Origin of the sequence: Nonomuraea sp. NPDC005692 (assembly GCF_040631115.1) — a bacterium.
In the GTDB taxonomy this organism is placed as follows: domain Bacteria; phylum Actinomycetota; class Actinomycetes; order Streptosporangiales; family Streptosporangiaceae; genus Nonomuraea.
In genome coordinates this window covers 1-54285 of record NZ_JBEXYU010000053.1, presented here as the reverse complement: position 1 = coordinate 54285, position 54285 = coordinate 1, and the positions used below count along the sequence as shown (strand labels likewise).

Genomic DNA, 54285 nt, shown 5'->3' with positions numbered 1-54285 from the left:
GCCCTCCCCCCCCGCCCGCCCCGCGCCCCCCGTGTGGGGTGACGCCTCGCCCCCCCCCCCCCCCCGGCCGGACACTCTCGACGCCGCCCTCGACGGCGTCGAGAAGGTCTTCGTCCTGCCGCCCGGCTACGGCCCCGACGGCCCCGTCCAAGAACGCAACCTGGTCGCCGCGGCGGCCCGGGCCGGGGTCTCCCATCTGGTCAAACTGTCCACCAGCGGCGTAACCTTCGGCGCCACCGACCCCATCACCACCGGACATCGGCTCGGCGAACAGGTCGTCACGGACTCCGGCCTGGCGTGGACGCTGTTGCGCCCCGGCACCTTCATGGCCTACCTGTACGGCTACGCCCCCACCATCGCCGCCGAGCACACCATGTACGTCACCGAAGGCGATCCCGTCTCCGCGATGATCCATCCCCGGGACCTCGCCGCCGTCGCCGCGCACGTCCTCACCACGCCGGGCCACGACGGCCGGGCCTACACCCTCACCGGCGGCCAGGCCCTCTCACCCCGGGACCAGGCCGACGTCATCGGCCAGATCCTCGACCGGCCGATCAAGCTCGTCGAACGCAGTCCAGCAGAAGCCAAGGCGGAGTTCGACCGCCTCGGCTGGTCGGGGCCTCGTCTGGAGGCGCTGCTGGAGCTCAAACGCCAATCGGCCGCCTGGGACCGGCAGATCTTCGACACCGTCGACAGGCTCACCGGCCGGCCGCCGCTGACCCTCCACGACTGGGTCCGCGAGAACGTCCACATCTTCCGGTGACGGGATCGCCCCTGCGCGGGCCCGTCAAACGCCCTTCAGCACACGATCAAGTGCCGCCCGGCCCGCGGGTCCCCAGTTCGGCTTGCCGCCGGGAAGGCCCCGATCTCCGTTCTGCCCCATGAGCATCAGGAAGAGGCTCTTCATGGCGGCCAGCCCGCGGGCGCGCCGGATCGCCGCCTCGTCCGCATGCCCGTACGCGTCGAAGAACCGGGCGGCCGTGCCCGCGGGGAGCAGCACCCATGCGGCGGCGAGGTCCCACGCCGGATCGCCGGCGAACAGGGAACCGAAGTCGACGACGCCCGCGAGCGTTCCGTCCGAGACGACGACGTTCGCGGGATGGAGGTCGCCGTGCACCCACACCGGCGGGCCCTCCCATTCGGGGGCGGCGACCGCATCGGCCCACACGGCACGGACGGCGCCGACATCGCCGACGGCGTCGGGGTCGACGGCCTGCAGGAACTGCTCGAAGCCGCTCGTGCACCTCTGGGGGTGAGCGCCGAGGTCCGCACTGGCCGGGGCCTCGGCGGGCGCCTCCGCATGAAGCGCCCTGAGGAAGCCCGCCAGCGTGTCGGCCGCGTGGGCGCCCCTGCTGATCGAGCCGTGGTCCAGCGGCTCGCCGGGGACCCACGTCATCACGGTCCAGTGCTTGGGAAAGCGCCCGGACGGTTCGCCGGACCGCACAGGGACCGGCACCGGCAGCGGCAGGCGCGGGGCCAGCACGGGTAGCCACCGCCGCTCCTTGAGCTGGAACTCCGGTGTGGGGTCCATACGCTGCATGCGCACGGCCAACTCGTCCCCGAGGCGCCACATCTGGTTGCCCCAGCCACCCGCCACCTCTCGGACGGCCAGCCCGGCAAGGTCGGGATGTTGCTCCCGCAGCAAGTCACGGACCAGGTCGGCGGTGATCTCGATCTCAGTGTCGGTCATGCGAAGCCACAGTACCGAGGCGGCAGGCGGAGCGGCTCTCGCTCTGACAGAGCAACCTGGCGGACCTCCCCTGGCGGGAAGGCTGCCCTCTCAGTCGATGCGCTGGCAGATCGTCACCGGGAGACGCGGCGACCAGGTGCGGGTGGCCTCGTCGTAGGCCTGCGCGTAGCCGTTCTTGCTTCCGGAGCAGGGGGCGGCGACGGTCGTCTCCACGTAGATGGCGCCGCCGGGCGTGACGGGGTGCGTGCGGGCGATCACCCACCTGGAGAACTTCGTGACGCCGTTGTTGAACTTGACGGTCAGGAAGACGCGGCGGTCGACGGTGAAATTGCCGCCGGCGACCTTGAGGTGGTCGTTGAAGGTGTAGGTGAACAGGAAGGAGCGCGCCCGCGCGAGATCCTGGACGTGGCTGGTGTTGTCGAGGTCGGAAGGCGAGGTCGGTGACGCGTTCGCCGCGTTGCTCATGGCCGGGACGGTCAGGGCGATGGTCGCGGCGGTGGCGGTCAGGCCGAACAGGGTGCGCAGGCTGCGGTTCATCGGAACCTCCTGTTGTATGGGGACTTGACCACCATTGAGCGGCAGGCCGCCTGCAACGCGCTTTCAATCCTCCGGACACGGCGAAGGCCCCTCCCGCGCGCCGCTCCGCTGTCCACCGCCACCAGCAGGCGAAGGTCGGCCACGGGATGCATGAAGAACCTTCATGCATCCCGCCTCATCCACAAATCCCACCCGCTACCTGCGCGACCGTGCGGCTCCTAGCGTTCACGGCATGAGAGCGATGATTGCTGAACGCCTTGGCGAACCCGATGTCCTGACCCCCGCCGACCTTCCCGACCCGGCGCCGGGCCCCGGCCAGATCCTCCTTGACGTCGAGGCCGCCGGTCTCAACTTCGCCGACGCCGAACGGCTGCGCGGCACCTACTTGCCGCCACAACTGCCGTTCATCCCCGGCGGCGAGGTCGTCGGCCGCGCCCCGGACGGTCGCCGCATGCTCGCCTTCGCCGGCGCCGCCTTCGCTACCAAGGCGCTGGTGAAGGATCCGGTCGAGATCCCCGAGGACCTCGACGCGGGCGCCGCGCTCGCGCTCCTGGTCCAGGGCTTGACCGCCTGGCACCTGCTGCGTACGGCCGCGCGGGTCCGCCCCGGCGAAACCGTCGTCGTGAACGCCGCCGCCGGAGGCGTCGGCCACCTGGCGATCCAGCTGGCCAAGGAGTTCGGCGCCGGACGGGTCATCGGCACCGCCTCCACCCCTGACAAACGTGCCCTGGTCCGCCGGCTCGGCGCCGACGCCGCCATCCCCGGCGAGGCCGACGGCTACGCCGAGCGCGTCCGCGAAGCCGGCGGCGGCGCCCTCGCCGACGTGATCCTCGACGCCGTCGGCGGCCCCGTCTTCGAGGCGGCCCCTCATGCGCTGGCCCCCTTCGGCCGCCTGATCGCCTACGGCACCTCCGGCGGGATCGACGCCGCCCCCATCGACCCCGGGATCCTGAGCGAGCGCAACATCGCCGTCGGCGGCTACTGGCTGGGCGCCCACCTGCGCCTGCCCGGCAGCCGCGCCGCCGCGCCACTCCACGACCTGCTCGCCCTGGCCGCCGCGGGACGCGTCCGTCCCCTGGTGGGCGCCGAATACCCGCTCGACCAGGCCGCCGCCGCCCTCACCGCGCTGACCACCCGCCGCACCACCGGCAAGGTCATCCTCCGCATGACGTGAAGCCCTTCTGCAACGGTTGCCGCTCAGCCGCCAAGCGGCTCGGCGGGCTCGCCTGAGCGCGACACGAAGGAGTCGAACACCAATGAACAAGCCCGCATTCACCGCCGGTCTGAACATCGCCATGGAGATCCCCAAGGCGCAGTACGAGGCCACCGTCGCCTTCTACCGCGACACCCTGGGTTTCGAGGTCAAGGAGGATGACGTCTCCTACGCTCCGACCGTCTCAAGAACTCATTCGGTGCGGTTCGGCCCCAATACGCTGTGGCTCGACTGTGTAGACGACTACAGCCGGAGGCACCCCCCTCGGCCACCTGCTCAGTTGCGGACGGCTCGTTGCAGGACGGCTTGGATGTGATCCGGGTCGGCGGGCACGTTGTCGAGGAGGATCGCGGTGCACAGCCCGTCGGAGGCCGCGACCAGGGCGGCGATGGCCGCGGGGTCGTCGGTCAGCGTGGTGGCGAGTTCGGCGATGTTCTGCCGCCAGCGTCGTGCCACGGGTCGCAGTGCGGGGCGGCGGGCGGCGAGGGTCGCCAGCTCGCGTTCGGCCAGGGCGCGTTCACGTCCGGAGCCGGCGGACTCGGCGATGAGGTGGGCCAGGCCGCTGAGCTTGTCGCCGGGTTTGTCGATGATGTCGCGGATGCGGGCGGTGTAGGCGTCGGCGACCGTCGTGAGGGCGGCGACGAGCAGGTCGTCGAGGGTGGCGAAGTAGTAGGTGCTCAGGGACGTCGTGGTGCCGGCCTGCTTGGCGACCGTGCGATGGGTGACGCCGGCCGCGCCGTCGCGGGTGACCACGGCAAGAGTGGCCTCGATGATCTCCGCGCGCCGCCTCTCGCCACGCGCGCGGCGTCCGTCGACGTGCTCGTTGTCGTCGGCGGTGTCGTCCTTGCTGCTCCTCGGCACGACGCCCAGGATAGTCGGACCATCGTTCAAGCGCCGGTGTCGCGGTTCCGCGTCTCCCCGAGCGCGGGCACGTGACGCAGCATGCCGAGACACAGCGCCGTGGCGACGGCGATGGCGACCCCCGCGACCAGGGAAGCGACGTTGAGCCCGCTGGTGAAGGCCTGCCGGGCCGCCTCGACGGTCCCGGCCGGAAGGCTGTCGGTGATCGCCACGGTCGCGTTCAGGCTGTCGGTGAGGGCGCCGGAGCTCTCCGGCGTCAGACCTTCGGGCACCGTCACCTGAGTGCGGTAGACGGCGGTGGTGAGGCTGCCGAGCAGGGCGACGCCGATGGCGATGCCGAGTTCCTGGACCGTCTCGGAGATCGACGCCGCCGACCCGGACCGCGCTGCCGGCACCGCGCCCACCACCATGTCGGTGCCCAGGGCGGCGAGGGCGCCCAGCCCCAGATAGACGAACGTGAAGCCGACCGCCACGGGGACCTCGTCGTCGAGCCCCGCGGTGGCGAGCAGCGCGTAGCCGGCGAGGGACGCCCCGAGAGCGGCGCCCATGACCGAGCCGGGGCGGAAGCGCCGGGCGACCAGCGGAGCACCGATGGCGGCGGCGAACATCGCCAGAGCCGGCGGTCCCATCCAGAGCCCGGCTTCGAAGGGCGTGAGCCCCTCGACGAGCTGGAGGTACTGCGTGACCAGGTACATCGAGCCCCCGACTCCGACCAGGCCGATGAGCAGCACGCCCAGGGCCACGACGAAGGCCCGGTTGCCGAACAGCGCCACGTCCAGCAGCGGATCGAGGAGGCGGCGTTGGCGACGTACGAACACGATCGCGGCCAGAACGCCCGCCACGGCACAGACGAGGGCCGGGCCGCCGGGCCCGTCGGAGGCGATGTGCTTGACGGCGTAGATGACCGGCAGGATCGCCGCCAGGGACAGGCCCACGCTGACCAGGTCGAGCCGGCCGCTGGACGGCGCCGCGTACTCGGGGAGCAGGGCGCGCGCCCCGGCCAGGACGACGAGGGCGACGGGCACCGCCGCCAGGAACGGCGCTCCCCACCAGAAGGAGTCCACCAGGGCTCCGCCCACGATCGGCCCGGCGGCCATGCCGAGCGCGAACATCGTGGCCCAGATCCCGATCGCGACCGCGCGCTGACGCGCGTCGGGGAACATGTTCGAGATCAGCGACAGCGTGGAGGGCATGAGCGTCGCCCCGGCCACCCCCAGCAGGGCTCGCGCGAGGATCAGCAGCTCGGCCGTGGGGGCGAACGCGGCGAACACCGAGACCGCGGCGAAGGCGATCATCCCGGCCTTCAGCAACCGGCGCCGCCCGATCCGGTCGCCCAGCGTACCCATGGTGATGAGGAACCCGGCGACGAGGAACCCGTAGGCGTCCATGATCCACAGCAGTTGGGTGGCCGACGGTGACAGGTCGGCCGCCATGCTCGGCGCCACCAGGTACAGGACGGTCACGTCCAGCCCCAGCAGCACCGTCGGCAGGGCCAGCAGTCCCAGGCCCGCCCACTGGCGCGTCCCTGCCCGCGTGAACTGTTGCCGCGTCATGACGTCCCCTTCGCTCTCATCATGTTGAACGTTAGTACAACTTGTACGAACGTTCAACATAATGGAGGTGGCAGGTCAGTGATCGCCGTGCGTGCCGGTGAAGGACGCGCCGATCTCCGCCATCCGCTCGGCCGCGTACCCGGGGTCGATCAACGCCTCGGGGGTGTGCAGGCCGGGCGGCACGGGGCCGCCGCGCAGGCCGAGCAGGCGCTCGACGCCGAGGGCGACGCCGAGCGCCGTCAGGGGGCGCTGCCCCTCCGGATGGAAGAGGTAGCGGCTCGTCCTGAGTGGCGCGCCCGCGCGGTCCACGCCTTCGAGGTCGATCCTGACCGCCGCGGACGCCGGACCGCCGCGCCGCCTGCCCGCCGATTCACCGACCGCGAACGCGAAGCGCACGTTGGGCGCGCCCGTCGCGAGGGCCAGGCTCGGCACGTCGAGGATGGGGACGATCCGGCCGGGCAACACGGTGCCGTCGATGTCGGTGACCTCCACCTCCATGTCGGGGCCGCCGATCCAGCGGAAGACGCCGTCGCGGCGGACGTGCCCCGCCGAGGCGGCGGCCAGCAGGCGTTCCATGTCCGCGATGGCCGCGGGGCCGCCGCCGTCCTGTTCGTCCAGCACACCGCCGACCTCGATGGTGTCGAGCCGGTCGAACTCCCTGGCCAGGCCGAGCACCGCGAGAACGACGAGCCCCGCGTACCAGTGGCCGGCCAGCAGGATCGGCGCCGCGCCGGCCCGCAGTCCGGCTGCGACGGCCTCGGGGCCGACGTCGACCAGGCCGCTGGAGATGGCGACGTACGGCAGGCCGCGGTCCTGCGCGTAACGCAGTCCGTTCAGGTGGCTGTCCCACACCGCCGCCACGACCGCCGAGTGACCGCCGGTCCCCGGGAGGCCGAGGTCGCCTCGGCGCAGGTCGATGGTCGCGGCCGTCGCGCCGCCGAGCTCGTCGGCGACCCGCCGGGCGCGGCCGAGATCGCGGCCCGCGATCGTCAGCGGCAACTCCGGGTACCACCGGCGCAGCAGGGCCGCGGTGCCCGCGCCCGCCTGGCCGGATCCGCCCATGATCAGTACGGAGTGTTCCATGGTGATTCCGTCTCCCACTAACCTACATTCTGTAACTTACATTTTGTAGCTTAAGCTGGGAGGCGACGCAAGGGAGGACGATGACCACGGGATCGACTCGCCTGTCCAAGCCGGCCAGGCGGGAGCAGCTGCTCGACACCGCCATGACGATCGTGCGCGCCCACGGCACCGACAGCCTCACGCTGCTCAGCCTGGCGGAGGCCGCCGGGGTCAGCAGGCCGGTCGTCTACGACCACTTCGGCACCCGTCCCGGCCTGTTGATCGCGCTCTACCGGCGGCTCGACGAACGACACCGGGCCGCCTCCGAGAAGGCTCTGCGCGACGCCCCGGCCGTCCCCCGCGAGATCGCGCGCGTCCTGAGCGCCGCCTACTTCGCCTGCGCCACCGACATGCCGGAGTGGACCGCCGTCTCGGCCGCGCTCAAGGGGAGCCAGGAGATGGAGGCGATCGAGCGCGAGCTGCTCGACGGCTACACGGACCTGATGGCCACCGCCCTGCGGCCGTACTCCGGGCTCACGCGGGAAGCCCTCCGGCTGCGCTGCGTCGGCGTGCTGGGCGCGGCCGAGGCGATCGCCGCGGAGCTGAACCGGGGGCGTGCCACCGTCGCCACGGCCATCGCGGCGCTGACGGACCTGACCGTCGGCAGCATCGACGCCGCCACTCAGGACTGACGCTGTCTCAGGGGCAGTGCTTGACCGTGAGCGTGGGGCCGGTCAGCACGGTGGTGCACGAGCCGCGCGCCGGGAGATGGTGATCCCGGCGCGCTCCAGGGGCTGCCCGCGTCAGGTCACGGGTTGGCCTTCGGGGTGATCAGGTGCAGCAGGCCCGGCGTCATGGCGTTGCGCATGGCGTAGACCATCTGGTCGATCGTCATGTAGTGGTGCCTGGCCTCCTGCGGGTCCCACACCCGGAACCGGTACGTCTGGCCGCCGCCGCTCGTCGGCAGGGTGGAGAAGCCGTGGATGACCACGTAGTGCCGCAGCAGGCCGTTGTTGACGTTGACCCAGGGCAGGTAGTCGGACTTGGCGAGCAGGATGGAGGGCTGGCTCTTGGTCGTCAGCGACCACCACACCGCGCTGAAGGTGTTGGCGATGGCCACAGCGTTGTCCTCGTCGGTGTTGCGCAGGTAGTTCTGGTTGTAGGTGTAGCCGACGATCGTGTTGCCGTAGTGGGCCATGTTGGTGGGCAGGGTGCCGAGCTGGCTGGTGCCGACCTCGTCGGCGATCTCCCGCTGGGAGGGCACGGGATCGGCGCCGGTGGTGGACAGCACCGCCTGCATCGCCGCCGGCCCGCAGAAGGTGTTGTTCTCCTGGGCCGCGCCGCGGAAGCGCAGGTCACCGACGTTGCGGTTCTGGGTGTCGCCGTTGAAGGCGTAGGCGACGCTCAACTCCACCGCTCCGATGAACTGGGGACGCCAGGCCGTGGCGCACGACCGTACCGAGTCCAGCAGGGCCGATTCGCAGCGCACCTCCACGCTGGAGCCCGATCCCGGCAGGTCGGACAGTCGCAGGTTCAGGTGCGCGCGGGTGACGGTCGGCCTGGCCGGGAAGACGTAGGCCACGCCGCGCACCTCCTCCCAGCCACGCTCCTTGCGGAACTCCAGGCAGGTCATGTTCCAGCCGCCGCCGGGCACGGTGTCGAGCCTGGTGGTGCAGTTCTCCTTGTCCGGCTCTTCGTCGCCGGGGCCGCCGGACCGCTCCCAGACCGTGGAGGAGTCGGCCAGCGGCGAGACCACCGCGTAGATCGGCGAGCCGTGACCGCCGGGGTGGGCGCCGTACGGGGAGAAGGAGGTGACCTTCGTGACCGCGTTGCCGTAGTTGCCCTCGATGGTGGTGATCAGTCCGTTGCCGTCCACCTCCACCACCACGCCGACGTGGGTGCTATTGCCCGCGCTCGTGCCGTACAGCACCAGGTCGCCCGGCCGGATGTCGCTGAGCGAGCGCAACGTGCCGCGGCTCTTGCCCCACCAGTAGAAGTCGCCGCTGTAGGGCAGGAACACGTCGATGCCGGCGTGCCGCCACGTCCAGCTCGCGAACATGCTGCACCAGGCCCAGCCGCACTTGACCGAGCCGCCCGAGCCGTAGGGGTTGCAGTTGTCGCCCCACTCGGCGACGCCGAGCTGGCTGTAGGCGGCCCGCACGATCTGGTCGCGCACGTTGCCGCGGTCGACGGTGCCGCTGCCCGGAGGCATCGGCGTGCCGGGGTTGCCCGTGCCGCCACCGCCGCCCGCGGGCTTGGGGTCGTTGTCGCAGCGCGGCAGGACGATGTCGGACGAGCCGGTCTTGACGTAGTAGTCGGCCACCCACAGCCCGTCGGAGGTCTTGTCCCAGACGGCCGAGCCGCCGTAGTTGAACTCACCGTAGGCCTGGCAGACGATCGCGATGTAGCTGTTGCCGGCGTACCTGTCCTCCTCGCGGGCCGAGCTCAGGCTCTTGCCGTGGTAGCCGTTGAGCGTGGTGCGCACCAGGTAGCGGTTGCCGCCGCCGCCCGAGGGGCCGTCGTTGTCGCAGCGGTTCATGACGATGTCGGTGGAGCCGGTGCGCACGTAGTAGTCGGCCACCCACAGCCCGTCGACGGTCTTGTCCCAGACGGTGGAGCCGCCGTAGTTCGTCTCGCCGTAGGCCTGGCAGACGATGGTGATGTAGCTCTCCTCGGAGTACTTGTCCTCCTCGCGGGCCGAGCTCAGGCTCTTGCCGTGGTAGCCGTTGAGCGTGGTCCGGATCGGGAACTGGCGGCCGCCGCCCGGCTGCGTGCCGCCGCCGCCCGGGATGCCGAGCGAGGAGCAGGAGGGCATGCCGGGGATCCAGCCGGTGGTGCCGGTGCTGATGTGGACGTCGGGCACCCACAGACCCTGTGAGGTGTAGTCCCACAGCGTGCTGCCGTTGACGGCGCCGCCGTAGTCCTGGCACTTGATGAGGATCTGGCTGTCCCGCATGTAGGCGTCGATCCGTACCCGGTCGTCGGGGTTGGCGCTGCCCCTGCCGTCCAGGTCGACCTTGACCCGGTACGGTCCGTGCAGCGAGCCCTTGTTCGCGTAGCCGTCGATCCCGATGGACAAGCAGCGGGGGACGTCGGGCAGGAAGCCGTCGATCCCGGTGCGCACGTAGGTGTCGGGCACCCACACCTTCTTGGTGGTGTAGTCCCAGACGGCGCTCCCGCCGACCGCCGGACCGGTGTCCTGGCAGACGATGGTGACGTCGGCGTCGGCGAGGTAGGCGTCGGTGCTGACGCGGTCGTCCGGGTCCATGCTGCCCCGGCCGTCGATGTCGACCTTCGCCTTGAACGGTCCCGCGTCCGCCACCGCAGTGGTGGCGCTGACCAGTGACAACGGCCAGATGACCGACAAGGCGAGCATGATCGTCACTAACTTGCGAAGAACGTGTCCCATACGCGCGAAACTCCCTGGGTGGCGAGGAACGATGCACGATCACGGGGCATGCTGATCATCGTCGCCGTGGCGGCCGACCTCGCTCATCGCCCACGCCCCCGACAGCTTGCTACGGCGGCGCGCCGCGGTCGTTAGCGTGAGACGCAGACTTTCTACGCACCAGGCGCACCCTGCGGCTCCCGCAGCGCCGTCACGCTGTGGCGGTAGTGCCTGGGCGACATCCCGTACGCCGCGCGGAAGGACCGGCTGAAGTCGGCGGCACGCGGGAACCCCCAGCGGGCCGCGACGGCCTGGATCGACAGCGTGCGCAGCCGCGGGTCGGCCAGGTCGGCGCGGCAGTGTTCGAGGCGCCGCCGTCTGATCCAGTCGGTCAGGGTGGTGCCCTGACGCTGGAAGAGCACCTGCAGGTGACGCACGGAGATGTGGTGACGGGCCGCGACGACCCCGGGCCCCAGTCGGGCGTCGCCCAGATTGTGCTCGACGAACGCGCAGATCTGCGCCATGAGGCTCTGGTCCCGGGTCTCGGGCGCCAGCCGGTGCTGGGCGTTCAGCCGGTGGGCCAGGAAGGCCAGGGCCAGGTCCAGGGTGGTCGCGCCCAGCCGCGTGGCGTCCTGGGGGGACATGGCGGGAACCTCGCGCACCAGGGTCCTGAGGTGGGTGGCGAGCACAGCGCTCAGCCCGCCGGTGGCGGGCATCCTGCGCGACAGGAGGCCGTCGACCTGCCGTTCGGGCAGCGGCAGCCCGGCGCGCGGCAGGTGCATGATGATGGCCTGCGCCTGGTGCGGCCCGTCGAAGGCGCCGCCGTCGTAGGGGCGCGAGGTCTGCCACATCACCAGGTCGCCGGCGGTCATCCGGGTGTCGTCCCGGTTCTGGCAGATCCACATCTCGCCGCCCACGATCAGCGTCAGCTCGTACGCCTCGGGGTCGGAACGGCGGATCAGCGCCGGGGTCCGTGCCGACGTGAGCGCCGGGAAGGAGGTGGTGGTGAGCTGGACGACGCCCAGGTCGATGACTCCGGCGGTGGCACGGAAGTCGGCCATGTGCTCGCTCGTGATGCGGGTGGGCCCCACATCCCGGCTGATCATGTCGCACCACCAGCCGAATCGTTCCTCGGCCGGCAGGTCCGTGCTCTTCAGGACGACGAAGCTCATCCGCGCACCCCCATCACTGGACGACCACAGGCTCCCATGATCGACCAACGACGAAGAGCCGGCGGCCCCGGGTCAGACGGCGGTACCGGGCGGGGACTTGAGCAGCGGCGCGGCCTCGTCGAGGTAGCCGCCACGGCGCTGCCGCAACGCGCCGGCCGCCATGCGGATGAGGTCGATGTTGACACCGGCGGCGCCACTGGGGTCGTGCACCTTCAACTTCACGTCCAGGGACACCGTGGTCTCGCCCCAGGCCTGGGCCTCGATGTTGATGTGCGCCACCTTGTGCGACTTCAGGTGCGGGAGGTATCCCAGCGGAGCGACCTGCACCCGGCCGGGCGCTTCGCTCTCCGAGGCGAGGGCGTTGAGCTTGGAGCGCATCTTGCTGTCGCCGTTCTCGGCCAGGTTACGGAAGTCCTCGGTGCCGCCCAGATTGACCTGGTAGGAGCTGGTGAGGGTGAGCCCGCGCTCCTCCAGCAGCCGCAGCAGGGCGTGATGCACGATCGAGGTGCCGAACTGGCTGGTCAGGTCGTCGCCCAACAGCGGCAGTCCAGCCGTGACGAAGCGGTCCAGCAGCCGGGGGTCGCGGGCCACCGGATCAGAGGTGGTGTTGACGAACGCCGCTCCCGCCCGCAACGCCGCCTCCGCGTACGCGCGCGCCGTCTCCGGCCGGCCGCTGGGAGCGGCGTACAGCACGACCTCCGCTCCGGCGAGCTCCCCGGCCACCCGGTCCACCTCGGCGTCGTCGGCGGTGTCGGTGATCCCCCGGCACACCGTGACGCCGGAGGGCGGCAGCTCACCGGTGATCTGCGGATAGTTGTTGGGCGGCAGGAAGATCACCTCGGACAGGTCCCGCCCGATCTTCTCCGGCGAGGTGGCGAAGGCCGCCACGAAGTCGACATCGCCCACGCCCAGCCCCTCCAGCACCGGCCGGCGGAGCCCGGCCATGCTCCCCGAGGCGCGGTACAGCGCTATCCCCTGCACCAGCGCGGACACGTTGTTACCGACGCCGACCACGGCGACCTGCACTCGTTCGATCATGAACGCAAGGCTACGACCGCCCGCTCGACGACGCCGGGGCGGGCCCGCGCGACGGCCTTCGCCTGAGCGCCGCCGGCTAGCAGTAGTAGATGCCGACCCCCGGCCTGCTCCAGCGCTTGTTGCCGTAGTCCCAGTCGGTCGTGTGGTTGCCCAGGAGGGTCTGGGGGCCGGCGTCGAACCAGTAGGGGATGTCCACGCAGACGTTCTTGACCTCGGTGCAGTAGTTGTTCAGCCGCACCCAGTAGTCGCCGTTCGAGTCGGTCCACCACCTCTCGTGTTCGACGTTGCAGGCGCTCTGGGCCGCGTTCGCGGAGGCGGAGCCGCCCGGGACCACGGCGAAGGCGGCCAGCGCCCCCATGGCGACGACGAGTTTGATCTTGCTGATCACGGCGTGCTTCCTCCCGTGGAATCGAGTGGGATGTCTGCCCTGAGGCGATCGAGGCCGGTCGCGCTTCTCTGTCGATTCGAGCGGTGGAGCCCGGCGACGTCGCAGGTCATCAGGGCGACGACTCTCAGCTTGGGTGGCTGCTGAATTGTCTGGAACCCCGCTTCGCCACACCAGGCAAACCCGATCGCGGCGCCGTCGTCGGCCGTGCGGGTGACGAGGATGCCCCGTTCCCGGAGGTCCTTGGCGTACTGCACGGTCAAGGAGTTGAGCGCGGTCTTCGAGCGCGGGTACGCCGCGTGCCCCGCCAGCCGGGACATGTAGTGATCCGGATCGGTCATGTAGGCGAGCGACCCGACACCGCTGGACACGTTGACGACGCGGGCCGCCGCCGATCGCGACAGCAGCGGCAGCATGGCGTCGGTCACCGCGATCACACCGAAGAAGTTGGTCTCGAACACCCGCCTGACCAGGTCGAGGTCGGCGACGACCTGGTCTGCGTACCCGTCACCGACGCCGAGCCCACCACCCTCATCCTCGCCTGGCCACAGGGACACCGAACGTCCGCACTCGCGGCCTTCGTCAGCACCGCAACCACCGTCGCGGCCCACCGGCGGCTCAAGCAGCCACGCCGCGGGTGAATGTCATGCCGGGTCAAGGCCGGCGCCCCGCTCACCGAGCAGGCCCAGAGCCATCTGATCCACCTCCAGCCGGCCGCGCTCGAACTCGCCTCCCTACCTTCCCGGCGTGACGAGTGTCGCCACCTCGAACGCTGCGACAAGGAGCAGGTCAGCCGGGCTCGGCCAGGGCGAGGAAGGCTCGTACGGCGGGCCCGCAGTCGCTCGGCGACAGGACGGCCAGGGCGAGCGTCCGGGTGAGGCGCGGTTCGAGCGGTCTGGTCGTGACCGGCCCGAGCTCGGACGGCAGGCCGAGCGTGGGCACGATGCTGACGCCCAGGCCCGCGGCCACCATTTCGAGGATGGCCGATTGGCCGCCGGCCTCGTAGGCGACGTCGAGCTGGGCGCCGGCCTGGCGTGCCGCCTCGGTGATGAGCGGACGGCAACCCGCCGTGGTGAGGATGAACGGCTGCCCGGCCAGGTCGGTGATGTGGACGGTCTCCTGCCCGGCCAGGCGGTGGCCGGCCGGCACCACGGCGACCATCTCGTGCGTGCTGAGCGGGATCGTGTGCAGGCCGGGAGCCGGGAGCGTGACCACGCCGACCTCGGCCGCGCCCCCTTGCAGCCAGCCGCGGACGTCGTCGTCGGCCCCCTCGAACAGACGTACCTGGACCTGGGGGTGACGATCGGTGAAGATCCGCAACCGGCGGGCGATGAGGGTGCCGGTCGCGCTGGGCAGGCTGGCCAGCCGGAGCGGCCCGGTGACCTCACCGGCGGCGGCTGCCACCTCCGCGCGGATCAGGTCGAAGTGGCGCAGAGCCTCGCGAGCACGGAGGTGGGCGCGCCGTCCGGCCTCGGTGAGGGCGATGCCGTCGGTGTGCCGGACGAACAGGGGGGCGCCGAGCTCGCGTTCGAGACTGGCGACGGCGCGGCTGACAGCGGGCTGGGACATGCCGAGCAGGTCCGCCGCCGCGGTGAATCCGCCCTGCTCGGCCACCGCGATCAGGGCTCGGAGCTGCGTCAACGTCATGGGGCCATACCCTAAGTGGTATTTGACCGGCATTGGTGCATTCCCCGATGGTTATGGCCATGTCCACACGCATGACGATCGACGTCGACGGCCGCGCGGCCAGTTATCTGACGGCGGGCGAGCGCGGCCCGCAGGTCCTGTTGCTCCACGGCACGTACTGGAGCCGTGTCTGGCTGCCGGTGCTCGACGACCTGGCCGCGGCCGGGTTGCGGCCGGTCGCCGTCGACCTCCCCGGCCTGGGCCGCTCGGAAGGGGAGCTGACGCTGGAGACGGCCACTGTGCCCGCACTGGCCGCCTGGGTGGCGCGCTTCGCGGCGGCGCTCGGCATGGACGCGCCCGCGGGCGTGGCCGGGCACGACATCGGCGGCGCGGTCGCTCAGCACCTGCTGACCGGCGGCGAGCTGACGGTTCCCCGGCTGGCGCTGGTCAACTCGGTGACCTACGACTCCTGGCCGGTGCCCGGCGTGGCGCGCTACCGAGACCCGGCCGTGGTCGCCGCCACCACCGTGGAGGACCTGCTCGCCGCCCGGCGCGTGGCCGTCACCGCCGCCTTGGCCCGTCCTGTCGCCGAGGGAGAGATGGACGACTACCTCGACCCGTGGCGCGAAGCACGCGTGGGGCGGTCCTGGATGGCGCTGGCCGGCGCCGCCGACAGCCGCTACACCCTCGACCTCATGCCTGCCCTGCTCGCCTGCGACGTGCCGAAGCTGCTGGTGTGGGGCGAGGACGACACCTTCCAGCGGGTCGGCTACGCGCAGCGGTTCGCCGACGAGGTGCCGAACACCACGCTGGTGCGGGTCGCGAAGGCCGGTCACATCCCCATGGAGAACGACCCCGCGCCGGTCGCCCGCACGCTGGCCACGTTCTTCCTGGCTTGACGGGCCTCCCCCGTCCGGCGCGGTCATGGCGCTTCCAGGGCGGTCAGGCGCCGGACCAGAGGGCGGCGAGCAGCGCGTTCAGCCGCTCCGGCGCCTCGACGTGCGGGTAGTGGGCGCTGCCCGGCACCTGCTCGTGCCGGGCGCCGATCCGCTCGGCCGTGACCCGTGCGCAGGCCATGAGAGGGACGCCGCCGCGCTCCCGGTACGGCCCGGGTGCGTCCTTCCAGGTGCCCGAGACGATCAGCTTGGGGAAGGACGCCGCCCGCAGCGCCGGCAGCGGGAGGCCCGCCTCCCAGCAGACGCGTTCACGCAGTGCCGTGGCGGCCGCACGCAACCGCCGATCGCCCGTGCCGGGCTCCGGCATGCCGGTCGAGCCGGCGGCGGCCCGCAGCCACTCCTCGGGCGTCAGGTCGGGAAGGTCGGCGTAGGCGGCACGGTTGGCGCGCAGCGCCTCGGCCACCTCGGGATGGTCGGCGGCCGCCTGGTAGCAGCCTGGCTCGACCAAGGTGAGCGAGCGCGCCGCCTCCGGCCTGCGCGCCGCCGCGATCATGGCGCGGGCTGCCGCCGTAGCCCCGGCGGTCCATCAGGAGCAGACGGAACCGGCCGGCCAGCGGGCGTTGTGCCGCGAACCCGTACACGGGGTCGTCGCCCCAGCTCGTGCAGCCGTGCACGAAGACCGCCGGCGGCCCGGACTCGGGGCCGAGCTCCGTCACGTGCACGTCGCCCGGCAGCAGGCCGTTCGCGCGGAACATCAGAGCGGGCATCCGGCGCCTCCTTGAACAACGTTTAACACTCTTGAACGTTGTATAAGGGAATCGAAGGGCGAGGTCAAGGCGGGTAGGGTGATCGCGTGCCGTCGTCAGAGTCCTCCGGCGGGTCGGTGTGGCTGCGTCCCGAGCGGCCGCCGCGCGACCGCCAGCTCACCCGCGAGCGGATCGTCGACGTGGCGGTCGCCGTCCTCGACGCCGAGGGTCACCGGGGGCTGTCGATGCGCCGCGTCGCCACCGAGCTGGGGGTGACCGCCGGGTCGCTGTACTGGTACGTCCACACCAAAGACGACCTGCTGGAGCTGGCCCTCGACCGCGTGCTGGCCGAGGTGCGCGCCGGCTCCGGCACGTCCGGCTGGCGGGACGCCCTGGCGGCGCTGGCCCGCAGCAACCGCGCCATGCTGCTGCGCCACCGGTGGGCCCTGTCCGAGCTGACCGTCAGGCCCAACCTCGGCCCCAACGCGCTCGCCCTGGCCGAGACCGGGTTGCGCCTGCTGGAGCGCGCCGGGTTCGCCGGCTCCGACCTCGACGCCGCCATGGCCGCCGTCAACGACCACGTGGTCGGCGCGGTCATCGCGGAGGTCGCCTGGCGCGACACGCTGGCCCGCATGAGCGGGACCGGGTCCGGCTGGGACGAGCAGGCGGCCGAGTACCTGCGCCAGGTCGCCGAACGCCACCCGACGCTGGCCGGCCGGATGGCCGCCACGGGCGAGATCGACGTCGAACGCGAGAGCGAGCGGCGCTTCGCGTTCGGCCTCGACTGCCTCCTGGACGGCCTCGCCACCCGCTGCGCGACCGCCTCCCCCTCATAGCGCGGGAGCGCGGTCCCGCCGCCGACCGTACGTCACCAGTTGCGCACCTCGTGCGCCCACGCGATCAGCCCCGCCACGAACCCCTGCCGGTCCGACGGCGAGAGGTTGTCCAGGACGCGCAGCAGCGGCGCGGCACGCAGGGCGACGAACCCCTCGACCATGGCCCGCTGGTCAGGGGCCAGCGACACCAGGGTGCGGCGGCGGTCGGCCGGATCCTCCCGGCGTTCGACCAGGCCGGCCCGGCTGAGGTCGCCGACCAGCTCGCTCGCGGTCGGCAGCGACATGCCCATCCTGTCGGCCAGCTCGCTCACGCTGAGCGCCGACTCGACGGTCAGCTGCGGGATGACCGCGCCGTGCCTCCCGGTGAGCCCGTGGCTGCGGAAGATCTCCCGCAGCCGGTCCGGCATCTCGGCCTGGGCTCGCCGGAAGTACGCCTCCACCAGGGGTACGAAGCCGAGGGCTTCCCTGACCTCCTCGGGCCGCGGCAGTCGCGGGGGCGAAATGGGGTCCGTCACGGTCACAGGTTACAGTCCCCATATCCAAATAGTTCGGATATCCGAAGTGAGGTAGACGTGATTCTGGTGACAGGCGCCACGGGGAACGTCGGGCGTCATCTGGTGGAGCTGCTGCTCGGGGCGGGCGAGCAGGTCCGGGCGATCAGCCGCAACCCTGAACGGGCCGGCCTGCCCGACGGCGTGGAGGTGGTCAGAGCCGACATGTCGCGGGCGGACGACCTGCGGGCCGCGTTGCAGGGGGCGGACCGCGCGTTCCTGCTCCCGGCCGGCGGCCAGGTGGACGGCTTCCTGCGCGAGGCCGCGAGGGCCGGCCTCGGGCACGTGGTGCTGCTGTCCGCGCTGGCGGTGACCATGAAGCAGGCCGGCGTGCTGGGCAGCGCCCACGCCGAGTACGAGCGGGCCGTGGCCGGGTCGGGGCTGCCGTGGACGTTCCTGCGTCCTGGCGCGTTCATGGCGAACGACCTGCGGTGGGCGCCCGGCGTCCAGAACGGCGGCGTGGTACGCGCTCCGTTCGCCGAGGCCGCCACCGCGCCGATCGACGAACGGGACATCGCGGCGGTGGCCGCGCGGACGCTGCTCGACGACGGGCACGCGGGCAGGGCCTACGAGCTGAGCGGTCCCGCCTCGCTGACGACGGCCGAGCGGGTACGGATCCTCGGCGAGATCCTGGGCCGCGACCTGCGCCTGGAGGAACTGTCTCCCGAGCAGGCCCGCGAGCAGATGATCGCGCACACCCCCGCGGCGGTCGTGGACTCGATGCTCACGCTGTTCGCCTCGTTCGTCGGCAGGGCTGCGGACGTGTCACCGGTCGTGCGGGAGCTGACCGGCGCCGCGCCGCACACCTACGCCGACTGGGCGGCCCGGAACGCCGCGGCGTTCGGCTGACGAAGCACCCCGGCCTGTCCAGGTTCGGCAAAACAATGCTGACGCATGCACCCGAATGAACCCGGGAAAAATCCCGGCGTCTGAGAAGAACGTGGACGCGGCGCCGGGACCGGCGAAAATGCGCGGTCCCGGTGAACCGAGAGTGGCGTTGTGCGATGAGCCCGATGACGACGGGGACTTCTCCCATGAAGACGCTCAGAGAGTACGTCGAGGCGCGAATTCTCTCGCCGGACGACCTCAAAGGCGCTCTGCAACTCGCGATGCGGCTGGAGTTCGCCACGATCCCGCCGTATCTGTGCGCCGAGTGGTCGGTCCGGCACGATCCGGACCACACCCGGAACGTCGTCCACCAGGTGGTGATCCAGGAGATGCACCATTTCGCGCTGGCGGGGAACCTGCTGACCGCGGTAGGAGGCACGCCGTCCATCGCCCACGCGGACTTCCTGCCCGTCTACCCGGCGAACGAGCTGCCCGGCGGCATCGCGCAGGAGCTACCGGTCGATCTCAAGCCGCTGAACAAGGACCAGCTTGCGGTGTTCATGCAGATCGAGCATCCGGACTTTCCTCCGGTCGCCCTCCTGGACACGACGCCGCCGCCGACGATCGGCGCCTTCTACGACACGATCATCGAGACGTTCCAGGAGACCGATCCGCCGATCGACCAGGACGCGCTCGCGGTGGAGGTCCCCCTCGCGCCGCCGATCCGGACCGTCGACGACGCGATCGCGGCGATCGACCGGATCAAGCGCGAAGGGGAAGGCGTTCCCGGCTCGCCCGACGTCCCCACCAGCGAGGGGACGAGCCATGCGCACTACTACCTGTTCAAGGAGCTGTTCGTCCAGAAGCGGCTGGTCAAGGTCGACGGGGTGTGGAGTTTCAGTGGCGCGCCGATCACCCTGCCGGACGTGCACGACTTCATGCCCTCGACGGCGGCGCCGGACCTGTCGCTGGAGTTCCGGCGCACTCTGAGCGGCCTGCTGACCAGCCTGGAGTCCTGCTGGACGACGCCGGGCACCGAACCGGACCTGTCGGCGATGTTCGACCTGCGATCAACCGGCCAGGACCTCATCGAACAGGGCATCCGCCCGGACTTCACCTGGCTGGACCCGTCGCAATAGCGCTCGCCCGGAGGCGGTGGCATCCACCTCCGATGACGGAGAGCGTTCCAGGACCGTCGACCGGACAAACCGCTCACCCCGGCGTCGAGCCCGCCGAAGGGCGGCGGCGCCACCCGCGGCCTGGGGAGAAATTCGGGGCGAACGCCCAGTGGTGAGGTCAGCGGTTGAAGTCGCGGGCCGTCACGCTCCCAAGTCCGTTACTCCCGTTCTTTGACAGGTAGACGGTCATCCCTTCCTCGTGGAGGTTGATCCAGCCGCCACCCTGACCGTAGGGGGCGTCCTTCGCGCGTACGGAGTCGGCGTACACGACACCGCTGGTGGTGGCCGTCCCGCCCTGGTACACCTGCAGCCCGAACCTGGGGAAGGCGATCCGTCCGTCGTCGGCGCTTCTGCCCTGCACCCATGCGGTGTGGACGCCGTTGACGTCGGCCTTGTCGGCGAACACGGTGCCCGGGTCGTTGGAACTGCCTGTGCTCCAGACTTTCACCCCGCCTGGGAGGAAGGTGATGCTTCCCTCGCCCTTGGACGATCCCTCCAACCGCGGGGTGCTGACGCCATCGAGGGCGGTGAGGGTTCGCAGGATGGGATTGCGGACCTGAACGGTGGTGGTGAACGTGTGCCGCTGGGTGCCGAAGCTGGCGATGAGGGTGTAGGTGGTGTCGCGCTCCGGGGCGTCGTCCAGCACCAAGGAGTACGGGCCATGCGACCCGGCATGCTTGACCTTGGGAACAGGCTTCCGGCCACCCGGGTGAAGGATCTCGTATGTGAAGTCGTCGGATCCCTCCCAGTTCAGGGTGACCTTCGTTCCGGCGTCCACCACGACGTTGTCCGCGAGGAAGCCGTACGGCGCCGGTATCTCCTTCGGCGCGGTCTTCACCACCGCCACCGCCGTGTCACTGTTGCGCCGTCCCCCACTCTTGCTTCTGCCGGCGGCCTCGGTCACCCGCAGCACGGCCAGCCCGGGTTCGGGGGCGACAGTGACGTTCTCCAGCGTCACCACCATGTGGTCACCGGGACCGAAACTGATGGCGCTGCCCTGATCGCTGACCTGGAATGCGAAGCTCTGCGCCTGGACGGTCACCGAACGGGTGCGGCCGCTCTTGATGTCGGTGTGCTCGCCCTTGGCGGTGATCGTGGTGAAGTCGTCGGTGAGGTGGCCGGCGCCGGTGCCGACGGGAACCGTCACCTTGATCGTGGAGTACGCCGTCTGCCCGGTGTTCGTGACGAGCAGGTACACCGTCCCGGTGGACTTGGACTGCCGCCCGGCCTCTGACGCAGCCAAGGGTGCCGGGTCCGTGATGAGGGTGTAGGTCAGCATGGTCAAGGTCGCGACTCCTTCTCTTGTCTCCTAGGTGATCCAAACGTCAAGGTGAAGGGCGCGACAAGAGTGCTCAAGGTGGCTATAACGGGACGCTTCGGCAATACCCTCAGCACCTTGACATGCGTTAGGTGCATGATCCGGAACTGTCCGTAACCCGCACCGCGTCACTCCGGTCGAACAGGGGGCCTCATGTACGTTCAGAGGGCGGTCGGACCACAGCACCTTCGCCCCGACCAGGCCGGGCCGGAAACCTGTGGCGTGACGAAAGATCCTTTGACATGGTGGACACTGCACCCGCCGGATCTCGCCTGATCTTCCTTGCCGGGGCCTGCCCGCCGAACAAGGATGGATCCACGGCGGCGGTCGGAGACTACGCAGGTCAGGCAGCGAAGGCGCTCGAATACATGCAGACCGCCCTGACGGACTCCGGTGCATCCCTGCATGACATCATCAGCACCAGGGTTCTCGTGGCGTCCAGCAGGCAGCAGGACCTGGGGGCCGCCTGGGGGGGTGGTCCGGGCCTTCTTCGGAGATCACGACGCTCCCAGCACGTTGATGGGCGTCACAGTGCTGGGCCATGAAGATCAACTCGTGGAGATCGAAGCCATCGCCGCTGTGCTCGACTCCTGAGGCGGCGACCAACCGAACCCTGCGGGCACCGCATCCACTACCACCCCGCCGAGGTCGCCGACCCGTCCGGCCGACCGCGTGATCTCGGTACAGCGGCGCTTCCCGTCCTCGCCCTTCATCTCGTACAGGGCACGGATCGTCAGCCGGGGCCTGCACAGCGGCGCCACTGTCGAGGAGCGCCTACCGCGTCCGCGCCACAGGACAACCCGACGACACCTGACTCATGGCCGCGATCCGTGTCCATCACCCCCAGTTCGGCGGCCCCGGCGAGCTGCTTGGCGAACCGCTCGGAGCGGCCCCGGCGGTCAGGTGAGAGATCCCCGAAGCGTGTCCGATCCGTACAAGACCGACGCTGAGCTCGCTGAATATCGTCACGGCTGTGCGCCTCGGTGGGCGCATGAGGACGTTGTGCCCGTAGTGAGATCTTGGTTGAGACGGAGTGCTTGTGAATATTGGAATTGGTCTGCCGATCGCCGTTCCCGGACGTCCTGCGCGGGAGGTCAAGCAGTGGGCGGAGGACAGCGAGCGCCTCGGCTTCCACTCCCTGGGATCCATCGACCGCCTGGTCTACGACATCCTGGACCCGCTGGTCTCCCTCGGCGTCGCCGCGGCGGTGACCGAGCGCGTCCAGCTGTTCACCAGCGTGCTGAACGTCGGATGGCGCGGCAACCCGATCCTGTTCGCCAAGCAGCTCGCCACCATCGACCTGATCTCGGAGGGCCGGCTCACGGCGGGCCTGGGCATCGGGGGCTGGCCGGACGACTTCGCCCTCAGCGGTGCCCCCGAAAAGGGCCACGGCAAGATCTTCGACGACACCCTGACCGAAATGCGCCGTGTCTGGAACGGGGAGGTCACCAGCGTCTCCGGCCCCACCCCCCTGCCCGGCAAGGGCCGTCCCAAGCTGCTCATCGGTGGCCTGATCCCCGCGGGCTATGCCCGCGCCGCCCGCTTCGGCGACGGCTGGGTGGCGCCGACGCTGAGTCTGGACCTGCTGGTGAACGGCGTGCAGGGCGCGACCGAGGCATGGGCCACGGCTGGGCGGCCCGGCAAGCCGCACATCCTCACCGGCCGCTACTTCTGCTGCGGTTCCGAGGCCGTCCAGCTCACCGACGAGTACGTGGCTCACTACTACGGCTCCAAGGAGTCGCCGTACTACGAGCCGGTCCGCGCCGACTCGCTCGACTCCGACGAGCGCCTGCTCAAGGAGCTGATCGCTTTGTCGGACGCGGGCGTCGACGACCTGGTGCTCTACCCGGTCAGCAGTTCCCTGGACCAGGTCAACCTGCTGGCCGAGGCGCTGGAGCGGGTGGGGGCCCGGCGGAACCCGACCTTCGAGTTCACCACGGGCTGACCTGGACCGGCCGACGCACAACCTGAACGACGACACGTGAGGACATGCCAGTGATCGAGCAGATCCAGCCGACGGGTGGCCCCACCCTGACCGCCGGGGCGGTGACCGGACTCGCCGACAGCCTCAAGGGCCCGGTCTTCCTCCCCGGCGACCCGGGGTACGCCGAGGAGGCGGAGGGCTTCGACCGTTCCGTCGTACACCACCCGGCCGTCATCGTCGGCGCGGCGGGCGCCGACGACGTGGTGGCCGCGGTGCGCTTCGCCCACGACCACGGCCTGGGCGTCGCCGTACAGGCCACCGGCCACGGTGTGGGGCTACCCGCCGACGGGGCCCTGCTCATCTCCACGCGGCGCATGGGCGGCCACCGGGTCGACCCCGAGCGCCGCACCGTACGGCTGGAGGCGGGCGTGCTGTGGCGGGAGGTCATCCGGTCCGCCGCCCGACACGGCCTGGCCCCGCTGAACGGCTCGGCGCCGTTCGTCGGCGCCGTCTCCTACACGTTGGGCGGCGGCATCGGCGTCCTGTCCCGCCGCTACGGTTTCGCCGCCGACCACGTCCGCTCCATCGAGGTCGTCACCGCCGACGGCGAGCTGCGCACCGTCTCGGCGGAGGAGAACACCGACCTGTTCTGGGCGCTGCGCGGCGGCAAGGGCAACTTCGGCGTGGTCACCTCACTCGAGGTGGAACTGGTGGAGGTGTCGCGGATCTACGGCGGCGGCCTGTTCTTCCCGGCCGAGTCGATCCGTGACGTGCTGCACTTCTACCGCACATGGGTCACCGAGGTGCCCGACGAGCTCAGCTCCTCCTTCTTCATGATGCCCTGGCCCGATGTGCCGGAAGTCCCCGAGGAGTTGCGCGGGCGGTTCGCCATGCACCTGCGCCTGAGCTACCTCGGCTCGCCGCAGGACGGTGCCCGGCTCGTCGAGCCGCTGCGCGCGATCGCCACGCCGCTGCTCGACACGGTCACCGACATCCCGTACGCCGAGGTCGGCACCATCCACAACGATCCGCCGACGCCCGGTTCGTACCACATCAACAACTTCCAGCTCACCCACCTCGACCATGACGCCGTCGAGGCGATCCTGGCGCTGGTGGGCCCCGGATCGGACAGCGCGGTCGGCATCGAGATCCGCCATCTCGGCGGCGCCCTCGCCCGGCCGCCGCGCCTGCCGAACGCGGTCGCGCACACCACCGCCCAGTTCCAGCTGTACTCCGCGGGCGTCCTCGGCATCGGCGAGGACGAGGCCGTCTACGCCGGGCACGACCGGGTCATCCAGACCCTGGCCCCATGGAACAGCGGGATGCGCACGCTCAACTTCATGGCGGGCGTCGCCCACACCCACCCGGAGGACGTGCGCCAGGCGTTCACACCGGAGGCGTACGAGCGACTGGTCGCCGTCAAGACGGCCCACGACCCCGGCAACATGTTCCGCTTCAACCACAACATTCCACCGGCGGCCGGAGGGAGCCGATGATGAAGGCCGTCAACACGCCCACCGACGAGCCGCCCCTGCTCATCGAACACCCGGACCCCAAGCAGTACGGGCACTGACGCAACGCGCCCCAAGGCCCGGTCTTGATCCAGCTCACCTCTAGGAAGTCGGGGGCGGCTGCGAGGACCTTGACGCCGACGCCTTGCTGGAACAGGTCGTTGAGGACGTTCAGCCCTGCCAGGAGGTTGCGGCCGAGCCGGTCGACTTCCCGGACGGTGAGCAGCCCTCGCGGATGCAGGACAGCCCGGCGAGCAGTCGGGCGGGTCCTCAGCGCGACCTAGGTCGCGGCTTCGACGGTCTTCCGCTCCTCCTGGAGTTGCCGCCGGGATATCCCGTGGTACCGCACCAGCTCTTGGTGGATCCGGCGCAGCAGGTCCTCGTAGGTCGCTGCGGCCGAGTCCGGTGTCTCCTTCATGGCTCCCACGTTGCGACCCTCTGTTCCGCCAAGCTGGTCAGATCTCGTCGTCGTCCTCGGCGGCATTCAGGTTGAGCAGGTCGCGGATCCGGCGCGACGTCGGGCCTGACGAAGGTGTAGGCGCCGAGCTGGTCTGCGCTCCCTGAGTGCCGGTCAGGGTCTGAGCACGATCTTGCCGTGAGTGTGTCGCCGTTCGAGTTCGGTGTAGGCCTGGCGGACCTGCGTCAGCGGGTAGACGTTGGCGATCGGGACTTCGAGGTGTCCGTCGGCGATCAGGGCGGCCAGTTCGGCAAGTACCTCGGCGCCCGGCCTGGCGTTGGTTCCGGGTTCGGTCCTGACTCCGTACCTCGCGGCTGCCGCGAAATCGGCGATGGTGTCGATCCGCTCGACCGCGACGCCGAGGGACAGGGCCATTTCGACGTACCCGCCGCCGTAGGTGTCGATGAAGGCATCGATGCCGCCCGGCGCGGCGGCCTTGATCCGGTCGATGACGCCGTCACCGTATTGGACCGGGATCACGCCGTGGCTCTGCAGCCACTCATGGTTGTGCTCGCTCGCCAGGCCGATGACCGTGGCTCCGGCACGGCGCGCGAGCTGAACGGCGAACGAGCCGACTCCTCCGGCTGCCGCGGAGATGACGACGGTCTCCCCGATGTCGAGTTGTACGGAATGCACTGCCCTCCAAGCAGTCACTCCGGCGACGTACAGGCCGCCCGCCACCTCCCATGGGACGCCGTCCGGCTTGGGTGTGAGGTTGTCGGCGTCGACCAGGACCAGCTCGGCCTGTGCTGCCCGCCGCTCGGAGAACCCGATCACCTCGTCACCGACCACGAGTCGGTCGACTCCGGCGCCCACCTCGGCGATGACTCCGGCGAGGTCGCTGCCCTGCCCGGACGGAAAGGTCGAGGGAAAGATGTCGGCCATCGCCCCGGTGCGTATGGCCGCCTCACCGGGGTTGACGCCCGCGGCCTTGACCCGCACGAGGACCTGCCCGCTCTCGGGCACCGGCCGGGCGACCTCGTCGACCCGCAACACCTCGATTCCCCCGAACTCGTCGTATCTGACTGCCTTTGTCATTGCCTTGCTTCTCCTGTGGCCCGCGATGCGCTGCTGACGTCGAGAACGGGAACGATTCGTGCCGGCGTGGCCGTCACCACGGCACCGTTCCGGCGTCGTCGAAGAATTCGCCGGTCGGCCCGTCGTCGGGCAGGGTTGCGAGGTGGATCGCGATGGCCGCGCCCTGTTGTGGTGTGCGGACGCCTTGGAAGCCGTTGAGGTCGGTGGCGGTGAAGCCGGGGCAGCCGGAGTTGATCAGGATGTTGGTGTCGCGCAGTTCCTTGACGTATTGGATGGTGAGGGCGTTGAGGAAGGTCTTCGAGGCCAAGTAGGCGACGGGAACCGGGCCCATGTCGATGCCCGGCGTGGTTTGCAGGGCGAACGAGCCGACGCTGCTGGACATGTTGACGATCCGCGGTGATGCCGAGTCGCGCAGCATCGGCAGCATCGCGTTGGTGACCCGGATGACGCCGATCACGTTGGTCTCCACGACAGCTCGTACGGTCGCGGGCTCGACCGTGGTCGGTGTCTGTGGCATACCGCCGGTGATCGCGGCATTGTTGACCAGGACGTCGAGCCCCCCGGCATGGCCGGCGATCAGCTCGGCCGCGGCGGCGACACTGTCGTCGTCGGTGACGTCGAGCGGCACGCCGAACGCATCGGTCCCGGCCGAGCGCAGCTTCTCGACCGCGGTGTCACGGCGTTGTTGATCCCTCGCGCCCACACCGATTCGCCAGCCAAGGGCGCCCAGACCGGCGGCGATCTCGTATCCGATTCCCTTGTTCGCGCCGGTCACCAGCGCGATCGTCCGTTCACTCATGCCGTCGATCATGTTGCCGACTCGGGTCGGGCGTCCAAGACCGGTCAGGTGAGCGGCGATACCGCACGGGTATTGGTCGTGGTCAGCGCTGGATACGATGAGCCGGTGGAGACGCGGGAGTTGCGATACTTCGTCGCCGTAGCCGAGGAGTTGCACTTCGGGCGGGCGGCACAACGGCTCGCGATGGCGCAACCACCACTGTCGCGGACGATCCAGCAGCTGGAACGCCGGCTCGGAGTCGTTCTGCTGCACCGCACCGCCCGCTCCGTCGCCTTGACCGAGGCCGGATCGGTGCTGCTGCGGGAGGCCCGGCTCGCGCTCGACGCGGTCGAAGCCGCCGAGCGCCGCACCCGCCGCGCCGCGGCTGACCAGCCCGGTGTGGTGCTGGCCACCAAGGCCGGAGCGTCCAGGGAACTGTTGTCGAAGCTTCTGCACGCCTACGCCGCCGAACCGGGCGCCGTGGCCGTCGAGGTGATGCTGTGCGGGCCGGGCGAGCCGGAAAGTCTGCTGCGCACCGGACGTGCCGACGTTGCTCTGCTCCACCGGCCTTACGACACGACAGCCGGGCTCGACACCGAGGATCTGCACACCGAACAGCAGGTCGTGGTCCTGCCCAAGGGGCATCCCCTCGCCAACCGGGCGCATGTGACGTTGGCCGAGGTCAACGCCCAGACGAACCTGCCCCTGCCGCGCTGGCCTGGACGGGATGGCAGCTATCCGGACGGCCCCGGCCCGCAGGTGCGCGACCATACCCAACTGTTCCAACTGATCGCGCTCGGACTGGCCTGCGCCGTCGTACCCGAGTCGCTCCGGGACCAGCTACGCGACGACCACGCCATCGTGCCCGTGCCGGACGCGCCGGCCGTCACGACCGTCATCGCCTGGCCACCGCACAGCAGATCCAAAGCCGTCGCCGACCTCGTCCGCACCGCGACACGCCTCTAGCCGATACCCGCTGCAGCACATAGACCAAGAGGCCCACGACCAAGCCGACGCAACAACCGGACAGGCCGGCGACGACGGCGCCGACCGCTCACGCCAGAGCGGCGTCTAGGTTCGCTCCGGCGACTTGGCCTTCGCCTCCTCACGCAAGCGTTCGAGCCCGAGACTGCATGGAGCGAATGACGGCGACGTCGATGCCGATCTGCTCGGCGAACGCCCCGGTGTCCCAATATGAGCGCACCCGCGTGATCAGCCCTTCACGGTTGAAGGAGAAGAACGCGGCCATGTCCAACCTGTACGGTCGGCCACGCGTTGGGCCGGCTCAGGCCCGTCGGCCAACGCCGGCGGGACGGTGAGCATCCACATCGTGGCCGTTGTACGCCTCCCAGTAGTGATTGATGACGTCTTCGAGGCTCATGGCCGTCTTCCTTCCGCTTGGTCGTGTGCCGGCGATCGCCGCATGCGGACACTAATGGCAGATATGGCACTATGGCAACCCTGTCATTTGGCAGATCTGCCAGGCCGTGCTACGGTCTCGACCGTGACAGCCCGTGATGCCGAGTCCAACCTGCGAGAGCGCCGAAAGAGGCGTACTCAGAACGCGATCATCGACGCGGCCCTGCAGCTGTTCGAGGAGAAGGGGTACGACGCCGTACCGGTGGAGGAGATCGCGGCGGCGGCCGACGTGTCGCCGCGGACCTTCTACCGCTACTTTCCCGCCAAAGAAGACGTTCTCGTGGTCGACCCTGAGGTGGAGACCGCGATGAGGGCGGCGCTCGCCGAGCGCCGCCCTCACGAAACAGACGTGGACCTCGTGGCGCGGTCGATAATCACTGCACTGGCCGCCCGCCGCCCAGAACGCGCGCGCGGCGCATATCACCTGCTCGACGCCACACCGGCACTTCAAGCTCGCATCCACCAGTTGGTGTGGCGCGACCAGGAGCAGGTTGTCGAAGCCCTGCTGGCCGGAGCGCCTCGGACCCCCGAGGCCGAGCTCCGCGCGCGTGTCATCACCCACGCCGTCACCGGGACGATCCGCGTGGCGGTTGTCGCCTGGATTCAGTCCGGCCAGCGCGGCACCGTCGTCGCACATTGCGAACAAGCTCTGACGTTCTTGCGCGAAGAGCTCGCTTACTGACGGGTATCCAGCTAGCACCACCAGTCGGTCAGGTAGGAGCTGGTGGCCCCCTTCGGCTGGCCGCCGGCGCGCATGCAGACCGTGAAGCTGGAGCTGGTCAGCAGGCCGTCGCCGTCGTTGGAGTTCAGGATGCGCGCCCATGCGTACTGCTTGCCGTTGACGTTGCCGGAGCGCAGCTCCAGGGTCTGGCCGTTCGGCATGGTGCGCTGCTTCCTGGTCACGGTGTTGGTGGCATCCTTCGGGTTGGTCACGGCCGGGCACGCGGAGGGCGGCGCGGCGGTCGCGGCCTGGGCGGCGCCGAGGCCGGCGGCGGAGGTGAGCACGACCATGGCCGCTGACAGCACGGCCGTCCTGAGAGCGGTCCCTGAAACGTTCATCGAGGCATGTCCTTCCGGTGGGAGGTTGTTGCGGCGGATATCGCCGGACGGCGATGCCGGAGGCGCCCGGGAAGCGCTGCGACTTCGACCGGAAATGCGTTGCCGGGAATCGTGAGAATTCTTCTCGACATGACGTTCCGGCAGCATTTCCGCTCATCAGCTGTTTCCTCTGGACGCGCTGGCTGCGTTCCCTTTTTTGGGGGTTGTCTGTCGCCGGGCCGGCGGTTCTGTTCCAGGTTCGCGGGGGCCTGTAGAGGAAACCCATATTCGCCCTACAGACGGGCGTATAGATTCTCTTGATGGCGTATGGCGGTGCTGGCATCATGGCTGCCGAGTCCGTACCCGGGGGTCGCGATGAGGTTCGGGGTGCTGGGACCTGTCTCGGCGCACGCCGACGACGAGGCCGTTCGGCTGGGTCCGCCCAAGCAGCGGCTTCTGCTGGCGGTGCTGTTGTGCAGTCCGGGGCGAGCGGTCCAGGCGGGCACCCTGGTGGAGGCGCTGTGGGGCGAGGCGGCCCCGTCTTCGGCCCTCCACAACGTCTATCAGTACGTCTCGCAACTGCGCCGGGCCTTGGGGCCGGAAACGATCACCGGGCGGGCGCAGCAGGGATACGCCTTGGCCGTCGAACCGTCGGACATCGACGCCCACCGGTTCGCCGAGCTGCCCTGAACGGCCTGGCAACGCTGGCCACGCACGACGGCGATCCCATGCTGGCCGTCGCCCTCCACCAGGAGGCGCTGAACATCGCCGATGGCATCGGAGCTCCCTACCTGACCTGCGAGAGCTCCATGGGGCTGGCTGCCGCGCATCACGCCGGCGATCGCCTCACCGAGGCGACGGCGCTCGCCCAGGAGGCGCTGACGCTGGCCCGGCACAACCGGTTCCGTGTGCTCCAGGGGCAGGCGAACCTCCTGCTGGCCCGCTGCATGGCCTCGCAGGAACTCGGGAAGCAGGCCCGCGACTACGCGCTCCGCGCCCTGGACGATCATCTGATGACCGGCCATCGCCTCGGTGCCGCGCACGCTCATGTCGTCCTCGGTGAGCTCCTCGGCGACGCCGACCCGGTGGCGGGGAAGGAGCACGCCGAGGCGGCGCAGGCTCTCCACACGGAAATACTGGGCGATCGCTGACGTACGCGCTGGGCCGACGCCGTGGCCTGTGGGCGACGGTCCCAAGGACGGGACCCCCGATGGGCGGTCACGCTGACCGTCGTGCACGGCAAGGTGAAGCTGACCTCCGGCCGCATCGACGTGCTGACCTTCAACGGCAGCGCCCCCGGCCCGCAGATCCGGGTCAAGAAGGGCGAACAGCTTGAGGCCGTACCGGCACTGCTCTCCCCCGTACGGTCACCACGGTCAGCCGGCGCCTGACTCAGAATTGTCGCCTTTGCCGGTGAGCGGTGGACACGGGCGGCATACTCGTAGATGCACGGTCAAGTCCACCCGCTTGACAGTCATCGGAAGATGGTCATGGCCAGAGCGCGTAGGGGCAGGAAGGTCAGGAGCCGGGACAGGGGCATCCCACCGCCGGAGCCGGAGCCGGAGCCGGAATCAGGGCCGGAACCCGGGCCCGGGGGATGGAAGGCCGCGCGCACATGGGTGGCCGGAGTCACCAGCGCCGTGCTCATCGCAGCGATCGGCGTGGTGTTCACCGCCTGGTACACCGCGAGCGGGTCCGACGCCGTCCAGGAGATCGGCGGCAAGCCCCCGTTGTCGGTCGGGCACGTGGAGGTCCAGTTCGACGAGCGCGCGCTCGCGCTCAGGGAGCCGGTGACCGAGCCCCGCGACCGGGCGATCCTGCTGGGCAAGGCGACGAACAGCAGCGAAAGGGCCGCCATGCTGGCCCGCCATCACGTCGCCACGATCGAGGACATGACGGCCACCGTGGTGCTGAAGGCCAACCGCAGCAGCCTGCGCATCATCGACGTCAAACCGCGGGTGCTCACCCGCGCTGCCCCCTCCGACGGCGCCCTCCTGGTGCCGGGCACCGCCGGGCAGCCCGGCACGGTGGAACTCGTCGCCGACCTCGACCGGCGGCCAGTGCGTTTCGCTCTGAAGAAGGACCCGGGCACGGCGTATTTCTCGAAGAAGCAGATCGACCTGAAGCGCGATGAGATGGTCACGCTCGTCCTGTCGATCGCCGGCGTGAAGGCGTACTACGAGTTCGACCTGGTGGCCACGGTGCTGGCCGGTGACCGCTCCGAAGAAATCGTGATCAACGGGCCGGGCGGTACGCCGTTCCGGCTGACGGGCCGTGCCGACACCTACCGCACCGTCTATCAGCAGTCGGGAGGCGACTTCTGGGTGCCGGAGCCCTCCGGGCCGGCCTGTACGGCACCGGGAAAGTGTTGATCGCGCGGGCCGCCGCCGCCCTCCTGACAATGACGGCGCTCCTGCTCGGCGTGGCCGCGGACGCCGCAGGCGGCAGGCCGGTCCCCGTCCAGTGGCGGATGGCGTGGTCGGTGCCCGCCCCCACCGATCAACCCGCGGACCCGTACTGGGACTTCGACGTTCCGGTCAGCGGCGCCTCCACGGACGTGCTGGCCATCGTGGACGGCGAGAACGCGGTACGCGTCCACGACGCCCGCACCGGCAGGCTCGTGCGCACCCAGCGTCTGTCCGGCGCCGAGATCGCCGGGGTGTGGGTGACTTCCGGCACCGTCGTCGTGCTCACCGGTGAGTTGTTCGACGGCGAGAAGGGACTGCAGGCCTTCGACGCGGCCACAGGCGCGACCTTGTGGCGGCGTGACCTTGCCTTCGACCAGGAGTCCGACGACAGTCCCCGACACTACTTCGGGCCGCGGATCATGGTGACGGACGGCGGCGTCGTGATCGCCGAACGACGTTCCGAGCCCCTGACCCTGCTGTCCCTGGACCCTCGCTCGGGCGCCGTCGCGGCCAGGACGGTTCACCAGCGGAACTGCGACCTGACCGCCGCCGCCGGAGCACGGTCGCTGCTGCTGCTCGACCACTGCGGGGGCAACCGGGTGCGGCTGTCGTCCGTGGTTCCGTCCACGCTGCGGGTCAGGTGGAGCCGTACGATGCCGTCGCCCATCAGGGACTTTCCGGTTCCTGAAGGGGGGCGCGGCGCAGACCTCGCCGTCACCGTCAGCCGGGACGGATACGCCGAGGTCGACGGCACGTTCTACGCGCCGGACGGGCGCCGGCTGCCCACCCCGCGCGAGGCGCCGCGTGCCGTCGGCTCCGCGGGGAGCGGTCGGTGGAGCGAGCCGCTACGTCTGGATGACGCTCGGACGATGACGGACGACGACGGGGACCCCGAGCTCAGCTACGGGCGGTCCACGCGACCGCTGCCCGTGTTCCTCACCTCCCTCGACCTGCGCACGGGACGCCTGCACTCACTGCCACTCGACATGCCCTTCGCCCGGCTCGTGGGAACCGCGCCCGGCACGGCCTTCGTAGAGGCCGCGGGTCGCGTCGCCGCCTACACCCTGGTCCGGGGAATCCCGACGGGGCGCGAGCTCTTCGACGGTGTCCCGCCGGAGGCCTGGCTGGACGCGTGCGGCCTGCTGAACGCCGCCGACCTGCGCCCCATCGCCGACGGCTACACCCCGAGCCCCGCCAAGCCGCGCCTTTTTGGCACGCGCCTGCCGCATCCCCCCTCGTGCGACTGGATCCCGCCCACCGACGACGCCCCCGTCATCTCCTTGGACGTGGTGTGGGTCTCCTCCTCCAGCGCCAAGGCGCGGCGGATCTACGCGATCGAGACAGCCGGCCTCAAGGAGCACTGGGCCTACGACGTGACCACGCATGATCCGTACCTGCTCGACTACCTCTACCCCACCGCCATCGGGAGCAACGACGCGCCCGAGGCGCTCGTCAGCGCCGGCCCGGTCATCATCCGCCTCACCTCCACCTCACGTTCGGCCCTGCGGCTGCTGGCCTCGCTGGTCAGGGACGAATTGCTGGCCCGCTACCGGCTTGCCCGCCCCGTCTCCGCTCCCCTCCCGCAGCTGCGCTGGAGCTTCCCCGCCGACGGCCGTCTGCAGGGCGCGCCGACGGTACGCGGCGACACCGTCTACGCCGCCGGCGGCGGCCGGGTCTACGCCGTGGACGCCTTCTCGGGCCACCCTCGGTGGAGCCGGGCGATCAGCGACCACGTGTCCGGGCCGCTGCGGTTCGCCGGAGATCTGGTGTACGCCCAGGACCCATTCGCTCTGTACGCCCTGGACACCCGCACCGGCCGCCCGCGGTGGCGGTACCAGTCGCAGGAGCTGGGGAATCACTTCCGGGCGACGCGGGGGCGCATCATCGTCTGTGCCGGAGACGAGACCGTCGCCCTGGACGCCGCCACCGGCCGGCGACTGTGGCGGTTCCGCACCGCGGACGGCTGCGACCGGTCCCGTTTCGAACGCTCCGGCGACATCGTCTACGTGACCGGCTCGGCCACCGTGTACGCGCTGGACGTCTTCACCGGACACCTGCGGTGGAGCGTGCGGCCGGGAGCCGACGACCGGGCCGACATCCAGGTCGCCTCGGCCGGGAAGGTGGTCTACGTCGCGGGCGCCGACGGCCGGATCCGCGCCCTGGACGCCGCCACCGGCGCGCAACGCTGGAGCACCCGCTTCGGCGGAGCTCTCGTCTCCGCCCTGCTGCCTTCCGGCGCCGCCGTCTACGTCAGTACCGCCGACCACGAAGTGCACGCGCTGGACGCCCGTACCGGCAGGAAACGATGGACCGCCCCGATCGGTGACGCCGACCCGGATCTCGGCCTGACGGTCGGCCAGGGCCGCCTCTACGTGGTCACCTCCGTCGGCATCGTCAGCGCCCTTGACGCCGCCACCGGCTCGGAACGGTGGTACACGCCGGTGGGCGGCGTCATCGTCGTGGGCCCCGCCGTACACGACGGCGTCGTGTACGTCTCAACGGCCGGTGGCACCGTCCACGCTCTGGACGGTGCCACCGGCGCGCGCAGATGGCACATGAACACCGGCGACGCGCCGGATGAGGGCGCCATCGTCGGGAACGCCCTCGTCCACGCCAACGGTCTCCTCTACACCGGCGGCGGCGGCAACGTGTACGCCCTGCGCCCCTGAGACCGTCCGAACCCCTGACTCCGGTGAGCTCGTCCAGCCCCGCGTGCCCGGAGCGCTCCTCCCGCTGCGGAACGTGCTCTTGGACGGTGAGGGACTCCATTGCACGCAACTCCTCTACACCGCGCGGCTCAGTCCAGGCCGTACAGGGCCAGCGAGTTGTTCCAGCGCGGCGTCGGCGTCAAGGTGGTGGAGGGCGTCGCCGCCGGCGAGCACACCGAGCGCTCCCTGCTCCTGGCTCCGGCCCTGGCACAGGATCGACGCCGCAACCATGCCCGCAACACCAAGGACGGCCTGCAGGCGGCGCGCCGCCGCGGTCGGGTCGGTGGCCGCCGGCCCGTGGTCGACGCCGACAAGCGCGCTGCCATCTTGGCCCGCCGCGAACGCGGTGAATCCATCCGCACCATCGCCGCCGCAGTCAACGTCTCCGTCGGCGTCGTCCACAAGACCCTGACCGAAGCCAAGCAGGCTGCCGCACTCGAGACACCGAACGCAGATGCCGCCCCGGGGGCCGCCGGGGCAGCCCGGGTTATGGCTACCCCCGCCGATCTCGCCGAGCCGGAGAAGTTCACCTCTGACGAGGAAGAGGGCGGCGTGAAGACGCTGTCCGGCCTCCTGGCCGATCTGGCGGACTAGCGCGGCGACGGAACCTGAGCGACACGTCTCGGGCGGCCTGGCCGGTGCTGGAGGCGCTGGCCAACGACCGGCATACACCCCCCAGGGTGCCGACCCCCCACAGCTGTGGCCGATCGCTTGGCCGACCGTCTCCCCCGCATGCCTGAACGCGAAGGCCAGTCCCCCGCCGCCACCGCCGCCACCGCCGGCACCGGCCAGGCGGCAGGTCGGGGCGGGCCTGGCGAGCTGTTGCGTGTCCTGCTGGCAGGTGAACGGCCTGGCGCGGCGGTGACGTTGGAGCGGCTGCACCGTGACACGCATCTGATCATCGTGGACGGGCAGCGGGCCGGGTGGGCCGACCACGACGGCGCGACCTGGCGCGTCCACGGCGACGCGGGGGCTACTCACCTGGTCGAGGGCGACCTGGCGCAGGCCCTCGCCGACGGGCTGCGCACAACGGTGAGCACCGAGGGCGTGCGCGACCACCTGGGCCGGCTGCTGGAGCTGAATCCAGCCTCGCTGGCGTCCTGGTCGCTGCTGCGCGGCCGCGTCCTCGGTCGGGAGGACGTCATCGTGCGGGGCCGCTGCGTCGGCTGGCTGCAGAAGAACCGGGCCGGCCGCTATGTCGCCTGCACCCATCGGGGCCCGATCGAGGGGCCGGCCGGCACCAGCAAGGTGCAGACCATCATGGCGCTGTTCGCGGCGCTGTACGCGCCGGCGCCGCTGCCCGCGCTGCCCGCGGCCGCCCGCGCTGTCCGCCGCGCCAAGGCGCGCTCGGAGAATGAGCGGCCGATCTGTCCCTTCACCCAGGCACAGCCGGCCGCGGCCGCACTCAACCCGCCTCGTCATGACGGCGGCTACCAGGTCGTGGTCGACGACTACGGCGACCAGGCCGTCCTGGGCAGGGTCCGCCGGACCACCATCGGCCGCGCCGGCACGCGCTGGCAGGCATTCACCCCCGACGGCCGGGCCGTGGCCCACGCCGGGACCCGCACCGCCGCCATCGACGCGATGCTGGCCACCCCCGGCCCGCTGTTCGGCGACCCCGCCGGCACCGTCCTGCATGACCTCCCCACCTCACGGCAGGCGTCATCGGAGGCACGCGATGACCGGCACGAACCCCTCATCCCGGCCCACGGCCGCGGCCAAAGCGCTGGCCGCCTGGACCGAACTCAACGACCGGCAACAAGGCACCCTGGCCGTGATCTACAGCTTGGACCAGGCAGCGGAGCACGAGCACCAGCAGCGTGGAGCGCGTGGTGACTTCGATCCGCGCCCGGCCTCGCAGTGGCGGGCGCTGGAGTTCGCACACGACCCGGCCGACCGCAACGGCTTGTCGGGGCGGGCCCGGTTCGCCTTCATCGAACGCTTCGGGCCCTCTTGCAGCACAGTGGCGGCGCAGATGCTTCGCCTGAAGGCGTCAGGCTCGTCACGAACGCGACCAACCTGACGGATGAGCAGATCACGATCCTGAGAGGGCAGGCTGACGTGGCCGGTATGGCCCTCGTTCTCGTCGACGACGGCACGGCGCCACGTGTGGCAACGGTCCACTCCCGCGACCTGGCGCCCCACGAGCTCGCGGCGATGGACCAGAGCGCCGCCGCCCGCGCGACGCACTGCTTATGTTCGCCACAACGGACCGCGTTTGCTTGCCAGTTTCGACCGCGATCTTGGGCCTGGAGTCGGGTCCGTTGTTCGTGAGAGCTGACCGCACTCGCCGGCCCGAGGTCATTCGCACCGAGGAGGGGCGGGGCGGCGGCGCAGTGTCGGCGGCGATCCGGATCCGGCCGCTGGCGGCAAGGAGGAAGGCGCTACGACCATCACACAGGGTGACCAGATTCGCTAGCCGACGCGCTGCCACACTGCCCCCGATCGCCGAATCCGGCGTTGGTAGAGGCGCAGACCCCTGATGTTGGTCCCGAGCGCGGATCGGCGGTTATGGGCGGCGGGCGGCGCTGACGATCAGCTTTGGGTAGTGCGGGGATGCCGCCGGACGGGGATCTCAGTCGATCGGCTCGCGATGCACCCACTCGACGAGATCGTCGGACGCGAGCGCCCGCACGCGCGTGGCATATCGGGCGAGGTCGGCGTCGTCGAGGAGGTCGCGCCACTGGCCGCTCGTGCCGCGACTGAAGAACGCGGCGGGATCGATCCAGTGCTCCGGACCGCCGGCGGGGACGGTCGTGTCGGCCCTGCTACGCATCGACTCGAACGTCGCCGCCTGGACCAGGCGGGGCCATCGGTGCTCATCGACGTCGATGCCGAGGCGCGCGGCCATCTGCCGCATCTGCCCCTCCAGGTCGGCCTTGAGGTCGTCGTAGTGCAAGTACACGATGTCGAGATCGTCGCCGGCGTCCCGGAACGTCTGCAGGTGCTCTACAGTGCGCCGCAGTGACGACCCGACCTGCGTCGATGGCGTCTCGTCGTCGACCCACTGCCAGAAGCGGTCCCGCTCGCCGTCGGGGCGCGGCCGCGGTGGCCGCAATGGTCCGAGCTCGATACCGTCGATCGCGGCCGCCCGTTCGCGTTGGCCGAGGAACGCGCCGATGTCGGTGTTGTCGATATGGCGGTCGATCGACAGCCCCACGTCGCGCGGGTCGCGACCGACGCAGATGTACGTGACCGTCGGATCGTTGGGTATCCCGTCGAGCGGCGTGTGGGTCTTGATGAACCGGCGGTGCGTCTGGGCTTCCAGGTCCGCGAACACGTCTGTGCGGGCGCGAGTCACCATGTCGATCCACGGCGAGAGTGTGTCCAACGGGAGCGGGAGCTCCGGTTCCTGCAGTATGAGCAGGGCGCAGATCATCTGCGTCCACGTCGTCCCGCACTTTGGCGGGGTGCTGATGATGATGTCGCCGGGGCGGAGTTCGAAGCCGTCCCAGCGGTTGCTGTCGTACATACTCGTCTCGTAGCGGCGCACGGCCGTCATCCTTGCAGCGGATCCGATCCCGTGTGGCCCAGATGATTCACCGCACGACATCCTGCCGAGGACCCAAGACTGAGGTTCCGAAGAGCGTCGCGCAACAGTACATAACGCAGCACCCGCCCATCATGTCCGATCTCGAACACTCCGTACCTCCCGGCTTCTCCAACGCGGGACATGTTCGCCTACTTGGAATCGGCCACGCTCGCATTCAGCGGCTCCATCAGATCCAGCGCCTGGCCGTCGCCGATGGCCACCTGGTGAATTAGCCGCACAATTAGCTAGGTTGCCCTCACCTCGTCCGCTTCTCACAGGGAAAGTGGCAGCCATGCGGCAACAGCACAAGACCTTCCAGGCGATCGAGGTCGGCGACGGCGGCGACGAGCGGTGGGCCGCCCACGCCCGGGCCCTGTGGCAGGACATGGAGGGCCTGCTGACCGAGGAGGGCCGGACTCCGGAGGGCGCGGATCGTGTTCGGGCGCTGTTCCGTGCGCACCTGCCGGAACTGGTCCCGGTTCTGGACCGCCTGGCCGGCCAACTCGACCGGCCCGAGGCGGAAGTCTTCCTCACCCATGCGGCACTGCGGCCGTTCTCCCAGTCCTGCACCCAGATCGGCCAGAACGGCACTCTGCTGCGCAACTATGACCTGCGGCCCGATCAGTGCGAGGGGACCATCGTCTCCTCCTGCTTCCTGCGCCCCGTCATCGGGATGCAGGACATGCTGTGGGGCTTGCTGGACGGGATGAACGACGCCGGTCTCGCGATCTCGCTCACCTGGGGCGGACGTTCTGTCTACGGACGTGGCTTCGCCATTCTCATCCTCGTGCGCTACCTGCTGGAGACGTGCGACACCGTCGATGAGGCGGTCGACAGGCTGCGGTCACTGCCGGTCGCCGTCCCCCAGAACCTCACCCTTGTCGATCCGAAGAAGGCGATGACGGTGTTCGTGGGACCGGACATGCCGCCGACGGTGGCACCGGACGCCTGCGCCTCCAATCACCAGCACCTGCCGGTGACCGACGAGCAGGAGCGGGCCATGCGGACGCAGGAGCGGCTGCGAGCCGTCCGCGCCGCGGGCGCGGACGTGGCGGCGATGCTCAAGCCGCCGCTGTACCGATCCGTCGACGAGCAGGGGACGGTAACGCTCTACACCGCCCACTACCGGCCCGCCGAGGGCCTTGTGACGTACTACTGGCCCGGTGAGTCCTGGCAACAGTCCTTCGGCGACTTCACACCCGGAATCCGCACCGTGACCTTGGGCCGGGCCAGCTGAAAAGCTTTCCGGACTCCTGCTCACCCCTGCACGAAGATCTTGCAAGAACGTGATTTCACCCACCGCAGACAAGCCCTCCCTCGGCCGGCCCTGCCACGTGGCAATCCCCCTGAACGGTCGGCGCCGGGGCCCGGACAAGGTCGCCCACCGCCGAAATCAGACGCCTTCGCGCAGGTACAGGTCGCGCAGCAAGCCGATCTCGCCGCCGTGATGTGTGACCTCTTTCAGAGCGTGCAGCGCGAGCTTCAGATACGTCTCATCGGCCCAACCGCCGGGGCCCATGCCTATCGGCGCCAACAGGCGCTCGTCGCCGAGGGCTGCGATACGGGAGATGAAGTGCTCCCAGTCCTCGGCGAGCGCCTGGACGCCATCCTTCGCGGTGCCCGGCCACTCGTGGCGGTCGCCGAGCTCGGGGACGTCCTCGAAGCAGTAGATCACGTAGCCTCGCAGGCAGAGGTTGCCGATGTGCCAGATGCGCCAGGCGATCGTCGTGACGGGGTCCGGCGCGTCCGGACTCGATTCCGGAAAGAGCGTGGCGACGCGGAAGAGGCCGTCGTCGCCGGGGCGGATGCCGATGCAGTCGCCGACCGGCTCCCAGTGATACTCGGCGTCGGTCAAGCCCTCCAAGCGCCGGAACAGCCGGGATCGCACGCCTTCAAAGGTCGCGAGAACGTCGCGGGTGACGGGGTCGGTCACGATCATGTCAGCCATGTCAACTCCAGGGCTCGGTGGTTTCGGGACGGTCGAGATGATCAGGATCGACGGGTCGGCCGGCTCGGTTACGTGCCGCCGCCTCGGCGTGTGTCGCCGGGTGCGAGCAGGCCGGTGAGTTCGGCGATGGCGTCCGGCGACGGCTTGAAGTAGCGACGGACGTTCTCTGCCTTCTTGTGCCGCGACTTGGCCATCAACATCAGCAGGCTCGCCCTCTGCTCCCCGAGGTGAGTGACGAACACCGGGCCGCGGGTGCGGTTCTTCAGCAGGCGCGGCAGCAGCCGGGCGGTGCCGGCGTCCCAGTACACCGGCTTCAGCACGAAATCCTCGCGGGCCTGGCCGCGCCGGCGGGCCTTGGACTGCGCGCCTTTGGCCTTCACCAGCGCGCGGCGGCCGGCGAAGTCCAGGTCCTCGATATTCAGCGGCAAAATCTCCTCCGCCCGCGCCACGGTCTCGTACAGCATCCGGTAAAAGCGCTTCTCCCGCAGGTGCACCTCGCGGCAGGCGATCAGTCGGTCGATCGCCATCTTCGAGCGCGCCGGCGTCTCGGAGTCCGGCGGGGTCAAGCGCTTGGCCCAGGCCGGCACCTCCGGGCCGTCGAACCCGATCGTGTAGTTTCGCACCGTGTTCGGGTTGCCGAGCGCGTCGGGGAAGGCGTCCGCGGCGCCGCGGACGGTGAGCGCCTTCCCGACGGGCAGCCGCGCGACGGTGGCCACCGCTGCCCCTTGCCACAGATGACAGGGCCGCTTCGCATAGCGGCCCGGAACCGTCGCCGTAGGTCGCGATCAACGATGCCCCAGATAATAGGGCATTATTCGTGGCAGCATTCGATCTCAACCAGCGTGAACGTTTGCCGATCTCCGCTTCAAGATCATCCCAATGTGGGCTTTGGGCTTATGTGGGCTGCCCCCCTTCTGGCGGAATCAACGCCGCCTCGAGGTCCTTTGCCGGGCAGGGCGCATGGTTGCCTCTGGGTGAACGGCGGCGGTAGCACGCCAGGCGCGGTGCGCGTTGAGCAGCGTCGCTCTCTGGTCGGGGCCGGCATCGCGCAGCACCATGCGCAGGCTGACGAGATCGAGCAGGACGCGAGCGATGTCCGTCATGCCGCCGCGAGGCCGGCGCAGCAGCCGCGCCAGCACACCCACTACGGCCGGAGCCGCGAGGAGGGCGAACAGGTGGAGGTGGGCAGGGTCGAGCATGACGAACGCTCCTTCGCTGTCGGTCGCCTCGGCCGGAGGATCCGGCGGTACTTCACCTTCAGATGTACGCTCGGACAGTGTTCAAGGGAGTGATCTGAACCACGATGAACCGCGAGGCCGAGAAGGGCTCGGTGGGCGTGGGCAAGCAGATAGGGCCATCTGGCGCTCGCGCCGAGCTCACCGCCCGGCTGCGGGGGGCCATGACAGGGCGGGGCATGCGGCAGGCCGACCTGGCCAAGGCCGCGGGTTTGTCGACGGGAGCGATCAGCACCGTCATGAACGGCAGATCGGTGCCGACGATCGCCACTCTGGAGCTGTTGGCCGGCGCGCTGGGCGTGAGCGGCGACGCCTTGAAGCAGCTGTATCGGCTCAGGGACGCGGCCGATGTCCGCGTACGGCATTCCGATGGCTTGCTGCCCTACCTTCCCTGCCGGCTGACACAGCTCCCGGCTGGTCGGCACGCATGGCCAAGCCTCCGCCCGCGGCCGGTCATCTTGTCGCCAAGCCGCCCGGCCCGCCGGGGGCAGGGGCAGACCGGGCGGAACTCCGCCTCTGGGACGTACTGCTGCCATTCGGCCCGCGCCAGCGAGGGGCCGGGAAGCGCGCACACGGCGGCGACCGGATCCTGCGGCGCGGCCGTCCGCCAGAGGCGTACCGTGTCGCCGCCGGCGGCGAGCATGTCCCCGGCCGGGCTGAACGCGACCGAGGACACCCAGCCGTCCGCGAACGGGAGGTAGGCGATCTGCTGGCGGGTGGCCACGTGCCATTGCCGTACGGAGCCGGTGTTTGCGCTGCCGGCGGCCAGGAAGTCGCCATCGGGGCTGAACGCGACCGAGGTGACCGGGGCGATGCCGTCGGCCAAGGGCGTGCCCACCTGTTTTCCCGTGGCGACGTCCCACAGCCGTACGGAGCCGGTGGCGCCGCCGCCGCGGCTGCCGGTGGCCAGCGTACGGCCGTCGGGGCTGCAGGCGAGCGAGGTGACCGAGCCGGACGGGTTGGAGAAGGACGCCAGGCTCTTGCGGGAGCGCACGTCCCAGACGCGTACCGTGCCGCCGCTGTCGGACACGTTGCCGCTGCCGCCGGCCATGAGCCTGCAGTCCGGGCTGAACGCGACCGCCTTGACCGGGCCGGTCGGCTCCGTAAAGGACAGGATCTCCTTACGGGAGCGCAGGTCCCAGACGCGTGAAGTGCCCCGGGAGGCGGACTCGCCGCCGCTGCCGGCCGCCAGCAGGGTGCCGTCGGGGCTGAAGGCGACCGCGTTCACCGCGCCCCTCGGGTCGGTGAAGGTCGCCTCCTCCTTCCAGGGGTTCGCGCGCCACACCCGCACGGTGCCGCCGTCCTCGACGGTGGCGTCGACGCCCGAGCTCAGCCGGGTGTCGGCGTTCCAGCTGTTGACGTTCGCGGAGCCGGTGGCGAAGAGCCGGCCGCCCGGGCTCACCCCCAGGGAACGCGGCCAGCCCGGGATGCCGGCCAGTCGCTCGCCGATCCTGCGGCGGCGGGCCGTGTCCCATACCGTGATCTCGCCGTCGACGGTGGAATCCCTGGTCACCGCCAGGGTACGGCCGTCCGCCCCGAACGCCGGCGAGACCACGGCACCGAAACCCGGGTACGTCCTGATCCTGCGCTGGAGGCCGATGTCCCACAGGCGGACGGTGCCGCCGATGTTCTGGCCGATCATGCCGTCCTGCTCGCTGCCCGCGCCGACGGCCAAGGTGCGGCCGTCCGGGGCGAAGGCGAGCGAGGTCTGCGCGTCCGGCGAATCGGCGGTCAGGGTGCCGAGTTGTTCGCCGGTCGCCGCGTTCCAAAGGTTCACCGTGCCGCGAGGGGCGCCGCTCGCGGCCAGGACGTGGCCGTCCGGGCTCAGCGTCATGTCCGCCAGCGACACCGGACCGGTCCTGAGCAGCGGGTCGCCGATGCGATCGTGGGAGGCGGCGTCCCAGCTCCACACCGCGCCCGAGGAGGTATCGCCGTCGCCCTGGACCCCGCCGGCCAGCAGCAGGCGTCCGTCGGGGCTGTACGCCACCGCGTGCACGGCGCGCCCAGGCGGACTGAGCGGGTGACCGGTCCGCGACCGGCCTCTCAGATCCCAGAACCAGATCCTGGCGTCCTTGCCCCGAGAGCCGCCGCCGGCCAGCGTCCGCCCGTCCGGGCTGAACACCACCTTCTCCATGAGGGCGTGTTCACGCGGGCGGAGCACACCGGCAGGGCGGCGCGTGGCCACGTCCCACAGCCGGATCGTGCCCCGGCCGTACAGGGCGGCGCCCTAGCGATCAGGCAGGAACACAGATCACTTGATCATTGGCCCCTGCCAGTGCCGCACCCGCCGTGCGCACACCGAAATGCCGCCCCGGCCGGCCGGCGCCCTCGCCGGCTAAACAGCCAGTTCATGCAGGACGAAACCCGCCTCCGAACTGCAAACGGCAGCCTGGAAAAACGCCCGAAACCCTGGGCGTCGTCTCCTGATGGCCGTCAAGGTAGGAGGAACCCCCGTGAACCTCTGACGGTCATGAAGCATCGCTCGGTCGCACTCATCTTTGCCGCCGTCCTGCTCGCCTTCGCGATCACCTGGATGCTCGGCGCCGGAGCGTCCTGGTGGCTGCAACACGTCGACGGCGCCGTGGCCTGCACCGGACACACCGACCCAAAGGCCATGGGAGTGACGTGCCTGTCAAGCAGAGACTGGGTGACGGCCGCCGACAGCCTGGGCCGCCTCAAAATAGGCGATCAGCAGCTGCCCGTCTTGACCGGCCACCCGGTCCTTTACGTCAGCAGCGCCAACCGCACTGGCCATCCGCCCGCCGCCACGGCGGCCGGGGTTGCGCCTTCGCGTTCGAGCCCCATTCGATTTTCCGATTTTGCGGTTTTGGGCGCCCGATTTAAACGCTCAAGCCTTTTCCCACGGGTTCTCAGGCAGTTCTCCTGGCGCTCACCATTACATCATGTCATGTGTGACATGCTACTGCTTGTGTGTGGCGCGAGGCCGCACGCCCGATCATCAAAGGGGAAATCGTTGAAGCAGATCGTCAAGCGTGGAGCCGCGGTACTCGCCGTAGGGGCGGCGGCCGCGGGGGCGCTCGCGCTGAGCAGCCCGGCATCCGCCGCCACGACTACGACCACCTGCAGTGACAGTGTCCTGATCTCGGGTCTCTCCACTAAGGCCTGCGTGGATCTCACGGGCACTCAGGCGCGGTTCTACGGCACAGTCGGCGCGCCCGGCATCGCGGAGCCTGGCCCCGGCGGAGTCATCACCCCACAGCGCGCAGAGGTGGAGGTGTCCGGCCAAGTCGTCGGTGGCCTGTTCCTCGGCTCCCGGCGGCAGTCGGTGAGCATCTGGAACAACACCGTGACCGTTGAGGGCACCACCGCGACCGCCCCTTGCGGATCGACGATTCGCGCCGAGGTCAAGCTGTCCCAGGGGCCCGTGGGTCCCGGCGGGCCCAGCTTCTACGGCCCTGCCTCCGTCACGGTGGATGCGCCGATCGGCTGCTGAAACAGATGGATCGACGGTGGGTGCGGAACAGCCGTTCCGCGCCCACGTGCGCATGCCCGCGGCTCGCGCCACATCAGAGCGATGAGGGCCTGGCCGCCGCCGCCATGCTGGACCGGCCCGCCGGGCGATCGGCTACCTGCTGGCCCACCAGCAAGCCGACGGCGGCTTCGAGTTTCGGCCCGAACAGGTCGCTCCCCGTCCCGTCCCCCACCACCACCCCGCCCACCCCTCGGTCTGAATCCTGACCGCCCTGGGAGACCTCCGCCACGACCACGCCCTGAGACAACAAGGGCTGTAGGGGGAGACGCCGAACGGCAGCGGTGAGCGATCCATGATCGTCGCCGTCGGCGGCTTCTCTGCCAGCGGGTATACGAATTCGAATATCGGCCGTCCAGTGATATCGATATTGGACAGTTCAGATGTCCCGTGATCTCCTCTGCGCATGAAGAAGGCAATCCCCCAGGCCCTCCGTTCCGGGCTGGGCGTCATCGTTTTCACCTCACTCCCCCTCCTCGGCACCCCCTCGTACGCGGCCACCGCCTCAGCCGGCGCCGCCACTGTGACTGCCGAGGTGCGGCCGGGAACGACCGTGCGCGACGACCTGCGTACGGTGTTCGTCACGGCCGGGGTGCGGGGCACGTTCGCGCTGCTGGACGTGTCGTCCAAGACGACGACCGTGGTGGACCGGCGGCGCGCGGAGACGCCGATGGTGCCCGCGTCCAGTTTCAAGGTCCCGCACGCGCTCGTCGCGTTGGAGACGGGCGTGGTCAAGAGCCCCGACGAGGTGATCCCCTGGGACGGCACGCCGCAGCCGTATCCCGAGTGGGAGAAGGACATGACCATGCGGGAGGCCGTACGCATCTCCAACGCGGCGGCGTTCCAGGTGATCGCCCGCCGCATCGGCCTCACGCGCGAACGTCAGTGGCTGCACCGGCTTGGCTACGGCAACCAGCAGACCGGGACCGTGGTCGACCGGTTCTGGCTGGACGGCCCGCTGAAGATCTCGGCGGTGGAGCAGACCCGGTTCATGGAACGGCTGGCAGCCCTGCGCCTGCCCGCCTCCCGCGCGAACCAGCGTACCGTGCAGGACCTGATCCTGATGGAGAAGAAGAACGGGTACACCCTGTACGCCAAGTCAGGCTGGCAGAACGCCCCCAACCCCGGCACCGGCTGGTGGACGGGCTGGGTCGAGCGCGGCGGACGCCTGTACACCTTCGCCCTGAACATGGACATCGCCAAGGACGCCGACGCCGCCAAGCGCGCCACGCTCGCCCGTCAACTGCTGTACCGGCTGAACGTCCTGCCCGCGGCGTGATCGTCTCCCCCGCAGACCACGGTGACCGTCGCACGGTCACCGTGGTCGTCACCGTTCAGGCGGCCATCTCGCTGGGCTACTTCGCGGCCATGGCGCACGTCGTCCTGCACCTGCGAGCCGACCTCGGGCTGGCCGCCGGAGGGATCGGCCTGGTGCTGGCGCTGCGCAATCTCGTGCAGCACGCGCTCTCCCTGCCGGTCGGCGTGCTGGTGGACGTACTCGGCCCGGTACGGATGGGCATTCTGGCGTGCCTGCTGCGCGCGGCCGGGTTCGCCCTGCTGGGCATTGTGTCCAGCCTGCCCTGGCTGATCGTCGCCATGGTGCTGCTGGGCACGGGCGGGGCGCTGTTCCATCCGGCGGCGCAGTCGCTGCTGGCCGGGCTCGCCGAACGGCGAAGGGCGCGCGGATACGCGGCGTACGCGATGACGTTGCAGGTGGCGGCGGTGGCCGGCCCGGTGCTCGGGCTGGCGCTGCTGAACGTCGGCTACTGGCTGGTGGCGCTGACGGCGACAGCGCTGTGGGGCGTGGCGGCGTTCCTGTTCTCACTCCTGCGGCACGTCCCGCGCGTACGGGTGCCGCACGGGGTCGTCTCCGGGGTGCGAACGGTACTGCGGGACCGGGTCTTCATCGGGTTCGCGGCCGTGTCGGCACCCGCCATGCTGCTGACCGACCAGTCGTCGGTGGTCGTACCGCTCGGCGGCGCGGACGCGGCGGCGGTCACCGTGTTCTCCTGCGTGCTCGCCATGGTCTCGGCCGCGGTCCAGCCGTGGTGCGCGGTACCCGGCCGCGCCGACCGACCGCACGTGCTGCGCGCGGGACTGCTGCTCACCGCAGGCGGCCATCTGCTGCTGGCAACCGGCGCGGGCACCGGGCTGCCAGGCCTGGTGCTGGTGGCCGTGCTGCACGGGCTCGCCGACGGACTCCTACAGCCGGCGGTGTTCCAGACGATCGCCCGGCTCGCCCCGCCGACGCGTTTCGGGGCGTACCTGGGCGTGCAGACGTTCCTGTCGGGCCTGGTCGCGTTCGGCGGCGGCATCGCGGTGGGCGGGTTGTTCGACCGGGGACCAGGCGGCGCGACGGCGGCACTGGTCATCCTGACGTTGACCGCCTGCGCCGCGGCGGCCTGCGTCCGTCCCCTGCCTGAGCAGGCGATCGACGCCCGAGACGCGATGCTGCCGGTCACGCCCGATGCCGGTTCATCCCCGTGGAGCGCCGGATGGCAGCCGAACTCCGGCAATGACAGGACCGACGATTTCCCCAGCCGCGCCGAAGAGCTCAGGGACGGTGTCCGCGACGCGACGAGGTCATGACCGGCGGGACCGTCGCCATCGCGCCCATGGCCCGGTCGGCGAACCTCTGACTGGCAGACCTCTCATGATCGGCCGGTCGCTCTCTGGCTCGCCGCCGGGCCCAGTGCTCGGTCGCCGGCACCGATTCCGTGGTCATCGCGTCGCCGGCGAGCTGATCGTGCTCGTTCATCACCCGTTCCACTTCGAGCCGAAACAGACGCCGATCCAGACCATGAGCTGATCCGGCAGCGCGTCGGTGCTGTTGATGATCTCGGGCAGCGAGCACCGTTCCCGCAGGTCCTTCAGCGCCTCCCAGTGCGCCAGAGGTGGCTTCTCCCCCGGTGTGATCGTGGTGGCCACATCGCGCACGCGGACGATCAACGAGTGAGTGAGCGCCAGCGTCTGCGTGTAGCTGCCCGCATAGGGCAACGCCACCGATCCCGCCTCGGTAACCACGGCGATCAGCTGCTCGACCAGCCAGCATGCGAGCGGAGAGTCTGCGGGCCGGATCATCACATTGCCATAGCCCCCGCCGGGCCCGAGCAGAGCAGCGGTGGGGTCGACAGCCTGGGCCGCCTCAGAATAGGCGATCAGCAGCGCCTTCCCGAACCGCTCGAAAGTCATGATCAAAAGCCTGCCCGCGTGACGGTCAAGTCCCGGCCGCCGCCGCCCCCGACTGCCGGGGACATGGACGCAGCTGAGATGCTGGCCTAGCTGGTGGCAAGGCTGCTGGCCGAGCAGGGCCAGGTGGGCGAGCTGTGGGCGTGTGCCGATGCCGGAGACGCAAACGCCGTGGAACGGCTGGCCGATCATGTGCGGGTCCACAAGAACGGCTACCGGGCCCGGGGTGGCCAGGGTGCCGACGTGATCAACGGCTACCGCGGCCGCGTGGTGGCCATCGACGGCGTGCTCCGCGTGCTGGTCGAATGGCGTGCTCCGCGTGCTGATGGGCCGCGCCTGGAACGGCAGTGGCTCGACCGGGGGTTCATTGCGGCCGGCGGGCTCGGGTACGGCACCGCCATGACGGTGGCCGCCACGCAGGGCGCCACTGTGGATCGGGCCCTGGTCTACGGGTATGGGCTGGACCCGCACAGCCTGTATGCGGCCATGAGCCGCGATCGCGATGCCGCCTACCTGTATCTGCCGCGTGAGCTGCTGGAGAGCGATGCCGACCGGGCCCGCCTGGGCGAGCCGGAGGGGCATGAGGTCGAGTTGCAGCGCGTCGTCGCCGCCTACGCCGCCACCCTGAGCGGCGACCGCGCCAACCGTCTGGTCACCACCGAACCGAGCCGATCGCCGGTCAGCACGCAGGACAAGTGCGAGATGGCGAAGGCCTGCGTCGGGCCCGACAGGAGTTGGTCGACGCCGAGCGTGAGGCAACGGCGGCCGTCCGCCGGGCCAGCGTTCTGCTGGCGCTGACCCGGAGCCCGTACGGGGTCGGCCTGCTCACCGACGGCCAGCTGGCTGCCCGCCAGCACACGCTGAGCGAGCGCGTCACTGCGGCGGCCGCCGCCGTGCAGGCCGCCGAGCAGGACATGCGCCACTACGCCCGTGATGGCGGCGGTCCTGCCGAGCAGGCGTTGCAGCAGAAACGAGCCCACCTGGCCGAGCAGGCGCGCCAGGTCGAGGCCGCCGAGCAGGCCGCCCGCCGGCTGCAGCAGGCCCGCCAGGAGGTGGCCGGCGGCCGCGAGCAGATCCGCCGGCTGGTCCAGCGCGAGAGCCGCCTGCAGCGCGAGCTGGACGGGCTGGACCGCCTGCGTCCCTCGCATCGGGCTCGGCGCCGCGAGCTGGAGGCCGCGCTGCCCCGGTTGCGCGAGGACCTGGCCGCCGCGCGTGAGCGCCTGGCCGTGGTGCTGCGGCAGAGCCCGGTGTTGGAGGCAGCCGCCGAGCAGACCGCCGCCATGGCCCCGCCGGTCACCGCCTGGCCGCTGGTTCGGCGCCGGCACCACGATCTCGAACGTGACTGGGAATCGGCCCGGCGCGGGGCACGGGCACGTGACGTCGACGCCGCCGCCCATCGCGTCGGCCGCGGCCGCCAGGTGCACCAGGCGGGCCAGGCCGAACTGGCCGCTGCGCATGACGAACGCCGGCGTCGCGCCTACCTGCCGCTCGACCGGCGCGAGAGCGAACATGCCGCTCGCGCCGAGCACGCTCAGCGCCAGCGCGATACGGCTGCCCGCGGCGACGGCCCGGATCGTCCGGCGCTGGGGCGGCAGAGCGAGCGTGTGCGCCCGCAGCCCTATCGGCCGCTACCGAGCCAGGGCGTCGACCGCGGGCCCGGCCTGAGCCGCTGACCGGTGACACCAATTGGTGTCACCGGCAGAAGAACCGCAGGCCGGGCGGCGTTCAGCTCATGCTGTCGGCCCACCTCGCACTCCTCGCCCGCCGCCAGCCGCTCGACGGCGGCCAAGGTGCCCCTGCGGCCCCGGCTCAGCGCAAGACCCGCCGCGAGTACGAGAACCGGGTCAGCGCACTCGCGTCCTGACCATGATCGTTCTCACCGATAACCGCTGTGCCGATGTTCCCCGAGGCCGGAGTGCCTCCAGGCAGGACGCCCGCGCCCCCGGTCTGGAGTGACATACCTCCAGAACCTACTCAGATAGCCGTTCCATCTGGAGGAACGGAGTGGAACGCCATTGGGGTGACACGTTCACACAATCAGGAGGAAATCGTGCGCCGCTCATTCCTGGCCCTTCCCTTCGCGCTCGCGCTGGCCTTCGGCCTGTCGTCGGCCGCGCAGGCCGACACGCCGACCGCCATCCGGTCCGCCGCCTCCTTCAGCGCCAAGTGCATCGGCCTGGCCAACAACGGCAGCACCGCCAACGGCACCAAGCTGGTGTTGTGGGACTGCCACGGCGGCGTCGACCAGTCCTGGTTCGGCCGCTCCGACGTCTCCATCCGCAGCTTCGCCGGCACCAACAAGTGTGTGGGCCTGGCCAACAACGGCAGCACCGCCAACGGCACCTCCCTGGTGTTGTGGGACTGCCACGGCCACAACGACCAGCGGTGGGTCCTCACCCCCACCTTCGACGGCAACCACCACTACCTGATCCGCAACTCCAAGTCCGGCAAGTGCGCGGGTCTGGCCAACAACGGCAGCACCGCCAACGGCACGTCGCTGGTGTTGTGGGACTGCCACCAGGGCGCCGACCAGAGGTGGGTGCTGCCCGAGCCGTACAACTCCGGCAACTCGCAGTTCGTCTACGGTTTCAGCCGCTGACGATCTTTCCCGCTATGCTTGCGGTGTAACTATCATTACACCGCAAGACAGTGAGTTGCCCGGGGTGAAGATTCCCGCCCGGGCGGCCCGGCCGGCCGGGAGTTCCAGGAACAGGAAGAACGTCCTGATCGCCTGGGCGCGCGATGGCCGCGTGCCCCTGGCCGTGTTGGGGGGCGAGGAGGAACTCCTCAGGAATTAGCGGTAGCGACGCCTTGATCCTTATCGATGACGGTATGTGACGGCTGAGTTCCTGTCCGATGATCAAGCAGCGGCCTACGGGCGCTTCTCCGGTGAGCCGACCCGAGCGGAGCTGGAGCGACCTCCGTTGGCTCTCGGAGGCTTCCAGCTCGCGGCCACGCCCCATCGACCGATGGCACGCGTGTCGGATCCCGTCCGTCACCGAGCTCCGTCGCCGCGCCCGTATCGCCCCCGACAAGCGGGGCAAGAGCGAGCATCGCGGACGCCCCCCGCGGAAGACCACCATTGGGAGTCAGGAGATGGATCAGGCATCGGGCCTGAGTGCTTGGCGCGGCCCTACCCGTTCCCCCCGACAATTTCGGGGCAGGTGCCCGGGCCGGAGGGTTCCCAGTGCCCGGGTCCGGCGTGAGGACACCCTGTACGGTGACTGGCTCATCGCCATCTTCGCCCGCCGGTACCACGCACCGGAGCACGAGCCCAGCTCCGCCTGTTCTACGAGAGCATTCGTCGCGTGCTCGGACGCCTCTCCCGTAGCAAGGTCGTTGGGCTCTCCGCGATCCCCGTCGTCGAGACCCGGCTTGCTCACGGTGCCGCCTTTCAGGACACCAGGGGATGCTGAGCTTCCTCATTCATGGTCGCGCTGCCGACAGCCTTGTCAGCCGCGCGAAGTGGTCTCCACGCCCGCAACATGCAGACCACCTCGCGCATTCGTGCCGCGACATTGTGGAGGAGATCATCTCCACCCGTCGCAAGGACTGCCCCAAGCTCCAGGCCGTCATCGCTGGGATGAAGGCCGGGGACACGCTGGTCATCACCAAGCCCGACCGCGTCGCGCGCAGCGTCAAGGAGCTGCTGGTCTTCCTGGAGGACGAGCTCGCGCCGCGCGGCATCAACCTGCACATCCTGACCGGCATCTGCGCCGGCATCCACCGCCCGGACGGGCAGTCCATGGCCGACAAGATGCTGTGTAGGTCACGGCTCGCGTCCCGCGTCAGGGGGTCAGTTCCTCGAGCCTTTGGAGCAGGCGGGCTTGTGCCTGTCGGCGTCGCAGTCCCATCAGCGGGCTACGGACCAGTGTGCTGGTCATCAACCGGCTGCGATATAGCGATCGGATGCCGTAGAACACGGTGAGTGTGGTCTCGATGAAGTCGGCTCGTTCGGCCGGCGGAAGCCAACGCGCCGACAGCCGGACTGTCAGGCGGATTACTCGCCGCACGAAACCGTACCGGGCGGTGAGCAAGCCGAACAGTAGATAGGCAAGCCATGCCACGGCGAGCGGGACACTGACGAAGGTGGGAAGTTCCGAACCTTCAGGGGTGACGTAATCCCACAGGAACGTGAGTGCCCCCAGGACGAGTGCCGCACTGGAGGTGAGCAAGAAGCCCTTCTTGCCGTTCACCGACTGCGTGTAGTTGTTGCTGAACGCCCCGACCGCCCACATCCCGGCGCTCAACACGCCGCCCACCAGGAGGAACCCGAACATCATGGAAAGGAGCAGCACGGTCAGGTCCCTTCTGTGAGGGAGCGGTGGAGCAGGCCACCAGTGAGAAACGCACCGGCTTTCTGCTGTTCGAGGTAGGCGGTCATCTCGCCGATGCCCCGAGGACCTTCAGCGGTCAGACGGTAGAGCTTGCGGCGCGGCTGGCCCTCTGGGACACCGCTCTCCCATCGCTCTTCCACCCAGCCCGCTTCGACGAACTGACGGATCACTGGGTAGATGGTGCTGGGCGGCAACCCCAGATCCTTACAGATCGTGAGGTCGTCGAGGGTCTCCTCAGCGTTCTGGCGAAAGTAGCGGCCGATCGAGATCGTTGCGGGACCCAACGATATCCAGATCGCTGCCTTGGCCGGGACGTTCAAGGCGGCGCGGATCTCGGCGGAGCGTGCCTGGACGCTCGCCAGGATCGCGTCCAGATCCAGTTCCTGCGACAGCTCCGCCGCCAGCTCACGCTGGCTCTTCCGAAGCCGGGCATCCATGTCACGCTCGTGGTCGTTCCTCACCTGCCCTCCTCCCTATCCCGGAGCACAGCTTTCAGTTTGCGCCGTGCATGGCGCAGGTTCGAATTCACCGTGCCTCGCTTCATGCCGAGAATTCCGGCGATCTCATCGGGATTAAGCCCGTCGTAGTAACAGGCCATGACAGCCCGCTGCTTGTCCGGCAGGCACGCCAGCAGCGCCACGACTTCCGACTTTTCCTCGATGACCGAGGTGCTGGCCTCATCCTCATGGGAAGACCCCGCCCATCCGCCCTCGATTGCCAGCGTCAGGCCCCGCCGGTCATGTTTAGCCACCTTCGCCGCCTGCCTCAAGGCCACCTTGCACACCCAGGCGTAGGGAGACCGAATGGCCTCCCAGCCCACCCCGGCACGAGCCATCGCCTCAACCGTGGCCTCCAGTGCTTCCTCCCAGCTGTAGTTATGGCTCAATAACAGCGCCATGACGCGCGAGAACTGCTGCTTGAAGAACGTTTCGAAGCTCTCATACTCCGGAGGATCAGAATCCTCACTCGTGATCACCTGGCCTCGTCACCACCTGCTACGATCAGCGCCATCCCGGCTACCAGTACCGGCGAAGAGTCATCACCGACGAAATCGCGGTACCACAAGGCAGAGCACGATGACCAGGCCGACGGCCAGCCCGGTCACCGCAATTGAACGGGTACTCACATACAGGCCGCCGATCCCGGCCGCTACCGCGTTGAACAGCACCACCATGTCTCCGACCGGCTGGCTGGGGCGGTTATTGCCCTCATCCACGCTCATACCGGTTTAGAGCGTCGGCCCCTCCAGCGAGTGCAAAGCCCTCGGCAGAAACTCCTACTTTTCGGGGTGTCGGTTCCCCGCTCCTTCGTAACCGGACAGCGCCTCGCTTCTGTCCGGTCCAGAGCTTCGGCGCGGCCCAATCAAGGCGAACCGCGCTGAACAAGGCGGTGGCATGTTTCGCTCGTATTCCGGCCCCACCTGTTGGACACCCGGGGCCAGCCGATCCAATCGGGACGCGACCGTTACCTGCGCAAACCGTATGCTGATCCATCGTCATCGACCAGGACAAGGCCGCCACCATCGTGGAGGCCTACCGTCAGGGCCCTGGCACCCGAGCACCAGGTCGCCCCAAGACCATACGCCGCGTCCTGGGCGCTGCCGGTGCCCGCACTCTGCCCGACCACCTCGACATCGCTCCGACCGGCCCCGGCGAGCGGCCCACCGAGAATGCGCCGGACCTGGTCGTGATCCTCGATCTACCCGGCCTCCTGGCCCACCACCTGCGCACCGTCGGCAACAATCTCGTCCGCCAAGCCCTCACCGGGGGGAAGATCATCTGCCGTGGCCAGGGCCACTCGGTGCGCCTCGCGGGGCCGCGAGGCGGTGTAGGTCCGGGGGCATACCAGCAGCCACGGGATGGCAGCCAGGATGCCCGGGGGTGGGCGTCGATCACCTCGCGGGCGACCGCGCCATCCCCTACGCCCGGCTGGAGACGCTGTTCACCGACGATCGCCACCCGCTGGGCGAGCGGGTGCTGTGGCGGCTGCTGTATGAGACAGCAGCCCGGGCGGAAGAGATCTTGTCTCTCGACGTTGAGGATCTCGACCCCGAGTTCCGCCGCGCCCGCGTCACCTCCAAGGGCGGCACCCTTGAGTACGTGCACTGGGCCACCGCCACCGCCCGGCTGCTGCCCCGCCTGCTCCAAGGCCGCCAGGCCGGCCCCGTCTTTCTGGCCGACCGGCGCGCCCCCGCCTCCGGCCGCCGCGCGCCCGCGGCCGCCGACATCTGCCTGATCACCGGCCGCGGCCGACTGTCCTACCCGCGCCACCAGAACCCTGCCCATGGCGGTGTGCACTGCCCCCGATGAGGCCGTGTCAGACGCCTTGGCGTATGTACAGGTCGCGCAGCAGGCCGATCTCGCCGCCGTGATGCGAGACCTCGACCAGGGCGTGC

General features: G+C 70.0%; 56 protein-coding genes and 3 pseudogenes. 30 read left to right on the top strand and 29 right to left on the bottom strand.

From position 1 onward, the window contains the following. Positions 1 to 763, top strand: a 763-nt coding sequence (locus ABZ459_RS50245; protein ID WP_357987835.1) for an NAD(P)H-binding protein, incomplete at its 5' end; no start/stop codon positions are given. 24 nt (positions 764 to 787) lie between these two features. Here ABZ459_RS50245 and ABZ459_RS50240 read toward each other — a convergent pair. Both ABZ459_RS50240 and ABZ459_RS50235 read right to left on the bottom strand, forming a co-directional pair. Then, complete coding sequence (locus tag ABZ459_RS50240) at positions 788 to 1690, bottom strand: phosphotransferase (protein ID WP_357987832.1); 903 nt, start codon at positions 1688 to 1690, stop codon at positions 788 to 790. Between the two features lie 90 nt (positions 1691 to 1780). Next, on the bottom strand, positions 1781 to 2227 hold the full coding sequence (locus ABZ459_RS50235; RefSeq protein ID WP_357987829.1) for a hypothetical protein: 447 nt from the start codon (positions 2225 to 2227) through the stop codon (positions 1781 to 1783). A 232-nt stretch (positions 2228 to 2459) separates the two neighbouring features. On the opposite strand from ABZ459_RS50235, the gene ABZ459_RS50230 reads away from it, so the two are divergent. Next, a complete protein-coding gene (locus ABZ459_RS50230) occupies positions 2460 to 3401 on the top strand; it encodes a zinc-binding dehydrogenase (protein ID WP_357987826.1) in 942 nt (313 codons plus the stop codon). An 82-nt stretch (positions 3402 to 3483) separates the two neighbouring features. Then, positions 3484 to 3756: a VOC family protein gene (locus ABZ459_RS50225; protein WP_357987823.1), complete on the top strand. Its 273-nt coding sequence runs from the start codon at positions 3484 to 3486 to the stop codon at positions 3754 to 3756. On the opposite strand, the gene ABZ459_RS50220 is transcribed toward ABZ459_RS50225, so the two are convergent. The 3 genes from ABZ459_RS50220 to ABZ459_RS50210 form a co-directional block, all read right to left on the bottom strand. Continuing rightward, complete coding sequence (locus ABZ459_RS50220) at positions 3717 to 4301, bottom strand: TetR family transcriptional regulator (protein WP_357987820.1); 585 nt, start codon at positions 4299 to 4301, stop codon at positions 3717 to 3719. The genes ABZ459_RS50225 and ABZ459_RS50220 overlap by 40 nt on opposite strands. A 26-nt stretch (positions 4302 to 4327) precedes the next feature. Next, positions 4328 to 5854: an MFS transporter gene (locus tag ABZ459_RS50215; RefSeq protein ID WP_357987817.1), complete on the bottom strand. Its 1527-nt coding sequence runs from the start codon at positions 5852 to 5854 to the stop codon at positions 4328 to 4330. Positions 5855 to 5929: 75 nt separating this feature from the next. Next, positions 5930 to 6937 carry a hypothetical protein gene (locus tag ABZ459_RS50210; protein ID WP_357987814.1) on the bottom strand — a complete coding sequence of 336 codons (1008 nt, stop codon included), beginning with the start codon at positions 6935 to 6937 and terminating at the stop codon, positions 5930 to 5932. 80 nt (positions 6938 to 7017) lie between these two features. On the opposite strand from ABZ459_RS50210, the gene ABZ459_RS50205 reads away from it, so the two are divergent. After that, on the top strand, positions 7018 to 7608 hold the full coding sequence (locus ABZ459_RS50205; protein WP_357987811.1) for a TetR/AcrR family transcriptional regulator: 591 nt from the start codon (positions 7018 to 7020) through the stop codon (positions 7606 to 7608). A 116-nt stretch (positions 7609 to 7724) separates the two neighbouring features. Here ABZ459_RS50205 and ABZ459_RS50200 read toward each other — a convergent pair whose 3' ends face one another. The 6 genes from ABZ459_RS50200 to ABZ459_RS50175 all read right to left on the bottom strand — a co-directional run bounded on the left by ABZ459_RS50200 (position 7725) and on the right by ABZ459_RS50175 (position 14546). Next, positions 7725 to 10325, bottom strand: coding sequence for a CHAP domain-containing protein (locus tag ABZ459_RS50200; RefSeq protein WP_357987808.1), 2601 nt, complete (start codon positions 10323 to 10325; stop codon positions 7725 to 7727). 152 nt (positions 10326 to 10477) lie between these two features. Beyond that, positions 10478 to 11476 (bottom strand): helix-turn-helix domain-containing protein, encoded by a 999-nt coding sequence (locus ABZ459_RS50195; protein ID WP_357987805.1) that lies wholly within the window; start codon positions 11474 to 11476, stop codon positions 10478 to 10480. A gap of 72 nt (positions 11477 to 11548) precedes the next feature. After that, positions 11549 to 12514, bottom strand: a complete 966-nt coding sequence (locus ABZ459_RS50190) for a hypothetical protein (RefSeq protein WP_357987802.1) — start codon at positions 12512 to 12514, stop codon at positions 11549 to 11551. A 76-nt stretch (positions 12515 to 12590) separates the two neighbouring features. After that, the gene (locus ABZ459_RS50185) at positions 12591 to 12902 is read right to left on the bottom strand and encodes a hypothetical protein (protein WP_357987799.1); all 312 of its coding nucleotides are present in this window, start codon (positions 12900 to 12902) and stop codon (positions 12591 to 12593) included. Beyond that, complete coding sequence (locus ABZ459_RS50180; protein WP_357987796.1) at positions 12899 to 13510, bottom strand: SDR family NAD(P)-dependent oxidoreductase; 612 nt, start codon at positions 13508 to 13510, stop codon at positions 12899 to 12901. Before ABZ459_RS50180 ends, ABZ459_RS50185 begins: the two co-directional genes overlap by 4 nt. A 178-nt stretch (positions 13511 to 13688) precedes the next feature. Beyond that, positions 13689 to 14546 carry a LysR family transcriptional regulator gene (locus ABZ459_RS50175; protein WP_357987793.1) on the bottom strand — a complete coding sequence of 286 codons (858 nt, stop codon included), beginning with the start codon at positions 14544 to 14546 and terminating at the stop codon, positions 13689 to 13691. A 59-nt stretch (positions 14547 to 14605) separates the two neighbouring features. Here ABZ459_RS50175 and ABZ459_RS50170 point away from each other — a divergent pair, with 59 nt between their 5' ends. After that, a complete protein-coding gene (locus ABZ459_RS50170; protein WP_357987790.1) occupies positions 14606 to 15424 on the top strand; it encodes an alpha/beta hydrolase in 819 nt (272 codons plus the stop codon). Positions 15425 to 15467: 43 nt separating this feature from the next. Here ABZ459_RS50170 and ABZ459_RS50165 read toward each other — a convergent pair whose 3' ends face one another. Next, the gene (locus ABZ459_RS50165; protein WP_357987787.1) at positions 15468 to 15974 is read right to left on the bottom strand and encodes a hypothetical protein; all 507 of its coding nucleotides are present in this window, start codon (positions 15972 to 15974) and stop codon (positions 15468 to 15470) included. A 300-nt stretch (positions 15975 to 16274) separates the two neighbouring features. On the opposite strand from ABZ459_RS50165, the gene ABZ459_RS50160 reads away from it, so the two are divergent. Next, on the top strand, positions 16275 to 17003 hold the full coding sequence (locus ABZ459_RS50160; protein ID WP_357987784.1) for a TetR/AcrR family transcriptional regulator: 729 nt from the start codon (positions 16275 to 16277) through the stop codon (positions 17001 to 17003). Positions 17004 to 17035: 32 nt separating this feature from the next. On the opposite strand, the gene ABZ459_RS50155 is transcribed toward ABZ459_RS50160, so the two are convergent. Continuing rightward, entirely contained in the window at positions 17036 to 17518 is a 483-nt protein-coding gene (locus tag ABZ459_RS50155; protein WP_357987781.1) for a MarR family transcriptional regulator, read from the bottom strand. 57 nt (positions 17519 to 17575) lie between these two features. On the opposite strand from ABZ459_RS50155, the gene ABZ459_RS50150 reads away from it, so the two are divergent. Both ABZ459_RS50150 and ABZ459_RS50145 read left to right on the top strand, forming a co-directional pair. Further along, positions 17576 to 18403, top strand: coding sequence for an SDR family oxidoreductase (locus ABZ459_RS50150; protein ID WP_357987778.1), 828 nt, complete (start codon positions 17576 to 17578; stop codon positions 18401 to 18403). Positions 18404 to 18588: 185 nt separating this feature from the next. Beyond that, positions 18589 to 19521, top strand: a complete 933-nt coding sequence (locus tag ABZ459_RS50145; RefSeq protein WP_357987775.1) for a ferritin-like protein — start codon at positions 18589 to 18591, stop codon at positions 19519 to 19521. Positions 19522 to 19678: 157 nt separating this feature from the next. Here the strand turns inward: ABZ459_RS50145 and ABZ459_RS50140 are convergent, their stop codons facing one another. Further along, positions 19679 to 20845: a hypothetical protein gene (locus tag ABZ459_RS50140; RefSeq protein WP_357987772.1), complete on the bottom strand. Its 1167-nt coding sequence runs from the start codon at positions 20843 to 20845 to the stop codon at positions 19679 to 19681. Between the two features lie 275 nt (positions 20846 to 21120). Here ABZ459_RS50140 and ABZ459_RS50135 point away from each other — a divergent pair. The 3 genes and pseudogenes from ABZ459_RS50135 to ABZ459_RS50125 all read left to right on the top strand — a co-directional run bounded on the left by ABZ459_RS50135 (position 21121) and on the right by ABZ459_RS50125 (position 24298). Next, positions 21121 to 21472: pseudogene (locus ABZ459_RS50135) on the top strand (Rid family hydrolase). A 445-nt stretch (positions 21473 to 21917) separates the two neighbouring features. After that, complete coding sequence (locus tag ABZ459_RS50130; RefSeq protein WP_357987769.1) at positions 21918 to 22823, top strand: LLM class flavin-dependent oxidoreductase; 906 nt, start codon at positions 21918 to 21920, stop codon at positions 22821 to 22823. A gap of 50 nt (positions 22824 to 22873) precedes the next feature. After that, positions 22874 to 24298: an FAD-binding oxidoreductase gene (locus ABZ459_RS50125; RefSeq protein ID WP_357987766.1), complete on the top strand. Its 1425-nt coding sequence runs from the start codon at positions 22874 to 22876 to the stop codon at positions 24296 to 24298. Between the two features lie 295 nt (positions 24299 to 24593). On the opposite strand, the gene ABZ459_RS50120 is transcribed toward ABZ459_RS50125, so the two are convergent. From ABZ459_RS50120 to ABZ459_RS50110, 3 genes are all read right to left on the bottom strand, one after another. Then, complete coding sequence (locus ABZ459_RS50120; RefSeq protein ID WP_357987763.1) at positions 24594 to 24731, bottom strand: hypothetical protein; 138 nt, start codon at positions 24729 to 24731, stop codon at positions 24594 to 24596. A gap of 153 nt (positions 24732 to 24884) precedes the next feature. Continuing rightward, a complete protein-coding gene (locus ABZ459_RS50115) occupies positions 24885 to 25766 on the bottom strand; it encodes an NADP-dependent oxidoreductase (protein WP_357987760.1) in 882 nt (293 codons plus the stop codon). Between the two features lie 115 nt (positions 25767 to 25881). Then, the gene (locus ABZ459_RS50110; RefSeq protein WP_357987757.1) at positions 25882 to 26619 is read right to left on the bottom strand and encodes an SDR family NAD(P)-dependent oxidoreductase; all 738 of its coding nucleotides are present in this window, start codon (positions 26617 to 26619) and stop codon (positions 25882 to 25884) included. A gap of 93 nt (positions 26620 to 26712) precedes the next feature. Here ABZ459_RS50110 and ABZ459_RS50105 point away from each other — a divergent pair, with 93 nt between their 5' ends. After that, positions 26713 to 27552 carry a LysR family transcriptional regulator gene (locus ABZ459_RS50105; RefSeq protein WP_357987754.1) on the top strand — a complete coding sequence of 280 codons (840 nt, stop codon included), beginning with the start codon at positions 26713 to 26715 and terminating at the stop codon, positions 27550 to 27552. A 139-nt stretch (positions 27553 to 27691) separates the two neighbouring features. Here ABZ459_RS50105 and ABZ459_RS50100 read toward each other — a convergent pair whose 3' ends face one another. Then, positions 27692 to 27835 (bottom strand): hypothetical protein, encoded by a 144-nt coding sequence (locus tag ABZ459_RS50100; protein WP_357987751.1) that lies wholly within the window; start codon positions 27833 to 27835, stop codon positions 27692 to 27694. A gap of 255 nt (positions 27836 to 28090) precedes the next feature. On the opposite strand from ABZ459_RS50100, the gene ABZ459_RS50095 reads away from it, so the two are divergent. Continuing rightward, a complete protein-coding gene (locus ABZ459_RS50095; RefSeq protein WP_357987748.1) occupies positions 28091 to 28687 on the top strand; it encodes a TetR family transcriptional regulator in 597 nt (198 codons plus the stop codon). A gap of 11 nt (positions 28688 to 28698) precedes the next feature. Here ABZ459_RS50095 and ABZ459_RS50090 read toward each other — a convergent pair whose 3' ends face one another. Further along, the gene (locus ABZ459_RS50090) at positions 28699 to 29064 is read right to left on the bottom strand and encodes a hypothetical protein (RefSeq protein ID WP_357987745.1); all 366 of its coding nucleotides are present in this window, start codon (positions 29062 to 29064) and stop codon (positions 28699 to 28701) included. 366 nt (positions 29065 to 29430) lie between these two features. On the opposite strand from ABZ459_RS50090, the gene ABZ459_RS50085 reads away from it, so the two are divergent. The 7 genes from ABZ459_RS50085 to ABZ459_RS50055 all read left to right on the top strand — a co-directional run bounded on the left by ABZ459_RS50085 (position 29431) and on the right by ABZ459_RS50055 (position 35995). Further along, entirely contained in the window at positions 29431 to 29733 is a 303-nt protein-coding gene (locus ABZ459_RS50085; RefSeq protein ID WP_357987742.1) for a winged helix-turn-helix domain-containing protein, read from the top strand. A 38-nt stretch (positions 29734 to 29771) separates the two neighbouring features. Then, positions 29772 to 30194 carry a hypothetical protein gene (locus ABZ459_RS50080; RefSeq protein WP_357987739.1) on the top strand — a complete coding sequence of 141 codons (423 nt, stop codon included), beginning with the start codon at positions 29772 to 29774 and terminating at the stop codon, positions 30192 to 30194. Between the two features lie 81 nt (positions 30195 to 30275). Next, complete coding sequence (locus tag ABZ459_RS50075; RefSeq protein WP_357987736.1) at positions 30276 to 30434, top strand: hypothetical protein; 159 nt, start codon at positions 30276 to 30278, stop codon at positions 30432 to 30434. A 249-nt stretch (positions 30435 to 30683) separates the two neighbouring features. Further along, positions 30684 to 31415 (top strand): hypothetical protein, encoded by a 732-nt coding sequence (locus ABZ459_RS50070; RefSeq protein WP_357987733.1) that lies wholly within the window; start codon positions 30684 to 30686, stop codon positions 31413 to 31415. A 29-nt stretch (positions 31416 to 31444) separates the two neighbouring features. Beyond that, entirely contained in the window at positions 31445 to 34120 is a 2676-nt protein-coding gene (locus tag ABZ459_RS50065) for a PQQ-binding-like beta-propeller repeat protein (protein WP_357987730.1), read from the top strand. Positions 34121 to 34276: 156 nt separating this feature from the next. Then, complete coding sequence (locus tag ABZ459_RS50060; RefSeq protein WP_357987727.1) at positions 34277 to 34753, top strand: hypothetical protein; 477 nt, start codon at positions 34277 to 34279, stop codon at positions 34751 to 34753. A gap of 138 nt (positions 34754 to 34891) precedes the next feature. Beyond that, positions 34892 to 35995, top strand: a complete 1104-nt coding sequence (locus ABZ459_RS50055) for a hypothetical protein (protein ID WP_357987724.1) — start codon at positions 34892 to 34894, stop codon at positions 35993 to 35995. Between the two features lie 739 nt (positions 35996 to 36734). Here the strand turns inward: ABZ459_RS50055 and ABZ459_RS50050 are convergent. Further along, entirely contained in the window at positions 36735 to 37652 is a 918-nt protein-coding gene (locus tag ABZ459_RS50050) for a sulfotransferase domain-containing protein (RefSeq protein WP_357987721.1), read from the bottom strand. Between the two features lie 331 nt (positions 37653 to 37983). Between ABZ459_RS50050 and ABZ459_RS50045 the strand changes: the two genes are divergently transcribed. Further along, positions 37984 to 38928 (top strand): C45 family peptidase, encoded by a 945-nt coding sequence (locus ABZ459_RS50045; RefSeq protein ID WP_357987838.1) that lies wholly within the window; start codon positions 37984 to 37986, stop codon positions 38926 to 38928. A gap of 156 nt (positions 38929 to 39084) precedes the next feature. On the opposite strand, the gene ABZ459_RS50040 is transcribed toward ABZ459_RS50045, so the two are convergent. The 3 genes from ABZ459_RS50040 to ABZ459_RS50030 all read right to left on the bottom strand — a co-directional run bounded on the left by ABZ459_RS50040 (position 39085) and on the right by ABZ459_RS50030 (position 40838). Continuing rightward, positions 39085 to 39639 (bottom strand): DinB family protein, encoded by a 555-nt coding sequence (locus ABZ459_RS50040; RefSeq protein ID WP_357987718.1) that lies wholly within the window; start codon positions 39637 to 39639, stop codon positions 39085 to 39087. A 68-nt stretch (positions 39640 to 39707) separates the two neighbouring features. Beyond that, the gene (locus tag ABZ459_RS50035) at positions 39708 to 40355 is read right to left on the bottom strand and encodes a hypothetical protein (RefSeq protein WP_357987716.1); all 648 of its coding nucleotides are present in this window, start codon (positions 40353 to 40355) and stop codon (positions 39708 to 39710) included. Positions 40356 to 40562: 207 nt separating this feature from the next. Then, the gene (locus ABZ459_RS50030; RefSeq protein ID WP_357987714.1) at positions 40563 to 40838 is read right to left on the bottom strand and encodes a hypothetical protein; all 276 of its coding nucleotides are present in this window, start codon (positions 40836 to 40838) and stop codon (positions 40563 to 40565) included. A 104-nt stretch (positions 40839 to 40942) separates the two neighbouring features. Between ABZ459_RS50030 and ABZ459_RS50025 the strand changes: the two are divergent. Beyond that, positions 40943 to 41185, top strand: a pseudogene (locus tag ABZ459_RS50025) (helix-turn-helix transcriptional regulator); the annotation flags it as partial. 71 nt (positions 41186 to 41256) lie between these two features. Here the strand turns inward: ABZ459_RS50025 and ABZ459_RS50020 are convergent. After that, positions 41257 to 43035, bottom strand: a complete 1779-nt coding sequence (locus ABZ459_RS50020) for a WD40 repeat domain-containing protein (RefSeq protein ID WP_357987712.1) — start codon at positions 43033 to 43035, stop codon at positions 41257 to 41259. 189 nt (positions 43036 to 43224) lie between these two features. Between ABZ459_RS50020 and ABZ459_RS50015 the strand changes: the two genes are divergently transcribed. The 3 genes from ABZ459_RS50015 to ABZ459_RS50005 all read left to right on the top strand — a co-directional run bounded on the left by ABZ459_RS50015 (position 43225) and on the right by ABZ459_RS50005 (position 46953). Next, positions 43225 to 44328, top strand: a complete 1104-nt coding sequence (locus tag ABZ459_RS50015) for a hypothetical protein (protein ID WP_357987709.1) — start codon at positions 43225 to 43227, stop codon at positions 44326 to 44328. Positions 44329 to 44770: 442 nt separating this feature from the next. Beyond that, on the top strand, positions 44771 to 45643 hold the full coding sequence (gene blaOXA / locus ABZ459_RS50010; RefSeq protein WP_357987706.1) for a class D beta-lactamase: 873 nt from the start codon (positions 44771 to 44773) through the stop codon (positions 45641 to 45643). Beyond that, positions 45640 to 46953 carry an MFS transporter gene (locus ABZ459_RS50005; RefSeq protein WP_357987704.1) on the top strand — a complete coding sequence of 438 codons (1314 nt, stop codon included), beginning with the start codon at positions 45640 to 45642 and terminating at the stop codon, positions 46951 to 46953. Before blaOXA ends, ABZ459_RS50005 begins: the two co-directional genes overlap by 4 nt. Positions 46954 to 47121: 168 nt before the next feature. Here ABZ459_RS50005 and ABZ459_RS50000 read toward each other — a convergent pair whose 3' ends face one another. Continuing rightward, positions 47122 to 47556 carry a hypothetical protein gene (locus ABZ459_RS50000; protein ID WP_357987701.1) on the bottom strand — a complete coding sequence of 145 codons (435 nt, stop codon included), beginning with the start codon at positions 47554 to 47556 and terminating at the stop codon, positions 47122 to 47124. A 93-nt stretch (positions 47557 to 47649) separates the two neighbouring features. On the opposite strand from ABZ459_RS50000, the gene ABZ459_RS49995 reads away from it, so the two are divergent. The 4 genes and pseudogenes from ABZ459_RS49995 to ABZ459_RS49980 all read left to right on the top strand — a co-directional run. After that, entirely contained in the window at positions 47650 to 48351 is a 702-nt protein-coding gene (locus ABZ459_RS49995) for a hypothetical protein (protein ID WP_357987698.1), read from the top strand. Beyond that, positions 48288 to 49226 carry a hypothetical protein gene (locus ABZ459_RS49990; protein ID WP_357987695.1) on the top strand — a complete coding sequence of 313 codons (939 nt, stop codon included), beginning with the start codon at positions 48288 to 48290 and terminating at the stop codon, positions 49224 to 49226. The genes ABZ459_RS49995 and ABZ459_RS49990 overlap by 64 nt, the downstream gene beginning before the upstream one ends. A gap of 377 nt (positions 49227 to 49603) precedes the next feature. Continuing rightward, a complete protein-coding gene (locus ABZ459_RS49985; RefSeq protein WP_357987692.1) occupies positions 49604 to 50152 on the top strand; it encodes an RICIN domain-containing protein in 549 nt (182 codons plus the stop codon). 810 nt (positions 50153 to 50962) lie between these two features. Continuing rightward, positions 50963 to 51244, top strand: a pseudogene (locus ABZ459_RS49980) (recombinase family protein); the annotation flags it as partial. A 97-nt stretch (positions 51245 to 51341) separates the two neighbouring features. Here ABZ459_RS49980 and ABZ459_RS49975 read toward each other — a convergent pair. From ABZ459_RS49975 to ABZ459_RS49960, 4 genes are all read right to left on the bottom strand, one after another. After that, entirely contained in the window at positions 51342 to 51851 is a 510-nt protein-coding gene (locus tag ABZ459_RS49975) for a hypothetical protein (RefSeq protein ID WP_357987841.1), read from the bottom strand. A 2-nt stretch (positions 51852 to 51853) separates the two neighbouring features. Then, entirely contained in the window at positions 51854 to 52351 is a 498-nt protein-coding gene (locus ABZ459_RS49970) for a PadR family transcriptional regulator (RefSeq protein ID WP_357987689.1), read from the bottom strand. Next, entirely contained in the window at positions 52348 to 52866 is a 519-nt protein-coding gene (locus ABZ459_RS49965; protein WP_357987686.1) for an RNA polymerase sigma factor, read from the bottom strand. The genes ABZ459_RS49970 and ABZ459_RS49965 overlap by 4 nt, the downstream gene beginning before the upstream one ends. 63 nt (positions 52867 to 52929) lie before the next feature. After that, positions 52930 to 53112: a hypothetical protein gene (locus tag ABZ459_RS49960; RefSeq protein WP_357987683.1), complete on the bottom strand. Its 183-nt coding sequence runs from the start codon at positions 53110 to 53112 to the stop codon at positions 52930 to 52932. Between the two features lie 658 nt (positions 53113 to 53770). Here ABZ459_RS49960 and ABZ459_RS49955 point away from each other — a divergent pair. After that, positions 53771 to 54199 carry a tyrosine-type recombinase/integrase gene (locus ABZ459_RS49955; protein WP_357987680.1) on the top strand — a complete coding sequence of 143 codons (429 nt, stop codon included), beginning with the start codon at positions 53771 to 53773 and terminating at the stop codon, positions 54197 to 54199. Positions 54200 to 54285: the final 86 nt, after the last annotated feature.

What these genes read in the sequence shown, in the direction of transcription:
- ABZ459_RS50240 (WP_357987832.1), bottom strand. Translation starts at nt 1,690, where the DNA reads ATGACCGACACTGAGATCGAGATCACCGCCGACCTGGTCCGTGACTTG.
- ABZ459_RS50235 (WP_357987829.1), bottom strand. Translation starts at nt 2,227, where the DNA reads ATGAACCGCAGCCTGCGCACCCTGTTCGGCCTGACCGCCACCGCCGCG.
- ABZ459_RS50230 (WP_357987826.1), top strand. Translation starts at nt 2,460, where the DNA reads ATGAGAGCGATGATTGCTGAACGCCTTGGCGAACCCGATGTCCTGACC.
- ABZ459_RS50225 (WP_357987823.1), top strand. Translation starts at nt 3,484, where the DNA reads ATGAACAAGCCCGCATTCACCGCCGGTCTGAACATCGCCATGGAGATC.
- ABZ459_RS50215 (WP_357987817.1), bottom strand. Translation starts at nt 5,854, where the DNA reads ATGACGCGGCAACAGTTCACGCGGGCAGGGACGCGCCAGTGGGCGGGC.
- ABZ459_RS50210 (WP_357987814.1), bottom strand. Translation starts at nt 6,937, where the DNA reads ATGGAACACTCCGTACTGATCATGGGCGGATCCGGCCAGGCGGGCGCG.
- ABZ459_RS50205 (WP_357987811.1), top strand. Translation starts at nt 7,018, where the DNA reads ATGACCACGGGATCGACTCGCCTGTCCAAGCCGGCCAGGCGGGAGCAG.
- ABZ459_RS50200 (WP_357987808.1), bottom strand. Translation starts at nt 10,325, where the DNA reads ATGGGACACGTTCTTCGCAAGTTAGTGACGATCATGCTCGCCTTGTCG.
- ABZ459_RS50195 (WP_357987805.1), bottom strand. Translation starts at nt 11,476, where the DNA reads ATGAGCTTCGTCGTCCTGAAGAGCACGGACCTGCCGGCCGAGGAACGA.
- ABZ459_RS50190 (WP_357987802.1), bottom strand. Translation starts at nt 12,514, where the DNA reads ATGATCGAACGAGTGCAGGTCGCCGTGGTCGGCGTCGGTAACAACGTG.
- ABZ459_RS50175 (WP_357987793.1), bottom strand. Translation starts at nt 14,546, where the DNA reads ATGACGTTGACGCAGCTCCGAGCCCTGATCGCGGTGGCCGAGCAGGGC.
- ABZ459_RS50170 (WP_357987790.1), top strand. Translation starts at nt 14,606, where the DNA reads ATGTCCACACGCATGACGATCGACGTCGACGGCCGCGCGGCCAGTTAT.
- ABZ459_RS50165 (WP_357987787.1), bottom strand. Translation starts at nt 15,974, where the DNA reads ATGATCGCGGCGGCGCGCAGGCCGGAGGCGGCGCGCTCGCTCACCTTG.
- ABZ459_RS50145 (WP_357987775.1), top strand. Translation starts at nt 18,589, where the DNA reads ATGAAGACGCTCAGAGAGTACGTCGAGGCGCGAATTCTCTCGCCGGAC.
- ABZ459_RS50120 (WP_357987763.1), bottom strand. Translation starts at nt 24,731, where the DNA reads ATGAAGGAGACACCGGACTCGGCCGCAGCGACCTACGAGGACCTGCTG.
- ABZ459_RS50110 (WP_357987757.1), bottom strand. Translation starts at nt 26,619, where the DNA reads ATGATCGACGGCATGAGTGAACGGACGATCGCGCTGGTGACCGGCGCG.
- ABZ459_RS50100 (WP_357987751.1), bottom strand. Translation starts at nt 27,835, where the DNA reads ATGGCCGCGTTCTTCTCCTTCAACCGTGAAGGGCTGATCACGCGGGTG.
- ABZ459_RS50090 (WP_357987745.1), bottom strand. Translation starts at nt 29,064, where the DNA reads ATGAACGTTTCAGGGACCGCTCTCAGGACGGCCGTGCTGTCAGCGGCC.
- ABZ459_RS50080 (WP_357987739.1), top strand. Translation starts at nt 29,772, where the DNA reads ATGCTGGCCGTCGCCCTCCACCAGGAGGCGCTGAACATCGCCGATGGC.
- ABZ459_RS50065 (WP_357987730.1), top strand. Translation starts at nt 31,445, where the DNA reads ATGACGGCGCTCCTGCTCGGCGTGGCCGCGGACGCCGCAGGCGGCAGG.
- ABZ459_RS50055 (WP_357987724.1), top strand. Translation starts at nt 34,892, where the DNA reads ATGCCTGAACGCGAAGGCCAGTCCCCCGCCGCCACCGCCGCCACCGCC.
- ABZ459_RS50045 (WP_357987838.1), top strand. Translation starts at nt 37,984, where the DNA reads ATGCGGCAACAGCACAAGACCTTCCAGGCGATCGAGGTCGGCGACGGC.
- ABZ459_RS50040 (WP_357987718.1), bottom strand. Translation starts at nt 39,639, where the DNA reads ATGGCTGACATGATCGTGACCGACCCCGTCACCCGCGACGTTCTCGCG.
- ABZ459_RS50030 (WP_357987714.1), bottom strand. Translation starts at nt 40,838, where the DNA reads ATGCTCGACCCTGCCCACCTCCACCTGTTCGCCCTCCTCGCGGCTCCG.
- ABZ459_RS50015 (WP_357987709.1), top strand. Translation starts at nt 43,225, where the DNA reads ATGCAGGACGAAACCCGCCTCCGAACTGCAAACGGCAGCCTGGAAAAA.
- blaOXA (WP_357987706.1), top strand. Translation starts at nt 44,771, where the DNA reads ATGAAGAAGGCAATCCCCCAGGCCCTCCGTTCCGGGCTGGGCGTCATC.
- ABZ459_RS50000 (WP_357987701.1), bottom strand. Translation starts at nt 47,556, where the DNA reads ATGACTTTCGAGCGGTTCGGGAAGGCGCTGCTGATCGCCTATTCTGAG.
- ABZ459_RS49960 (WP_357987683.1), bottom strand. Translation starts at nt 53,112, where the DNA reads ATGAGCGTGGATGAGGGCAATAACCGCCCCAGCCAGCCGGTCGGAGAC.